This is a genomic window from Brevibacterium sp. MGP-B1, from assembly GCF_057766545.1.
Window position 1 is genome coordinate 692,060 of sequence record NZ_CM173407.1, and the last position, 57,671, is coordinate 749,730.

Genomic DNA, 57,671 nt, shown 5'->3' on the forward strand with positions numbered 1-57,671 from the left:
GGAGTCCGACGATGAGCCCGGACTGCATTCCCGCCGAACCGCTGGGCGTGACGAGCGTGGGCGAATCCAGCCCCGCCTCGGCGAATTGGTCGAGCATCTCATCGGCACAGTCGACGTAGCCGAGCGCACCGATCGGATTCGACCCGCCCACCGGGATGACGTATGGCTTCCTGCCCTCGCCGCGCAGCTTCTCAGCCAGATTCTCAGCCTCGCCGAGGAGGTCGGCCCCGTGGCCGAGCACCGTGACCGAATCCGCGCCGAGAAGATCGAAGAGCAGGAAGTTTCCCGTGTACTCCGGCGGGTTTGACCCTGCCGGGCCGAGCGAGGTGCCGTCGGGTCCGAGATCCTCTTCGACGATCAGGTGACAGTCGAGGCCCTCGACTCGTGCAGCGGACAAGGTCAGTCGACAGTGATTGGACTGCACCCCGCCGACGGTGATGAGCGTGTCCGCGCCCTGTTCCAGGGCGTCGGCGATGAGGAACTCGAGTTTGCGCGTCTTATTCCCGCCCTGTGTCAGCCCCAGCTGGTCATCGCGTTTGATCCAGATCTGCGGTCCGCCGAGTTCGGCTGACAGGCGCTGCAGCGGCTGGAGAAGCGTCGGCCCCGCGGTGTAGCGGCGGCGTGGGATTTCGTTCAGGGCGACCATGGTTCCTGAGTCTACCGAGCTGGTCAGCCCTGCTGACAAGACGCCCACCAGTATCTGGTCAACGGGATGTCAACAGGTCGTCCTCAGCCGACGAAATCGACCTCACGAACAGCGTCGCCGCCCTTGTTGGCGGCGATCGCGTTTCTCACTGTCAGACTCATGACCGCATGTGTGTCCAGGTTCGTGTACGACACCCAGGTGTATCCCTTGCCGGAATCGGCTGACGTGCGATGCCAACGTTTGGCGTGCCCGTCGTTGTGCTCGGCGAGGGCAGCGGCGACGTTCTTCGTGGCGAGCTGATCCACGACCACGGCATCACCGATGCCGTAGGCAGTGATCAGTCTGTCCGCGTACTTGACAGCACTCTTCGGGTGTCCCGAACTCTGGGGCGCCTGAGCGGCACTGGACGCGGGTGCGGAATCGGCGGAGGCCGGACCGACTGCGAGGCCCAGGGAAGCGAGGCCGGCTAATGCGGCGACGCCCCACTTTGCGGCATGAGTGCTGATGAAGGCGGGCATGGTGACTTCTCCTCTTCCAGATTAGGAACATTGCTGGAATTGAGTATCGTCAGCCCAGGTGAGAGCCTTTTGCCCGAATCTGAACAGAAGCTGAGATGCCGAGTCGCAAATGCGGAAGTTCTATTGCGTTCCTATGACATCTCCGAGACATTCGGCCAGAAGGAGCCTTGTCCGAATCTACGAGCTCGGGAGTGTGACAGATTCACTGAGCTTACGGAACCGAATCGTGATCATCCTCGTTGGCCTTGTCCATCCAGTCCTTTCCGTCGAGGATGCGGGCGACCATCATCGAACTCGCCTGATCGCCGACGGAGTTGACGGTGGTGGCTGGGGGATCGATGACGGTTCCGATGATCTGGATGATCGGCAGTGCTGCGGCCGGGAAGCCGTAGAGGGTGATGATCATGAGCTCGCCGATGAAGCCGCCGGAGGGGATGCCTGCCATGACCATTCCGGCGAGCAGCGCCACGGCTATGGCGATGAGGATATTCTCCAGGGTGAAGAAGTCGCGCTGGAACACGGCAAAGAGGAAGGCGATCTTGAGGATCGCGGACAGGCTCGATCCTTCCATGTGGATCGTGGCACCGATCGGCACGATCGTCTCCCGGATGTCGCGGGGGACTCCGATCTTCTCTCCGGCACGCAGGTTCGCCGGGATCGCCGCCACCGAGGAGGATGTGCCCAAGGAGATCGCCGTGGGTTCGAGGATATTGCCCCAGAACCGAGAGACTCCTCGGCGGCCGCCGGCGAGGAAGGAGTAGAACGTGAACGCGAGGATGAAGTAGGCGATCGCCACCGGGTAGTAGACGAGGAAAGCGCGAACATAGTCCCCGACGAGCTGGGAGCCGAGGTCACCGATGAGAGCGGCGAAGTAGGCACCGAGGCCGATCGGGGCGTAGTACATCACGATTGAGGTGAACTTGAGGAACACCTCGGTGCCGGAGTTGAGGAACTGGGCGAACGGCTTGCCCGCGTCGCCGATCCTGCTGGTGGCGAAGCCGACGATGACGGCGAAGACGATGAGGGCGAGCATGTGCTCGGCGGACAGGATCTTCGAGAAGTCGTCGACGACGATGGTCTGGACGAGCTGGTCTCCGATGGACCCGACGTCCTCGACGTTCTCCGGCTCCTGCATCTCAACCTGGACGCCTTCCGTGGCGTTGAAGATGCGCAGTGCGGCGACCATGACGATGGAGGCGATGATGCCGGTGACGGCGAAGACTCCGAGCATGCTGCCCATGATCTTGCCCAGTCGCGCGGCCGAGGACATTCCCGCGACCGCGGAGGCGATGGAGAAGAACACGAGCGGCACGACGAGAGTGAACATCATGTTGATGAACAGCGTGCCGAACGGTTTGATGACGGTGGCACGTTCCCCGAGGACGAGGCCGATGATCGCGCCGATGACCACCCCTGTGAGGATGAAGAGCGGGAAGCGGTAGTTGCGGAGAATCCGCAGAAAACCCGATGGCTGCGGCTTCGAATCAGACGTCTGCGCCGGCGAGGCAGCGGGGGAGGGCATAGGCTCTGCCTTTCATTTCAGCATCGTTGTTCCGCCGACTGGTCGGCGTGGCATCAGGGCTCTGGCGATCCTACCTGGGGCACATCAACAGCCCGGCACACGGATAGCGGTGTGCCGGGCTGTTGATGTTCGCTCGAGCGGACGAATCAGCTCTCAGGCTGATCCATGATCAGTCATCGTAGCTCGAGTGGGATTCGTCGACTGCAAGATGAGAGCCGTCGGGATTGCGGTAGAGCTTCACTCCTTCGTGTTCAGCCGTGGCTTGCAGCCGTTCTTCGGAGCTGTCTTCTCGGTAGCCGACCTTCTGCCCCTGGCCGATGTTGGCGCTCTTGAACGCCTTCGAGATCTTTTCGATCGTCTCGGCCACTTTCGATGATCGATGCGTTTCTGCGGTCATGATCCTTCGGCCCATTCCCACGCAGATTGTAGAGAGGATTATAGCTCTCGCGGGGGCCGAAACCCAGGGATGAGGAGCGTTTGGCGGACCCCGCAACTGGTCAATAGGCAAACCCTTGCACTGTGAGAGGACGAATCGCTTTACTTAACGAACGTTTAGCTCTAGTTTGGTCTCGTGACTGAACAGAGCAAAGGCAACGGCGTCTTGACGACTGCGACAGAATCCATCCTCTCCGCCAAAGACATCGAGTTCCAACTCTACGACTGGCTCAAGGTCGACGAACTCTGCGAACGGCCTCGCTTCTCCGACCATTCGCGTGAGGTCTTCGACTCCGTGCTCGAAGCCAGCGAGGAGCTTGCCAAGGAGCGGTTCGCGACCCATGCACGCAAGTCCGACCTCAACGAACCGACGTTCGACGGCACTGCGGTGACGCTGATTCCTGAGATCAAGTCTGCGCTCGACCAGTTCGCAGGCATCGGCCTGCTGTCGGCGACGATGGATGAGAGCGTCGGCGGAATTCAGCTGCCGCAGACGGTCGCGAAAGCCTGCTTCGCCTGGTTCCAGGCGGCTAATATCGGCACCGCCAGCTACCCGATGCTGACCATGGCCAACGCCAATCTGCTGCTCGAGTACGGTACTGAAGAACAGATCGAGAAGTACGTTGTGCCCGAGCTCGACGGTCGCTTCTTCGGCACCATGTGCCTGTCCGAGCCGGAGGTCGGCTCCTCGCTGGGAGATGTCACGACGAAAGCCGTTCCGGATCCCCAAGGCGGCGACGATGCGTTCCGCGTCCACGGCACGAAGATGTGGATCTCCGGCGGTGACCACGAACTCTCGGAGAACATCGTCCACCTCGTCCTGGCCCGTGCCGAGGGTGACCAGCCAGGTGTCAAAGGTCTGAGCCTTTTCCTCGTTCCGAAGTACCTCGTCAACGACGATGGCAGCCTCGGTGAACGCAATGATGGCGTTCTGTCCGGGCTCAATCACAAGATGGGGTGGCGCGGAACGACGAACACTCTGCTCAACTTCGGTGAGGGCACGCACACTCCGGCCGGTTCCGCTGGTGCTGTGGGCTACCTCGTGGGGGAGCGGGGCAAGGGTCTGGCCTGTATGTTCCACATGATGAACGAGGCTCGAATCGGCGTCGGCGCCGGTGCGGTCGGACTGGGTTACCACGGGTACCTCGATGCCCTCCGCTATGCCCGCGACCGACGCCAGGGTCGTCCCGACGGTGCGAAGCGATCCGATGGTGAGCCGATCCCGATCGCGGAGCACTCCGATGTCCGGCGCATGCTGCTGTCGTCGAAGAGCTACGTCGAGGGCGGGCTCGGGCTCATCCTCTATGCCGCGCGTCTGCTCGACGACTCCGAAACTGCTGATTCCGAGGTCGAGCGTGACCGTGCGGCACTGCTGCTCGATGTGCTCACCCCGATCGTCAAGACCTGGCCGAGCGTGTGGTGCCTGAAAGCCAACGACCACGCCATTCAGGTGCTCGGCGGAGCGGGATACACTCGCGACCACGATGTCGAACAGCTCTACCGCGACAATCGGCTCAACCCGATCCACGAAGGCACGCACGGCATCCAGGCCAAGGATCTGCTCGGCCGTAAGGTCATCATGAAAGGTGGGGCAGGCCTGCAGGTGCTGCTGGAGCAGATGCGGGAGACCCTCGCCGAGGCGGCCGACCGCTCCGATTGGTCCGCTGAGACCGCGGCGCTGACGTCAGCCGTCGATCGGATCGAATCCGTGACCGCCACAGTGTGGTCGAGCGGGGATCCAACGGTGGCCCTCGACAATGCGTGGACCTATTTGGAAGCAGTGGGCCACACGGTCATGTCGTGGCTGTGGCTGCAGCAGGGAATGGCTGCCGAGGCGACCGTCGGTGAACGTGGCGACTCTGCTTTCCTCAAGGGAAAGATCGCCGCGGCGCGGTATTTCTTCGCCCACGAACTGCCCCAGACCGGCCCATGGTTCGATCTCGTGGAGAGCAGGGCGACGACGTTCACAGACCTCGACGACTCCTGGCTGTGAGAGCCGTCAGGTTCTGGGGTCAGGTATTCGCCGATCGGCGATGATGAGCAGTCGCAGGAAGAATCCGCCGATCAGCAGACCCCCGATGAGGTCGGTGGCCCAGTGCCAGCCGAGGGCGAAGGACACGACCACGGAGTTCACGCTGACCGCTGCGACGCCCCACCACAGCAGGCGCACGGTTCTGGTGGAGACTCTGCCGTAAGTGGCAATGAGGTAAGCGACTGCTCCGTAGATGAGCACGGCTTCGGCCGCGTGCCCGGACGGGTAGCTGATTCCGCGTCCGCCGATTTCGATGAGACCGCCTTGGAAGAACCGCGGGTCGTGCAGGGTGGTCGCCGGTCGAGCGAGGAGGACCTTGAGCGAACCGACGCCGAGGTAGAAGGCCGCTTCGACAGCGATCGCGAATACGATCGGTCGCCAGGACCGACGTTTGCGTGCCAGCACGATCGCAGTGATCGCCAGGACGGGAAGACAGACTGCCTGGCCTGCGATGGGGTCGAGGACGTGCTGAACGAACCAGACGAGATCGGGTTCGAAAAGGTAGAGCCACCGTCGATTGAGCTTATAGTCCCAGACTCGCAGCGGGCCGGCCGCGGCGAATGTGACGACGATGAAAGCGATCGCCAAGACCCAGAATGAGGTTGCCCAGGACAGCAACCCCTGTGCTCGTTCTGTCCACTGACTGCGATCTGAGGGGTTGCCGATCAGCTTCTCGGATTCGACATAGGGTTCAGCAACCATCAGAGTCGATTTTAGACGGAGTCGACAATCACTTCTGCTGTGGGGGATAAAGAAACGGTGAATTCTTGCGAGGATTCTCTGAACGTCGCGCCGATCGATCTATCGGAATCAGTGCCCGCGGACGCGAACGACCATCGTGGCGATGCGCACGCGATTGTTCGTGTCCAGTTTGACGTTGATCCGGTTGAGGTGAGTCTTGACCGTAGCCAGACTCATGAACGTCTCCTCGGCGATCTCCTGATTCGACAGACCGTCGGCCACGAGTTCGGCGATCTGCCGCTCGCGATCTGTGAGTCCGGACAGCAGTTCAACGGCCTCCCTCTGCAGTCGATGGTCTGAGTTCGATCTGACCTTGGCGATGACCTGCCGCATCGACTGCGGGGAGAGGATGGGCTCACCGGCGTGAACCTTGCGGATCGCGGCGGCGAGTTCCACAGGGCCGATGTCCTTGAGCAGGTATCCGGCGGCCCCCGCCTCGAGCGCCCTGAAGAGGTGATCGTCGCTGCTCATGCTCGTCAGAGACACCACCTTCGGCGGTCGTACACTGTTGAGCAGACGCTGAGTGGCTTCGATCCCGCCGATTCCGGGCATCTGGATATCCATGAGCACGACATCGGGAAAATGCAGACCTGCCTTCTCGACGGACTCTTCCCCGCTCAACGCCGAGGCGACGACGTCGATGCCGTCGGCCGCCTGGAGGATCCCCCTGATCCCGGTGATGACCATGGGATCGTCATCGACGACCATGACTCGGATCGGGGCGGCTTGGTTCATGAATGTCACAATACCCGAGGCTGCTGTCACAGCTTGTCGCAGCGCTGAAGTCGCTTCTCCGCCGGGCTCCTACGGCCGATGTCGGCAGACGTCTCGGCAGAATGCGAAACAGTCCGGACAATTTCGGAAACAGTTCGGACAGGCTGTGGATCAGTTCGGAGGAGAGAAGGATCGGAAGCTCACCTGGACGTGGAACTCATTGCCGATCACTCTGATCGACGCGTCGCCGCCGAACATCTCGGCGCGCTCCCGGATGCCGACGAGTCCGGATCCCGACCCGGTCGACGCCAAGCGGGCCCCGTGCGGCACCGGACTCGTCCCGGGCGGCCCCCACTTCTGAGTAGGCGCACCGGCGCCGGGTTCTCGCGCCGAGCTCGGTGCGTATCGGGGGCGAGGCGGAACATCGACCGGGGCTGAACCACGCGGAAGCGGATTGCTCACCGAGATCTGGATTCCGCGAGCTGCCGAGACGGCGACGTCCACCGTCACGGGCACGTTCGGTGCATGCTTCATCGCGTTGGTCAGAGCCTCCTGAACAATGCGAAAGGCCGCACGGTCGAGCGCAGGCGGGCACGAGTCCACGTCCTGGATGACGATGAGCGGGCGGATGACCGTACCGGTGGAGGCCACAGAGGAGATGAGCTCGGGAATCGCTGACATCGTCGCACGGCTCGGAGGCGACGAGGTGCCATGGCCCGGCCGCGGATCGGCCAGATCTCCGCTCCTCACACCACCCACCAGATGACGCAGATCCTCCATGGACGCACGGGCTTCCTCCCGCAGGGCAGACGCCGTCGCAGCGACCTCGGGGTCGGTGCGTGCCCCGACCTCAAGGGCACCGGTATGCAGAGAGATCACCGACAGTCGGTGGGAGAGCGTGTCGTGAAGCTCGCGTGCCAAGAGCTCTCGTTCCGACTGCCGCGCGATCTCGGCCGTGAGCGACTCATTGCGCAGAGCTTCGCGTTCGGCGATCGACTCGACCGCCCTCATCCTCCGAGTCCGACGCAGAAGCGCACCGACTCCCAGCGCCGTACACAGTCCGATGACTCCGGCGGCGACCGTGATGATTCTGATCGCCAGGTGCGCATCCTCCGGCGGAATGGTCGCCTCGAGTCCGGTGACCTGAGCCGGATCGGGCAGGAAGAAGATGCTGAAGGGATTGTGCTCAGCCGGTGCCAGACACATCCTCAACGTGGAGAACGCGATCAGTCCGGTGCCCACCGCCGAGGCGGTGATCGCCTGCCGCCGGGGCGCTCGGATGACGAGGTGGAAGACCGCAATGAGCAGCATCAGCGCATCGCCCCAACCCGCGGTGAGCACTCCACCGGCGACGAAGGGCACCCACGGCCATCGGTGACGGAGGAAGACGAGTCCCCACACGAGGAACAGCAGCAGGACGGCGACGAGTCCGGTGTCGTTGAGTTCCCCGTCGGAGAAGGCCCAGGCATTCGCCGTCACCGCCATCGACGAGGTGAAGAACCCGAAGAGGTAGAGAATGACGCCGACGAGGATGCTGCCGGCGATGCGCACGCCGCGCGGGATTCTGCGGCGAGGGACGGATTGTACTGACACAAGAGAATCGTAACCGCGGGCGCTGACACACGTAGTCCACCTTTCGGCTGGACGGGATCACCCGATCGGCTGGAGCGGTCCAGCCCGAATGCGGACGCGCCGGTGTGCGGACGGGACGAAGCTGGAGCAGTCAGCCAGAACCAGCTTCGAAGGAGCGCCATGTCCCAGTCGCGGAATCCCCAGAACACCCCGCAGCAGCCGCAGTCACCACAGCCTCAGCACCAATGGTCCCCGCAGCACCAGCCCCCTCACAGCCCCCACCACCAGCAGCCAGCTCAGAACTACGACCCCCAACAGTGGGCACCCGCACCGAACGCACCCGCCTACGGAGCCGGCGGCTACCCGCACCAGCCCTACGGCCAGAAGCCGCCGAAGCGGAAGAAGCCGCTGCTGAAGCGCTGGTGGTTCTGGCTGCTCGTCATCATCGTCATCATCGCCGTTGCCAGCGCGATCGGAGGCGGGGGAGACGACACCAACACTGCGGAGAGCGGCACGTCCGACGCTCAGCAGTCGGGGGAGTCCACGAAGAAGAAGGAGGCCGCCGACAAACCCGCCGAGGAGGCTTCCTACGGTATCGGAGACACCGTGGCCGCCGATGACTGGGAGATCACCGTCGCAAAGGTCGAGGACGGTGTCTCACAGGTCGGCGACGAATTCCTCAACGCCAAGGCACAGGGACAGTTCGTCCAGATCGAACTGTCGGTGAAGAACACCGGATCGGATCCGAACTTCTTCTTCGAAGACGACATCAAACTCGGTGATGAGTCCGGCAACACCTTTTCTGCGGATTCAGAAGCCGGCATCTATGCGGCCGAGAACAACATCCTCTTCCTCGAAGAGATCAACCCCGGAAACACCGCCGAGGGTGTCCTCGTCTTCGACGTACCCGACGACGCCGACCCGAACAAGCTGACCTTCGCCGGCGGACTGTTCTCCGACCCGGTGGAGATCTCCTTGAAGTGACCTCACCGGTCCAGCTGTTCCGCCCGGGCGATGATCGACCGGGCGGCACTGACCGTCTGCCCGAGGAATCCGCGTCCGAACAGGCGAATATGAGCGAGCAGAGCGAAGAAGCTGTGCGCCGGCAGGTCCTCCTGCCAGCCGTCCGGCATCGGGTGTGCCTGTTCGTAGCCGGAGAAGATCTCCTCGATAAACGGGGCACCGAAAAGGGCGAGCAAGGCGAGGTCTTCCAGTCGGTGACCGCCGTGTGCGGCCGGATCGATGAGCGTCACCCCGGTCGGTGTCCACATGAGGTTTCCCGCCCACAGGTCCCCATGGATGCGCGCGGGGGCCTCCATGCGTTCGCCGCAGATGCCCGCGAAGGAGCCAGACGCGACGGCATCGATCGCCGAGGCGACCGTCGCCCGGTCCTCACCTCTGAGATTCCCGGCAACCGCAGTGACCAAGGGACGCAGACGCTGCTCGACCCAATAGTCGGTGAAGTCGTCGACGGGCTCGGCAGGCACCTCGAAGGGGCTGTCGAGGGGGCCGAAGAATGACTGCGAGGCTGGTGACCAACCGAAACCGGGAGCACCCGCATCGTGGAGCCGGGCGAGGGCACGACCGAAGGCAACGGCCGCCTCGGCGTCGGGACCGGTTTCCCGGAGACGGCGCAGCCGCAGAAAATCCGGCCCGTGCTCGAGCACTTCGACGACCGGGACCACATCTGGTTCGGCCAGCCACCTCAGCCCGGCAGCCTCGGCGGCGAAGAAGCCGTCCGGGGCGGACTTCCGCAGTTTGAGGAAATCAGTCATGGCCACAGGTTAGTCGGGGGAGCCGTTGTCCGTCAGACCTCGAGTCAGTTCCCGAGCTCGGCGAGGAGACCGGCGGCAACCGAAACGAGCTCTCCGTTGCCGGTTGCCTGAGTGCCGTCGATGAGGACCGGAGTGTCCTCCAAACCGGTGCGGATGCCGTGGCCGCGCCTGATGGCTCGGGCATTGACGACCCAGGAGGCGATGCCCTCCCCATGGTGGACCTGCGGCAGTTCGATGCCCGCATCGGCAAGGTCCCGCTCGATCGCGGCAGCCTCAGCCAGGGCACGATCCGGATCGGTCTCAGTGGGTTCGACGAGCACGCGTGCGCATCGGTCGGCCAGCCCGGAATCGACGAATGACTCTGCATCGTCGAGGCTGAGCAGACCTGCCTCGACTCGAACACCGCGCTCGATGAGCAGTTCGCAGACTTCGCGAATTCCCGACTCACCTTGATTGGCACTGACGAAGTCAGGCAGCTCGGTCCATTCGGAGATGAGCATGAGACGGACCTGCGGATCGGGTTCGATCTCGGCTGCGGTGCTCAAAGAGATCGGAATCCCCGGGCACGCGGCACGCACCTCGCGAATCGTGGCCGAGACCGGTTCAGCATGAAAGGTCTGCCGGCCGGTCGCATCGAAGGGGTGGAGGTGGATGACCTGAGCACCTGCTGCCACGGCGGCGGCCGCCTCGGCGGCGATGGACTGCGGTGTCCGCGGAGTCGCCGGGTGGTCGCGATCACCGTTGAGGGCGGCATGCAACAGCGGTTCGTGCGAAGCTGATCCGTTCATCTGCCCACTGTCTCGCATTCGTGACGGCGAGTACAGGTTCTCACGACAAGACCGTGGAAGTCAGCCTCGAATCACCGCGGAGACACCGCGCAGGCACGCCGCGATCATGATGGGGTTCGACGCGGCGTGTTGTTCGGAATGAGCCCGAATGACGGCAGATGTCGTGCAAGGATGAACCATCCTCGACCGAGGTGTTTCACATGGAAATAGGAGCTCAAATGGCTTTCGTTCTCTGGATCATCGCCGCGATCCTCGTCATCTCCGGCATCTTCGCGATCTTCCGCAAGCAGCTGCTGTGGGGAATCGTCCTCATCGTCGTCGGCTGCCTCGTGGGGCCGGGCGGAGTCAGCCTCTTCACCTGACCGGCAGGTCCCGGACTGTCCCCAGCCCTGGCCGAGGTCATAGGGTGATCCCAGAGTCCGCCCAGCATCGAGACGGACCCGGAGAGAAAAGGGGCGCCCACACGTGACGGAGACCGGAGACCTGAGTACTGCCGGGGCACAGAACGGCCATTCGTGCTGCGCCCCGGCGACCAGCCGCGCCGAGGCAGTGGACAGCCATGCCTCGCACCTTGCCGTTGATCCAGCCGTGAATTCGGAGTCGAAGCCCGAGTTCAGCTTCGACTTCGTCACCGCCGGCGGCGCCTTCGACATGGGCGATCCCTTCGGCGACGGGCATCCCGCCGACGGTGAGGGGCCACGTCACCGCGTGAACCTCACGGAATTCAAGATCGCGACGACAAGCGTGACGAATGATGATTTCGCCCGGTTCGTCGCCGACACAGGGTTCGTCACCACCGCCGAGCGTCTGGGGACCTCGGCTGTCTTCGCCATGCTCTTGGAGACCAATCCGGGAGCAGAAGCTCACATTCTCGGTCAGGCTCCAGGCGTGCCCTGGTGGGTCGAAGTCTCCGGGGCGAACTGGGCTGCCCCCGAAGGTCCGGGATCGACCATCGACAACCGAAGAGACCATCCTGTCATCCACATCAGCTGGGACGACGCCCAGGCCTATTGCGCGTGGTCCGGGACGCGGCTGCCGAGCGAGGCCGAATGGGAGCTCGCCGCTCGTGGGGGCCTCAAGGGCCGCCGCTATCCGTGGGGCAATCGGCTGCTGACCGACGGGGAATGGAACTGCAATATCTGGCAGGGCGACTTCCCGCGTACGAACACCCTCGACGACGGCTTCATCGGCACCGCACCGGCCCGACACTTCGCGCCCAATGGGCTGGGCCTGTTCAACACCGTCGGCAATGTATGGGAATGGTGCGCCGACTGGTTCACCCGCGACTACTACCAGCATTCCCCGCAATCCGATCCCCAAGGCCCCGACATCGGAGACAAGCGGATCATGCGCGGAGGATCGTTCCTGTGCCACGACTCCTACTGCAATCGCTACCGGGTGGCCGCCCGCTCCTCGAACACTCCGGACTCATCGGCGTCGAACATCGGATTCCGAGTCGTCCGAAAAGCACACTGAGCTCAGTCCCGGAGCTCCGCACCGAGGCGGCTCATCAGGTGCTCCGTCTCGACCGACAACGTCTTGAGAGCGAACGCCACAGTCTCACGGGCATCCGCTCCGGTCCGGGTCACGGCCGTGATGTGCCGTGACGGGGCATTGTCACCGCTGATGGGGATTCGGCGCACCGGGTGAAGATCCTGCGAGCGCGACATCCTTGACGCCACACATACTCCGAAGCCGCCGTGGACGAGAGCGGTTCCCGTGTTCCAGTCATCGGCGAAATGCCCGGTGCGGGGTGCGAACCCGGCCGCCGCACAGCTGGCCATGACGAGCTGGTGGTAGCCGGTGCCTGGCCTGCCCAGAATCCATATCTCATCGACGGTATCGGCGATTGTGACCGATGCGCGGTCCGCCAACGGGTGGTCGAGGGGAACCATGAGGTCGAGCGGGTCGTCGATGAGGAAATGGTGGCTGAACCGATCATCACCGCCGGCGGGGATGTCGGGAGCCGCGACGACGATGCCGATATCGGCATCTCCGGAGAGCAGGTAGTCGTAGCATTCGCTGGGTTCGGCTTCGATCGTCTGGGTCTGCATATGTGGGAACTGCCTATTGAGAGCCCGCATCGTCGGCGGCAGCAGCAGACTGGCGGCGGTGGAGAAACCGCACAGTCCCAACGAGCCGGACACAGTCTCGGAGTAGCGACCGAGATCGGCCAGCGCCATCTCCCACTCCGCCGACATGGCATCGACATGGCGCAGCAGTGCCTCGGCAGCCGGGGTGAGCCTGACATTGCGCCCGTGCTGTTCGAGGAGTGTCACACCGAGCTCGACAGCGAGCTGTTTGACCTGGTGGGACACCGTTGACGGCGAGTAGCGCAGTGAGTGTGCCGCGGCAGTGACCGTGCCGTGTCGCTGGATCATGCTCAACATGGTGAGCCGATTGTCGATCATGTGATCCTATCGAATGGTTTCGTGGGGTTTCTTACGATAGACAACAATACTCTCGTGGCTCCATCATGGAATCGACAGGGCGATGCGAATAGTCACCAGGAGGTCGCAGAGCAGACTCGGAGACGCAGCGGCAGTCACCGAGGGAACAGATGACGACGCGAAGAGATGGAGGTTCCGTTTGGCCGAGAACGCACGTATCAGAGGGACGAGGCGACAGCTGTGGTTCGGCGCGTTGGTCCTGCTCATTCTCTCGGCAGCCGCGAACATGGCCAGCCCTCTGTATCCGCTGCTGCAAGAGGCCCACGGGATGTCGGAGTCCATGATGACTTCGCTCTACGCGACCTATGTCTTCAGCTGTCTGCCGTCGCTGCTGCTGTTCGGCTCGGCTGCTGATGCGTTCGGCCGCAAGCCGGTGCTGCTGGCGGCGATCGCTCTGGTCGGCTTCGGCACTGCGATCTTCGGGATCGATACGGCGGGAGTCGCCGGTCTGTTCATCGGCAGAGCCCTGGTCGGCATCGGACTCGGGTTGGGCACCGGCGCCGGAATCGCTCTCATGGTCGAGGCCTCGCCGGCGAGGAGAGTCTGGTTGGGGTCGACTCTGGCGACGATCTCATTCGTCTTGGGGTCGGGACTCGGTCCGATACTTGCAGGCGTCGTGTCATCGCTGTCGGCGGCGCCGCTCGCTCTGCCGTTCCTCGTCATGGTGTTCCTGATCGTCATCGTCATGGTTCTCATCGCGATGATGCCGCTGCAGCGGCCGATCACTCGGCAGCGGTGGAGGCCGACCTGGCCGTCGGTGCCCGGCGCCATGCGCACAAGCTTCAACATCGCCGCTCTGACCGGATTCATCGGCTGGACGGCGCTCGGCCTCTTCCTTGCTCTGCTGCCTTCGATGGCGCAGTCGATCATTCCGAGCTCGGGCACCCTGACCTCCGGCCTCATCGTCGGCTCGGTTCTCGTCGTCTCGGCCGCGAGCCAACTGATTGCCCCGAAGTTCCAACCGCGGGCGGCCCAGACCCTGGGGCTGACGCTCATGGGGCTCGGGGCGGCACTCCTGCTGTCATCGAATCTGCCCGAGATCAGTCCCGCGGCGGTGAAGATCATCATGGTGTTCGCGGCCGTGGCCACTGGCATCGGGCACGGGCTGAGCTACTGGGGAGCGAATCGGGAGATCGACGTGCTCACTCCGCCGAAGAACCGAGCCGGCATCTCCGCGGCACTCTATCTCGCCTTCTATGCCGGGGCCGGTGCTCCGGCTGTCGTCGTCGGAGTGCTGGCGCTGAGTATGCCGCTGGTCATCGGCACGATGATCTTCACCTTGGCCCTGCTGCTGGCGACGATCGTCACGATTCCGGTTCCGAGTCTGTCCCAGACGGTGATTCGGCAGTCGAAGGCTGCGGTTGCGGTCCCGGATACCGAACCGGCATCTGCTCTCGGCGACGTCGACGCCGAACGTTTCGACAGCGGATACGGCGGCTCCGGCCGCGACAGCGGGACCGCCTCGGCCGGGCACACGGCCGCCCGATAGACTGCGAGTCATGTCGAGAATCACCTGCCCCGAACTGAGCACGAAGACCGTCACCGCTGAGGAAGCAGCCCGCCATATCGACAATGGCCAACGCGTGGCTATGAGCGGTTTCACCGGTTCCGGGTATCCGAAGGCAGTGCCGGGGGCAGTCGCCGCACGCGCTCAGGCCGTCCATGATCGGGGTGAGGACTTCCGGATCGAACTGTGGACGGGAGCATCGACGGCGCCGGAACTCGACGGGGTACTCGCCGAGGCGAACGCGGTGAGCAAACGGCTGCCGTTCCAATCCGATCCGGCGATGCGGGCCTCGATCAATTCGGGTGACACCGCATATGTCGACACTCACCTCAGCCATTCGGCTCAGCAGGCATGGTTCGGGTTCTACGGCAACCTCGACGTCGCCGTCGTCGAAGTCGCGGCGATCCTGCCCAACGGTCTGCTGGTTCCCGGCAGCTCGGTTGGGAACTCGAAGACATGGCTCGACCTGGCCGATAAGGTCATCCTCGAGGTCAATGACTGGCATCCGCGCGGCTACGAAGGCTTCCACGATGTCTACTACGGAACCCGGCGTCCGCCCGAGCGGCTGCCGATTCAGCTGCTCGAGCCGATGCAGCGCATCGGTGACCCCTATCTGCGTGTCGACCCGGCGAAGGTCGTCGCCGTGGTGGAGACGAACGCTCCGGACCGGAACCTGCCGTTCAAACCTGCCGACGAGGACTCGAAGGAGATCGCCGGTCACCTCGTTGATTTCCTCCGTCATGAGATCGCCGCAGATCGGCTGCCGCCGGAGCTGCTGCCGCTGCAGTCGGGAGTCGGCAATGTCGCCAACGCGGTGATGGGCAATCTCGCCGACAGCGAGTTCGCGGGACTGACGGCCTATACGGAAGTCATCCAGGACGGAATGCTCGACCTCATCGACAGCGGAAAGCTCACCTCGGTGTCGGCGACGGCGTTCTCGCTCTCGGCCGAACGGGCAGCGGACTTCAATGACCGGATCGAGTCGTACAAGGGCAGGATCCTGCTGCGCACCCAGGAGATGTCGAACCACCCGGAAGCCATCCGCCGCCTCGGCATCATCGCCATCAACGGGATGGTCGAGGCCGATATCTACGGCAACGTCAACTCCACGCATGTGACCGGTTCGTCGATCATCAACGGCATCGGCGGCTCCGGTGACTTCGCCCGCAACGCCTACCTCAACTTCTTCGTGTCGAACTCGCAGGCCAAAGCGGGAGCGATCTCTGCGATCGTGCCGTTCGCCAGCCATATCGACCACACCGAACACGACACTCAGATTCTGGTCACCGAACAGGGCCTGGCCGATCTGCGCGGACTGCCGCCGGTGGCCAGGGCACGGAAGGTCATCGACAACTGCGCCCACCCGGACTACCGCGATCGTCTCAACGACTACCTCGAGCGTGCGATCGCCGCGAATCCGACCGGTCGGCATACCCCGCACATCCTCGCCGAGGCCCTGTCCTGGCACGAGACGTTCCTGTCGACGGGGCATATGTGAGCAGCAGCGACAGCCGCTCGGCCCTGCCGCAGTGGCTGCTCAGCCGCTGACCACGGTCGGCACTGCGGCGACTACCCAGGCGAGTCCTGGCCCGATGAGGCACATGAGGCCGGCGTAGCCGATCATCTGTCGGTAGTAGCGGTCGCGGATGCTCGGATGGACATTGGCCAGGAGCATCGCGCCGTTGGTCGAGAACGGACTGATATCGACGATGGTCGCGGCGATCGCCAGCGCCGCGACGAACTCTCCGACATGCACGTCACCCGACTCTAGGAACGGCACCGCCAGTGCGATGACGACGCCGATGATCGCCAAGGACGACGCCAGCGCAGAGATCAGGCCGGACATGTAGAACAGCAGCAGCGCCGCCAGCAGGGGTACGCCGATCGCTGAGATGCCGGCCGAGACCCATTCGACGGTACCGGCCTCCTGCAGAACGGCGATGTAGGTGAGCACTCCGCAGATGAGGATGACGATCGACCATGAGACCTTCGACATGGCGGCCTTGCCAGCGGCAGGGTCGAGGGCAGCGAGCACTACCGAGATCGTGATGGTCACCAGGCCGACATCCCAGCTGAAGATGATCACAGACAGCGCCATCGCGATGAGCCCGATCAGGGTCGGGACCTGGGACCGCGTCAGACGGATGGTCGTTCCGCCGTCGGACTCGTGCTCTGCGAGACCGTCGTCGGCGACGGCGCGCAGTCCCGGCCGGCGACGGAGGACGAACCAGACAACGATCGCGAAGACGGTATTGAAGATGAACGGGGCGAGGAACAAGGTCAGCGGCGCAGGGGTGAGGCCGTTCTTCGTCAGATAGTCGTTGATGAAGATGCCGTAGACGCTGATCGGAGAGAATGCTCCGGCCAGGGCACCGTGGACGACGAGCAGACCGACCATGAACTGATTGATCCTATGACGCCGCGCGAACGACAGCGCCAGCGGCGCGATGATGGCCACAGCGAAGAGCGCCCCCAGCGAGATGAGGACAGCTGTCAGTGCGAAGAAGATCCAGGGCATGAGCCCGATCCGCCCGCCGACGAGCTTCACGCACCAGCGGACGATCACTTCGATCGCGCCGTTGTTCTGGGCGAAGCCGAAGAGGTAGGTCAGGCCGACGAGCGTAAGGAAGAGATCGACGGGAAAGCCTGCCAGGAACTCTTCGGGCGCCTGGTGCAGGACGAGGCCGCCGACACCGGCGGCCGCGATGAAGCCGAGCAGGCCCATATTGATGTCCCGCCAGGTTCCGATGACGAACATCAGTCCGAGGACGATTACGCAGATCAGTTCTGCACTCATGGGTTCAGCTTCTCCTTCGAACGTCAGCCGGGGAATGTCCGGCGGCACAAGGGCATGCGACTCAAATTAATGCATGTCACCTGGTGCGATCAGGTCCATTCGGCATATGAACTCACAGTGACGCTCAGCGGAAGGACTCAGTCGCCGATTCGCCGCTTCGTATAACTGAAGGCAGAATTCGTCCATCGCGGATAGTGCGGACGATCACAGACTCGTTAGTGTGTCATTCAGCTTCATCGGGCCGCACGTGAGTCGTTTGGACTCAGCGCGGCATCCTCCGTCTCTCAGTCTGCGAAAGGTCGCCGTCGATCATGAACGAATCCACACCGGAGCCCAGCGAATCCGATGTGCTCACGGCCGCCTCGACGATCGTCGATGCCTTCGCCGCCACGGACACTCAGTCGTATTTCTCCCGATTCGCCGAGGACGCCTCCTTCGTCTTCCACCCCGAAACGCGACGCCTGAACACCCGTGCGGAATATGAACAGGAGTGGGATTCGTGGTTGACCGACGGTTGGTCAGTGGCCGCCTGCGCCTCATCGGACCAGCTCGTGCAGACCTTCCCCGGCGGAGCAGTCTTCTCCCACACCGTCGATACGACCGTGAACACCGCACACGGGCGGGAATCGTACCGGGAACGCGAATCGATCGTCTTCCGCCGCCTCGGTGACGGTGAACTCATCGCCATCCACGAACACCTCTCCACGGTCCCGGGCCCTGCCGACGGCTCGTCGGCAGCTGGGCCCGGTGCCGCCGAGAGCAAGCCCGGCACCGAGGAGGTCGCGCAGTGAACTGGTACCGCCGTTTGGAACAGCGATTGGAATCCGGCCACGATTCCGGAGTCATCCGCGGAACCCTGACCGGGGGACGGATGTTCATGATCTGGCTGGCCGCGAACCTCGTCGTCACGACTCTGTTGACCGGAACCCTCTTCGTCCCCGGCGTCGACTTCACCACAGCGGTCATCGTCATCATCGTCGGCACGATCATCGGCACCATCGTGCTCACGCTCATCGGCAACATCGGCACGCGCACGGGCCTGGCGACCATGGCCATCACGCGCGGTGCCTTCGGCGCTAAGGGCAGCTTCCTGCCGGTCGCCGCCAACGTCATCATCCTCATGGGCTGGAGCTGGGTGCAGGCCATGTTGGCGGGAATCAGCGTCAACTACGTCGTCGCCCAGACGACGGGATTCTCCAACCCGATCCTCTTCTCCGTACTCTGCCAGGCGCTCGTCGTCGGACTGGCGATCCTCGGCCACGAAGGGATCGAGAAGGCCGAACCCTGGTTCGCTCTTCTCATCCTGCTGGTCATGGCCTATGTCTTCGTCATCGCGTTCACGGGACACTCACCCGGCGAATACGCAGGAATCGAGAGCCTGCCGGAGCTCGAGTTCACTCCGGTCCTCGCACTCGATATCGTCATCTCCACAGCCATCTCCTGGACCGTGCTCTCCGGCGACCTCAACCGTTTGTCCGGGACTCAGAAGGCCGGAATCGTCGGATCGGGTCTGGGCTACCTGACCTCGACCGTGCTGGCGATGATGCTGGGTCTCACCGCGTTCAGCTTCATCCTGCTCGACGGGGGAGACCCGGCCGAATTCGACCCGACGGCCCTGGCCGCGGAATTCGGGTGGGCGCTGGCCATCGTCATCTTCCTCTCGGTCATGGCCACGAACACGATGGTCGTCTACGGAATGGTCAACTCCGTCGTCGGCGCACAGAGCAGGACGAAGCTGAAATTCCTGCCGACGGCCCTCATCCTCGGCGCGATCTCGATCATCGGATCGACCTGGCTGGCCCTGCTCGACCAGTACACCGACTTCCTCACGATGATCGGGGCGTTCTTCGTCCCCGTCTTCGCCATCCTCATCGTCGACTACTACATCATCAAACGCGGTGCCTACTCACCCGACATCCTCAAAGACTCCGGCGGCCTCTACTCCTACACTCGCGGAGTCAATTGGGTGGCCGTCGGGGTGTGGGTCCTCGGGGCGTTGGCGTCCTATGTGCTCACCTACGCCTATCCGAGCCCGATCGGAGCGACGATCCCGTCCTTCGCCATCTCCTTCGTGCTCTACCTCGCGCTGTCCTGGGGCAGCCGAGCGAAGTTCGCGGGAACTCGGCACGCGCACCTGGCCGACGGGATCCGCGGAAGCTGACCGGGGAGCTCTCGGTTCCGGACCGAAAACTGACCACTATGTGCCGTTCCCAGGTGATGAAGCAGCACAGGCGCTATGATCGCAACGGTCGGCCGGAATCACAGAAGGGAACCGGGTGTCTGTGATGGTTACGAAAGTCTTCGACAGGTTCATGCCTCCTAACCGTCGACTCAACCCCGAGGCGCTGGCCTGGGTCGTGGTGATCGTTCTTGCCATCGTCATGCTCGCGGTGGAATCGTCGATCGCCGTCTCGGTCAATGAGGCCCCCGTCGCATTGGCCTTCGTCGTCACCATCGTCCATGTCGGGTCCATGCCGCTGTCCATGCTGCGCCCGCTCTTCGGCACGATCATGTCGATCGCAGCCTGCACTGTGCTGCCGCTGCTGGGGCCGCTCGTGTCGGGTGTGCCGTGGCCGTGGATGGTTCCGATGATGATCACTCAGATCGTCATCATCCTCATCATCGGCCTTCGCGCCCACTGGGGAGTGGCTCTGGCCGCACTGCTCGGCAGCATCGCAGGTTCGGCGGTCGCGGTGCTCATTACTCATCTGCTCGTCGCAGACACCCGCACCGACGGCGCCATCGTCAACATCCTCATCTACTCCTGCATCGCCGGCGGCGTCTACCTCGCCGCGGTCATCATCCAGCAATGGCAGCTCATCCGCTCCCAACTGGTCCAGGAGAAGGAGAACACCGCGGAGGAGCACTCCAAACGCGTGACCATCGAGGAGAAGGCCCGCATCGCCAGGGAACTCCACGACATCGTCGCCCACAGCATGTCGATCATCAACATCCAGGCCTCCAGCGCACCGTTCCGGCATGCCGGGATCGACTCAGAAGTGGCCAAAGAGTTCGAAGACATCTCCACCTCCGCCCGCACAGCGCTGACCGAGATGCGCGGACTGCTCAGCGTCCTGCGCAACGATGAAGGCGGAGGCCAACTGGCGCCGCAGCCGAAGTTCTCCGAGATCGACCCGCTCATCGAGAAGGCCCGACAGGCCGGAGTGCAGGTCACCGTCGAACGCAGCGGCGAACCGATCGACCACCTCATGCGCGACAGCACCGGACTCGCCGGCTACCGCATCATCCAAGAAGCCCTGAGCAACGCGATCCGCCACGCCCGCAACTCCGCCATCGCCATCCGCATCCGCGGTGGCAGCTCAGCCGTCTGGATCAGCGTCACCAACGACTACGGCGACGGCCCCGGCGAGGCCGCGAAACACGAGAAGCACAGTCGGCAGGGACTGATCGGCATGCGCGAACGGGCAGCCTCGGTCGGTGGGGAGATCCGCAGCGGAGCCACTGCCGACGGAGGCTTCGAAGTCGAAGCAGTGCTGCCGCTTTCGCCCCGCGCACGCCCGACCGACGACAGCGAACCGAGCGCCGACACTTCGGTCACGGACAAGGAGACCCCATGATCAGGATCGTCATCGCCGATGACCAAGCGATGGTCCGCGCCGGCTTCGCCGCGCTGCTGAGCGCTCATGCAGATATCGAGGTCATCGGACAGGCCGAAGACGGTGCACACTGCGTCGATCTCGTCGCCGACCTTGACCCCGATATCGTCCTCATGGACGTCCGAATGCCGCTGCTGGACGGAATCGAAGCAACCCGCACGATCGTCGCCGCGAATGCCGAGACCCGAATCATCATGCTCACCACCTTCGACATCGACGACTACGTCTTCGACGCCATCCGCGCCGGGGCCAGCGGTTTCCTCCTCAAGGATGCCCCGCCCAGCGAACTCGCCGAGGCGGTTCGCATCGTCGCCGGAGGCGAAGCGCTCCTGGCCCCGAGTGTGACGAAACGGGTCATCGAACACTTCGCCACCGGAGGACAGAAGCCCAACCGCACAGCGCTGCCCGAACTCACCGACCGGGAACGCGAGATCCTCATCCAAGTCGCCCGCGGAGCGTCGAATACGGAGATCGCCGCGAGCCTGCACATCGCTGTGCAGACTGTGAAGACCCACGTCTCCCGGATCCTGTACAAACTCGATGCCCGAGATCGCGCCCAAGCAGTCATCGCCGCCTACGAGTCCGGTCTCGTCGTCCCCAACAGCTGAGTTCCGCATCTGTCCTCATCTCGGACCCCCCTACCCGAGTAGGGGGTGAAGAACGGCTCCCAGGGGTGACGAAAAACGGCGCGGGCATCCATACGGTGGGAACCATGAACCCGTCTGACCTCATGACTTCTGAACCGTCTTCCGCAACTGCGACCGCACTGTCGACTCCGGCACCGGATCGGGCCACGCGGGCGGAGGTGCTCGAACGCAGGCGAGCGAAGAGGGGAACTGCCGAACAGGAGTTCACCAGCGATTTCAGCGCGCTGATGGCGCAGGTCAAAGAAGCGGGCCTGCTGGCCAGGCGGCCGGGCTGGAACACCCTGCGCTTCGGCCTCCTCGGACTCGGCTATGTCGCGTCCTTCGCCATGCTCTTCCTCATCGGTGAGAGCTGGTGGCAGTTGGCGACCGCAGTCGTGTTCGGTGCACTGTTCACCCAGACCGCCTACGTCGCCCACGACGCAGCACACCGACAGATCTTCACCAGCGGAAAAGTGGGGGAGTGGGTGTCAACGATCATCGGCAACCTCTTCATCGGACTGAGCTACGGATGGTGGCTGAAGAAGCACAATGCGCTTCACCACGCCAATCCGAACAAGGCCGGAGTCGACGGAGACATTGCTCCAGGGGCCCTCGTCTTCACTCCTGAGGATGCACGTGAACGCACGGGCCTGGCCAAATGGTTCGCGGCACGTCAGGGCTGGTTCTTCCTGCCGCTGCTGACCCTGGCCGGTCTCCAGCTGCACGTCGAATCCGTCAAGGCCATCGTCCGGGGACAGTCGTCGATCAAACGCCGTTGGATCGAAGGCGTCTTCATCGGAATCCGCCTCATCGGGTTCCCCGCGCTCGCCATCTGGGCGGCTGGCCCCCTCATCGGCAGCGTCTTCTTCCTCGTCCAGCTAGCCGTCTTCGGAGTGCATATGGGCGGATCATTCGCTCCTAACCACAAGGGCCAGCCGATCGTTCCCAAAGATGTGAAGATCGACTTCCTGCGCCGTCAGACGCTGATGTCACGCAATATCTCCGGCGGTCGCTTCATGGGATTCCTCATGGGCGGTCTGAACTATCAGATCGAACACCACCTGTTCCCCAGCATGCCGAGCGTCAACCTGCACCGGGTGCAGCCGATGGTCCGCGAATACTGCCGCCAGAAGGGCATCACCTACACCGAGACGACTCTGCTCGAGTCCTACAAGATCATCATCGCCTACCTCAACCGGGTGGGCCTCGGCGAAGCAGACCCCTTCGACTGCCCCGTCACCGCGCAGTTCCGGTCGCGCTGAGAACTCAGGTGAGGTGATCGTGGTCGCCGGAGACCCATTCGGCGTAGCGTTCCGCTGAGGTCTGCACCGCAGAATGCGCACCAGTGCCGATCGACTGACCGAAGTTGCCGTACATGCGGTCGAAGTCGAGATCGATCACCGAGGCGGCGATGCGCCTGACGACCGCGGCCGATAACGGCAGATAGTTCGGGAAGCTGCGCATGAACGTCACCCACCCCGATCGCGCCACCGGACCGATCGAATCGCCGCTGAGCATGACCCCGGCGCCGTCGGCGCCCGTCCAGACTGCCACCGCACTGCCGGGGAAATGACCTCCGGTCCTCCGGAGCCTCACCCCCGGCACCGGCTCCGCCTCATGGAAATAGGGGCAGACGGCCCGGCCGGTCCGCTGCACCCATTCGAGGTCAGCCCGGCACACGAAGACGGGAGCATCGTCGAAGGCGGCGCTCCATTCCAACTGGGTGCCGAACATGTGCGGGTGGCTGGCGGCGATCGCCGCAACTCCGCCGAGGTCCCGGACCGCCGCGACCGCCTCGGCGTCGATATAGGCGGGGACATCGAAGAGCACATTGCCGGAATCGGTGCACGCGAGATAGCAGGTCTGCCCGATCCCGAGCTTCGGTTCGACGCGGATGGCGAAGAGACCGGGCTCCCGATCCGCCGTGGTGATGCGGTGGCCTTCGGATTCGAGGTCTGCCCGAGTCGTCCACTGTTGGCCGGAGGCAGGAATCCATTGCCGATCGTCCTCGCAGATCGGACACAGCTGTGGTGGAGGCGTCGTCGTCTCCACCCCGCAGGTGCGGCAGATCGTCACATCGGAAAATGCCACCATGTCATCCTCTCGGTTCCACAGAGGAAACCACAGACTCCCACCGAGCCTAGTACTCACATGAAGTGAAGACCAGGATCGATGGGAGTCCAACGACGCGGCAGCTTGTCAGTGGGCGGCCATGTGCGCCTTCCTGTGGGCGATGACGTGGCCGACGAGGATGAGCGCGATGCCGACGACGAGCCAAGCGCTGAGCACCCACCACTGGAGAGCCAACGGCGCGTCAGGGAAGTAGGAGAGATCGCGCAGCAGCGTGCCCGCCGCACCGGGGACGAAGAACTGTCCGATATCGCCCCAGGAGCCGGCGAGGAACTCCTTCGGCTGATTGAGCGAGGCGATCGGATTGCCGATGAGCATGGTGAGCACCGCACCGAACGCGATGCCGGCAGGGCCGATGAGGGAGACGAAGCCGTTGATCAGACCGACCGTGGCCGCGATCGACAAGCCGATCGCCAGCGCATTGATCGCGAAGTTCCCCTGCAGGATCCCGAACCAGGTCTGCATGATCAGCGCCAGTGCCAGTCCTCCGACGACTCCGTAGACGATGGTGCCGACCAGGCGCATCCGCCGTGAACGGATGCCCATGCTGGTGAGCACACCGCCGACGATGCCGCCGAGGGTCAGCGGCAGACCCGCGATGGCCAGGCCCGCACCGGAGGGATCGTCGTCGGAGAGCGGCACGACGTCGGTGATCTTCACCTGCGGAACCTCCATCGCCGAGGCGGCCGGACCGGCGCCCTCTCCAGCTGGGTTGCCCTGCGGCGGGGCCTGACCGGCGGCCGCGGCCTCGAGGGCCTTCTGCATCTGCTCCTGCATCTTCTTCGTGCCTTCCTGGAGGCCCGAGATCGCCTGTTGGTCGATGCTCTGCTGCATCTGGGTGCCGATTCCGCTGAGCTGCTGCGCGACAGCAGGGGAGGCGGCCTTGGCGATGAGGATCTCCGGTTCGTCCTCGAGGACGAAGGCGCCGTAGACTTCTCGCTGTTCGATGAGGTTGACCGCCTCGGCGCGTGAGTCGACGGTCCTGAGGTCGAGCATGCCGTCCGGGGCGTTCTCAGCGATCTGGTCGATCTGCTCCGCGTCTCCGACCGCTGCGATCGGCAGGTCTTTGGGGTTCGAGGTCACGGTCGGCCAGCTGAAGGCGAGCATGACGAGGCTGACGACGGCGGCTGCGAGGACGGCGACGAGGATCGCGCGTCCGAACTGTGGGGGAGCGGCCTGCGCCGCCTTCTCCGGTGTCTCGCTCACCGCCGGGTGGTCGGCCATGTCTTCTCTGCTGAGTATCTGGGTCGGCATGTCTGTCCAATCATCAAAAACGAATACTCGTTCATTATGAAACCGTCGGCTACGATATATCAAGAAGGGTCATTCGTTTTTTTGGGGGAGATGTGCCGAAGGTCACCGAGGAGCACAAGAGTGCGATGCGTGCCAGGATTCAGGATGCGGCGCTGGCCTGCTTCGCGCGCAGGGGGTTCGCTGGTGCGTCGATGGCTGACATCGTCAAGGAAGCGGGGCTGTCGGCCGGAGCGGTCTACGTCTACTACGCGTCGAAGGCAGACCTGATGATCGACGTCGCCCGCCGGGTGATGGAGCCGCGCATGGCGGTGCTCGAGGCGGCCAAGTCCGGAAGTGAGGTGACAGCTCCTGCCGAGGTGCTCGTCGAGCTCATCGATTCCCTGCTCATCGACAATCCGTTCGCCTCGGTCATGGTTCAGGTCTGGGGAGAATCTTCCTACGACACGGAGTTCGCGAGTTTCGCAGGCGGGGTCTTCGAGGCGCTCATCGAAGAATTCACCGTCTATCTTGCTGCCTATCTGCAGGATCAGCGGGGAGCGGACGCTGAAGCCGCGCGGGCCCGTGCCGCGGCAATGGTGCCCGGGCTGTTGGCAATGATCCAGGGGGCCGTCGTCCAGGCGACCGTTTTCGGCGAATCATCCCGGCTGCGGGTCCGGGCCGGAATCGAAGCAGTGCTCTCCAGCGTCGATTTCTGAGTTCGTCGGCTGCTCAGACGGAATCGCCGTCGTCATCGACCGAGTGGACGCGGTCTTCGCGCATGCTCACCGTGTCGACTCCGTTCAACTCCATGAGCGGGGCGACGAGCAGGTTCAGAGGCCGCTTTCCGTCGAACCTCACATCGACCTGCACCATCCGCGTCCTGTCGGCGGACTCGAAGCGGCGTGAATCGACGATGGTATTCGCAAATCCCATTCGGCCGGCCAGCGCGAGGATCTCGCGGAGGATACCGGCCCCGTCGCGGTAGGTGATGCGCAGGAGTTTGCGGTGGTCGCTGTTAGGAATCTTGCGGATGAGAGGCGCGATGACGAACAGCGTGAACAAGTGCAGGGCAGTGAGCATCGTGGCCAAGGGCAGCATCCCCGCACCGCAGGCCATTCCGACGGCTGCGGTGACCCAGATCGTTGCAGCGGTGGTGAGTCCACGGACCATGTTGCGTCCCTTGAAAATGACTCCGGCGCCGAGGAAGCCGATGCCGGAGACGATCTGCGCGGAGATCCGAGAAGGGTCGAGGCGGACGTCGTTCTCGAGCACTCCGGCGAATCCATACGCGGAGATCAGAGTGAAGGCGCAGGTGCCGATGCCCACGAGCACGTGGGTGCGGTACCCGGCGGCCTTCTGCCTGAACTGCCGTTCGAAGCCGATGAGGGAACACAGGACGAAGCTGGCCAGCAGCAGGCCTGCTTCCAGCAGGCCGGTGCTGCTCATGATGTTCTCAAGCGACGCGGAGTTGACCATAGTGCCTTCACCATAGCCCCACACCCAACGAACAACCCCCAATTACTACCTGACGGCGGCCCAGCTACCTCGCGCGAGGTTGCTGGGCCGCCGTCGGGTAGCAGGTCAGACTGTGGAGGGGATTGATTCCTCGTGTGGTCTGCGGCTGCGGGTCTGGCCGTCGCCGGCGGTCGGGGCCTGACGATCGGACTCCTGCGCGTCGGTGTTGTCGTCGACGATGGACCCTTGAACGGTCTGGTACGACTCATGGCCGGGCGCGGAGTCCCGATCGGCCGCCTCGGCGTCGGACTTCGCATGATCCTGGGACATGCCCAACGCCAATGCCTGCTTGCGCTGTTCCTTGGCGATCTCTCGCTCGCGTTCGAGGTGGAGGTTGCCGAAGTCATGGGCGGTGCGCGGCGGTTTGATCCCGTCGATGAGGAAGACGAGAGCCAGCGACACCAGTCCCCACAGGCCGAGGACCTGCAGATTCTCGGTCACGATATCGCCGTCGAAATACAGGATCGAGCGGATGGTCTCGACCGAGGCGGCCATCGGCAGGAAGTCGTGCAATGTGGCGAAGAACTTCGGCACCATATACTGCGATAGGGCTCCGTTCGACGACGGCACTCCGGCGAACATGAGCGTGCCGATGACCGGGATGATCGCGAACATGCCCAAGAGCCTTTCGAAGACCATGGCGAACATGGAGATGCAGGCGATGGCGATGATGCCGGCGCCCCACAGTGCCGCGAAATGCCCGTCGACGGCTCCGGTGATCGGACCGGCGATGGTCGCGACGACCAGCGACATGAACGGTGCGTATGCGACGATGATCGGCAGCATCCGCTTCAGCGGCCTGGTCCACGGGTTGGCGTTAGCGGCAACGATGACGACCATGAAGCCGGCGAGGATCCATCCCATCGCCACGTACATCACAACCACGCCGTTCTTGTCCCGATCGGGCAGGGGCTTGAGGTTGTCGATTGTGAGATCGGAGTCCTGTGCCTGAGCCACCTGTTCGAAGACCTGCACGGCCACACGGTAGGAAGCGTTGTTGCCGGACTGGTTGGCCAAGAGCTCGAAATCCGGATTCTTCTCGCTGGGCAGGATGAGCGCGGCGACCTCATCGCGGTTCTCCACAAGCCGACGGGCCTCGCCCTTGTCATCGAGCGCGGTGAACTCGAACTTTCCGTCCATCTGCTCATCGAGCTGCTTGATCGTGTCTTCGGCCTGTTCGACCGAGGACCCGACGACCGCGACCGGCATGTCCTTCGGCATCGGCGAATGCATCGCTCCGAGCATGAACGTGATCATCATGGTCACCATCGCCAGCGGGAAGAGGGTCAGCGAGATATAGCGCATGAGCTTCGTATCCGGCCTCCGCCCGCCGTGGATCGCGGCCACATTGACATCCAGGGGCACAGGGTGTTCATTGCGCTTGGCGTAGAAGTGGTCATAGACCTTCGTCAGCAGCAGACCGGCCACCGCGCCGAGGGCGAGGACGAACAGGTGCTCGGTGACTCCGTTGCCGTCGAAGTAGAGCACGGAGCGCAGGGACTCGCCGATCGCCGGCATCGGCAGGAACTCGTGGGTGAAGCGGAAGAACTTCGGCATGCTGTACACCGGCATCGCCATATTCGACGACGGCATGCCGAGGACCATGAGGAAGAGGATCCCGAGAATCACACCCAGTGCCCCGACGAGGCGGGTGATGAAGAGTTGGACGGAGGAGATGGCGAAGACGCCCAGCCAGGCGATGCCGAGCACAGCCACCGTGTCCTTGGCATCGACGACATCGAGGATCGGGCAGGCCACGGTCCACACGAGGCCGGCGATGGCAGCCGACCACCCGGCGAGGATCGGCACGATGCGTTTGAACTTCAGCAGTTCAGGCGAATTCGACCGCAGAACGCTGAAGGGCATGTAGCCGGCCATGACGATGGAAGTCATGAGGAACATCGCCGCCATTCCGGACGGATCGTTGTCCGGCAGCGGGACGATGTCGTCGGTCTTGACCGTGAACCCGTCGTCAGCGAGCGCGGGACGCACGAGCTGCTCGACGGTGGTTGACTGTTGGACCCCGGCTCCGCTGGCGGTGACGATCGTCGCGGTATCGCCCTTGACGATGATCGCGGCCGAGGCCTCCCTGTCATAGACGTTCTGGCGGGCGTCGTAGGCACTATCGGTCGTTTCGATATCGAAGGCGTCGGGTTCGGCGCCGTTGATCGCAAATGTCACATCGTCGGCCTTGGCCGATGACCCGGCCACCACGATGGGCATGTCGTTGGCTTCGGGGGAGTGCATCGTCCCCAGGTAGCTCGTGATCATCATGCCCACGAAGATGAGCGGCATGAGGAAGATCGCAACGGTGCGGCCGATGAATTCGGCTTTCGCGCGTTTGGCCGCTGCTTGGTCTTCGGTGGTCACAGTCGAGCCGGCCTCGGAGTCGGAAGCCGGGTGCGATGTCGGGTGCTCGGACTCGAGGGCCTCTCTTCTCGTTCGCGGTTGGCTATCGGACATTGTCGTCCCCTTCAAGGATCGGAAATCGTGTGATCCTCGTCGACCACTGTGAACTTCGCCAGTTTAAGACACGTGACTTAATAGTGAAAAATCGAGAACTTGTGAATTCGAGCGCGAATGGAAAGATGAGGGAATGACCATCCAGAGTGACCGGGCGCGGGATGCCCTGCTCGACGCCGCCGAAGAGCTGTTCGCGCGCAATGGGATCGATGCGGTATCGAACAGGCGCATCGTCGAACACGCGGGGGCCGCGAATCACTCGGCGATCGCTTACCATTTCGGCGGCCGCGAGGGGCTGCTGCGCGCACTCGTCGAGCGCCACCATGACGAAATGGCTCGGCGCAGGCGTGAGCTGACGGAGCAGTTGGGCGAGACACCGAACATCCACGAGCTCGTCACGACTCGTCTGCGCCCTCTCATCGAGCTGCTCGACAGTCTTCCGAAGCCGAGCTGGCGGGCGCAGTTCATGTCTCAGATCTCGGCTGTCCCGTCCGCCGTCGAGGTGGCCAAAGAGGTGATTGGGGACGCGGACCTGCCCGACGACCTGCGATTCATCAACGGAGCGGTCGACGGGATCCCCGAAGGGGTTCTGCGCGGTCGCGCCTACCTGCTGGGGACCATGGTCGTCGGCGTCTGCGCCGACCAGGAGGCGAAGATGAATGAAGACGCCAACAAGGGCAGCTGGGAGCAGGTCGGCCGCTTCCTCATCGATGCGGCGGCGGGAATGCTCGGTGCACCGGTGACCGACCCGGACGGTGCCGTGCGCTACCCGAGCGTTCCCCTGCTCTGATCAGCAGACAGCCCCGCCCGGACCCCTTGTTATTGCTACCTGACGGCGGCCCAGCAACCTCGCGCGAGGTTGCTGGGCCGCCGTCAGGTAGCAATAGGGGGTGTTTTGGTCAGTTGCAGCCGTCGGGGCCGCAGGCGGCGAAGTCCTTGCCCGCAGACTGCGGAGTGCCGGCGAGCACCGTGAGCTTCTGTCCCTCGTCCCAGGCCGTCTCGAGTGCCTGAGAGAAGACCTCCGCCGGTTGGGCTCCGGAGATGCCGTACTTGCGGTCGATGACGAAGAACGGGACTCCATCGGCGCCGAGCGAGCGGGCCTCGCTGATGTCGGCCTGCACCTCGTCCGAGAATTCATCGGTTGCGAGGATCCGGCGGACCTCGTCGGGGTCGAGGCCGATCTCACTTCCCACCTCGGCGAGGTAGTCGACGTCACCGATGTCGCGCCCCTTCTCGAAGTGGCCCGAGAGCAGCATCTCCTTGGCCTCGGACATCAGTCCGTGGGTCTTGGCGAAGTGGAGGAAGCGGTGGGCGGTGAAGCTGTTGGCCACGACGATCGAGTCGAAGTCGTAGTTCAGGCCGACTCCGGCGGCCTGCTGTGTGACATGGTCGAACATCTGCCGCACCTGAGCGTCGGGCATGCCCTTCATCTGACTGAGGTATTCGGTCTCGGTGCCGTCGAAGTGATCGGGCAGGCTCGGATCAAGCTGGAAACTGCGCCATTGGACGTCGACGTCGTCCCTGTGGGCGAAGCCCTCGAGGGCATCCTCGAAGCGACGTTTTCCGATATAGCACCAGGGGCAGGCGATGTCCGACCAGATCTCAATCTTCATATCACTGCCAACCGTGCCCATCTCATGGTTATTCCGCAGGTCCGGCTCAGAACAGAGCCTGCTGGGATGGGGCGGCGAGCTGCTGCGTCGGAGCCGCTGCCGCGCCCGCCTTCTGCAGGGTTCGGCTCGAGTCCCGGCGGCCGCGCATCCGCGAAGTCGCAGGGTAGTCGTCATCGCTGCGTCCGCGCAGGTCATAGCGGTCGATGAGGGGGTTGATGCGCTCACTGAGCCACCGACGATACTCCTTCGAGGCATAGGATGAGCCGGCATACATCCTGCGATAGCGGGGGAGCAGCTCGGGGTGGTTGCGTTCGAGCCATTCGAAGAACCATTCGCGGGCGCCGGGACGCAGGTGCAGCGCCCCGTAGACGACTCGTGCGGCTCCGGCGTCTTTGATTGCCCGAAGGGCGGATTCGAGGTGGTCGCGGGAGTCGGTGAGCTTCGGCATGATCGGCATCATGAACACGGTGACATCGAACCCGAGTTCTGCGGCCGCGCGCACGGTGGCCAGCCTGGCCTTCGTCGTCGGCGTGCCGGGTTCGAGGCTCTGTTGCAGAGCGTCGTCGTGAACGGCGATCGACATGCTGATCTCAACAGGAGCGTCTTCGGCGACGCGGGCCAGCAGAGGCAGATCCCGTCGCAGCAGTGTGCCCTTGGTCAGAATCGACATCGGAGTCGACTGCTCGGCCAGTGCGCTGATGATCCCCGGCATGAGGGAGTAGCGGCCTTCGGCGCGCTGATAGGGGTCGGTGTTCGTGCCGAGCGCGACATGGTCTCCCACCCAACTCGGGCGTGCCAGTTCGGCGGCGAGGACATCGGCGATATTGATCTTGACGACGACCTGGCGATCGAAGTCCGTCCCGGAATCGAGATCGAGGTATCGGTGAGTGTTCCTGGCGAAGCAGTACACGCAGGCGTGTGAGCAGCCGCGGTAGGGGTTGACGGTCCAGGAGAAGGGCATCGAGCTGGACTGGGGAACCTTGTTCAGCGCCGACTTCGCCAGCACCTCGTGGAAGGTGATTCCTGAGAATTCCGGCGTCTGCACCGACCGGACCAGTCCCTTCGTCCCGAAGAGGACAGGTGTGGCGGGGTCGGTGCTGCCGCTCGCTTCGTTCCACCGCATGACATCATTCGAACACGAGTTCGAATGCGAGTCAAGGGTGGGACATTGCATTCAGACGGGGTCAGGAAACGCGCAGTCCCTTGAACTCGCTGCGGTGGAAGACCAGGGCCTCGGGTCCGTCGTCATTGCGAGTGCCGAGGATCTCGAGCAGGGCCACGGTGTGGTCGCCGGCCGCGACCTCATCGTAGAGCCGGGTCCAGAGGAACGCTGAGCTGCCGGGGATCGTCAGTGCGCCTCCGGCTGTGACCTCAGGGCTGACGCCGGTGAATCGTCGACTGCGATCCTTCGCCGCCAACTGCCTGGCCAGGTGCTCCTGGTCGGTGCCCAGCAGGGAGATCCCCAGCTCGGGAGCTCGACGCAGGGTGGGCCAGGTGGTCGATGTGTTCTGGACGGCGACGCTGACCAAGGGCGGGTCGAGGGAGACGCCGACGGTGAGGGTGGAGGCGACGAGACCCAGGGGCGCCGCATCGATTTCGGCGCCGATGAAGGCGACTCCCTGGGGAAAATGGGAGAAGGCCTCGCGGAGAGCCTCGGGTGTTGCGGGGGTCACCGGGGCCGGTGACTGTGCGGTGCGGTCTGCCAAGAGTGTCATTCCTTCACCTCTGCGTTCGTGTGGTCGTCGGAGTCTCAGATGCCAGCTGATGCGATGACGCTCGCTGATCCGTTGAGCAATCCAAGAGTGTGGGCTCGTCTGTCGGGGTCGTTGAGGTCGATCATTGCAAAGCGGAAGCGCCGGTGTCGTGGCCGAGGTCATATGAAGACGACTTATGACCGCATATGACGCTGAGAGTCGGGGCGTGACGGAAGCGTGCGGCCGGTGACGGGGTTCGGGCATAGATTGCTCAGCGAATCATGCGCTCGTCAGGCAGCGAGCCGCCCGAACCCCGCCGCAGAGGAGAACCCTATGACGCAGACGCCGGTCACCGCACCGAGCACCCAGGACCCGCCGCAGCGGCTCCTGTCCGGAAAGAAGCGGGTGCTGGCCTCGGCCTTCGCCGGGACGACGATCGAGTGGTACGACTTCTACCTCTACGGCACCGCCGCGGCACTGATCTTCAACGTCCAGTTCTTCCCCTCCGACAGTGAGCTCGGCAGCCGACTCGCGTCCTTCGCTACTCTCGCCGTCGGGTTCTTCGCTCGGCCCTTGGGCGGAATCGTCGCCGGCCACCTCGGCGACCGTGTCGGTCGCAAGGCTCTGCTCGTCGTCTCCCTCCTCTCCATGGGGACGGCGTCGACGCTCATCGGCCTGGTCCCGAACTTCGACGCCATCGGCTGGTGGGCTGCTGTCTCCCTCGTCGTCCTGCGCATTGTCCAGGGCCTGTCGGCAGGTGCCGAATGGGGCGGATCGGCTCTGTTGTCCGTCGAACATGCACCCGCCCGCAAACGCGGTCTCTTCGGATCCTTCACTCAGATCGGATCGGCGGCGGGAATGCTGTTGGCCACCAGCTCCTTCTTCCTCGTCCAGAACCTGATGAGTGATGAAGCGTTCGAGGCCTTCGGCTGGCGCATCCCCTTCCTCGCCTCCGCACTGCTCGTGGCACTGGGACTGTGGATCCGCCTCGGCGTCTCCGATGCACCCGAGTTCCAGGAGCTCAAGGATTCCGGAAAGGTCGCCAAAGCACCGCTGCGGGAGGTGCTGACCGCTCATCCGCGGGTCCTGCTCGTCACCATCGGACTGCGCCTGGCACAGAACAGCGTCTTCTACCTCATCACCGTCTACATGCTCAGCTACCTGGCGGAGAACCGCGGCGATTCGACCTCGGGAGTCACAGCCGTCATGATCGCCTCGGCGGTCGGTCTGGTGACCGGACCTGCTTGGGGGTGGGCCTCGGACCGCCTCGGTCGCAAGCCCGTGACCATCTTCGGACTCATCGGCATCGCCGTATTCGGTTGGTTCTTCTTCGCCTTCCTCGACGCAGGCCCACTGGGACTGCTGCCCCTGGTCGTCATCCTCGGCATGAACCTCGCCCACGATGCCGTCTACGGTCCCCAGGCAGCCTGGTTCGCCGAACAGTTCCCCATCGAAGTCCGCTACTCGGGTGTGAACATGGGCTACCAGCTGGGCACCGTCATCGGCGGCGGAATCATGCCGATGGTCGCGGCCCTGCTCTACGTCGCCGGCGGCCACTCGCCCTGGCTCATCTGCGGCTACCTCACCCTGCTGTGCGTCCTCTCACTCATCGCCGCCATCGGCGCCAAAGACCCTGCCCGAGCGCTCGCCCGCACCGCGGCCTGAACGCACCCGCCGATACGTCGGCCCGCACCCATCGCACCACCCCACAGAGGAGACTCCCATGACGAAACCGATCCTGCTCAATGCCTTCGACATGATGACCCCGGTCCATCAGTCACCCGGGCTGTGGCGCCACCCGGAGTCGAGAGTCGACGAATTCACCCAGCTGTCCTTCTGGACGGACCTGGCCAAGACCCTCGAGGACGGCGGATTCTCCTCCCTCTTCCTCGCCGACATCCTCGGCGTCTATGACGTGTACGGCGGCAACGCGGATGTCACGAACCGTGGGGGAGTGCAGTTCCCACTGCTCGACCCCCTCGTCGCCGTCCCCGCCATGGCCGCTGCCACCAAGACGCTGGGATTCGGTGTGACCGCCTCGGTGACCTATGAGAAGCCCTACCTGCTCGCCCGCACCCTGACCACCCTCGATCACTTCACGAACGGACGTGTGGCCTGGAACATCGTCACCAGCTATGTCGACTCCGCTGCCCGCAACCTCGGGCTCAAGGGCCAGATCCCGCACGATGAGCGCTACGACCGGGCCGATGAGTTCATGGAGGTCATGTACAAGCTGTTCGAGGGCTCGATCACTCCGGACGCACTCAAAGCCGATGCCGACGCCAACGTCTTCGTCGACCCGAACGAGGTCCACGACATCGGCCACGACGGCAAGTTCTTCACTGTCCCCGGTCAGGCGCTCGCCGTCCCCGGACCGCAGGGCACCCCGCTGCTCTTCCAGGCCGGCGCATCCAAACGCGGCCAGGAATTCGCGCTCGACCACGCCGAGGCGATCTTCTTCTCCGGACCGACCCCGGAGATCCTGCGCAGCTGGGTCGACAAGGTCCGTGACGGACTCGAAGAGCGCGGACGCGCCCGTGACGCGGTGAAGATCTTCGCTCTGGCCACCGTCATCGTCGACGACACGGACGAAGCCGCCGAGGCTCGCCTGGCCGACTATCGCCGCTACGTCGACACCGAATCCGCGCTGTCCCTGTTCGGCGGATGGACCGGAGTCGACCTCTCGGGAGCTGACCCCGATGACACCCTCGAATTCGTCTCGACCGAAGCCAACCAGTCCGCGCTCGCCTCCTTCACCACCATGGCCGGTGACAAACCCTGGACGATTCGGGACCTCGCGGAGTTCGTCGCCCTCGGCGGACGCGGACCGGTCATCACCGGATCGCCGGAGACCATCGTCGACGAATTCGAGCGGTGGATGACCGAAGCCGATATCGACGGATTCAACATCGCCGCGGCCGTGCGCCCGGCCGATGCCGAACGCTTCACGAAGTATGTCTCACCCGAACTGCGCCGACGCGGACTCCTGCCCGAACCGACCGCAGGTGCCACGGTGCGCGAGCAGCTCATCGGGGCCGGCCCCCGCCTGGCCGAGGACCACACGGGTGCCCGGTACCGCCTCGGCGAGGGTGCTCGCGTCTGATCATTCGGGGTCCGACGAATCGGGGAACGGCCGTGGGGCATAATGGTCTGCGGCCGTTTTCCGATCCGTGAACCGAACTGAGACCGCGAATGAGTGCATCGACTCCGCTGACCACCACTGATGATTCGGGCGATCGCGGATACCGGCGCAGAGCTCTCGTCGCCGCGGCCGTCGGCTACGGACTCGACGGCTTCGACCTCCTCATTCTCAGCTTCGCCCTGTCGGGCATCATCGCCTCATTCGGGCTCAGCGACGTCGCAGCCGGGTCCCTGTCGACGATCACTCTGCTCGGCGCCGTGGTCGGCGGAATCGTCTTCGGTGCCCTCGCTGACCGTCACGGCCGGGTACGGGTGCTCACCTGGACGGTCCTCATCTTCGCAGTGTTCACCGGACTGTCGGCGCTGGCACAGGGGTATTGGGATCTCGCGGCCTACCGGTTCATCGCCGGAATCGGAATCGGCGGTGAGTTCGGCATCGGCATGGCCCTGGCCGCCGAGGCGGTGCGTGCCGACCAGCGAGCGCGGGCCACATCATGGGTGGGAGTGGGATTCCAGCTCGGCGTATTCGCCGCAGCAGTCGTCTCGGCGCCCGTCATCGCCCTGTGGGGCTGGCGTGCACTGTTCGTCATCGGACTCGTCCCCGCTGTCTTCGCCTTCGTCATCCGTCGCGGAGTCGAGGAGCCGGAGACCTTCGTCCGGGCCCGGGAACACGGGGAGGCGGAGGCCGAAGTTGCCCGTGGGAACCTCGATACGGACGGAGTGCCGACCTCCTTCGGTGCGAAGATCGCCGCGCTGTTCAAGGATCGGGAGACGGTGAAGATCACCCTGGCCCTGACGATTCTCACCAGCGTGCAGAACTTCGGCTACTTCGGCATCATCACCTGGCTGCCGAACTACCTGTCCGAGCAGATGGATCTGGGAGTCACCAAGGGTTCGCTGTGGACGGCGGTGACGGTCATGGGAATGCTCTCCGGAATCCTGATCTTCGGCCAGGTCGCCGACCGCCTCGGTCGACGTCCCGCCTTCTGGATCTTCCAGGCCGGAGCCATCGTCACCATCCTCGCCTACAGCCAGTTCACCGATCCGAGCGCTCTGCTGGCCGGCGGATTCTTCATGGGCGCCTTCGCCAACGGAATGCTGGGAGGCCATGGGGCGCTGCTTGCCGAGCTCTATCCCACGGCGATCAGGGCGACGGCGCAGAACGTCATCTTCAACATCGGCCGTGCCATCGGGGGACTGGCCCCGGTCGTCATCGCCCTTCTCGCAGGGCATCTCGGCTTCGGCTTCGCCTTAGCGCTGCTGCCGATCATCTACCTCATCCAATTCCTCGCTATGTTCCTCATTCCGGAGCGCCGCGGCCACCGCCTCGACTGAGCTGTGAGTCCGGGTGCAGCGTTCCTGGGCGCGCTGTGCCTGTCCCGGTGTTCGTGACGAACTGTGACGGCAGGTGACAGCGCGCGGCCGCCGCGACACCATACTTGTCGACTGTGACTTCGACAGATCCCGACGCGAACGCGGCACAGACACCCTCCGCGGCCGCTCAGAACAGGCAGGCCGGAACGCAGACTCCCCGCATCGTCTCCTCGGCGGCCGATATCCATTCGATCCTCGCTGAATTCGGCTCTCAGGGGACGAAGACGACGGCGGTGATCATCCTCGCGCTCGGCGGGATCTTCATGGACGCCTACGACTTCTCCTCCCTGGCCTTCGGCATCACCGCCATTCAGGAGCAGTTCGGCCTCAACGGTTTCATGACCGGACTCGTCAACGCCTCGATCATGGTCGGAGCCGTCATCGGCGCACTCTTCGGCGGATACCTCGTCGACCGGTTCGGACGGTACCGACTCTTCATGGCCGATATGGTCTTCTTCGTCGTCGCAGCCATCGGCTGCGCGCTGGCACCGAACGAATGGGTCCTCATCGCCTTCCGCTTCGTCATGGGTATCGGCGTCGGTCTCGACCTGCCGGTGGCGATGGCCTTCCTCGCCGAATTCTCCAAGCTCAAAGGCAAGGGGAACCGCTCGCAGCGGGTCAACGCCTGGTCGCCGGCTTGGTACTTCGCCACCGGTATGGGCTACGTCATCGTGCTCATCATCTTCATCTCCCTGCCCTACGACCAGCATGCAATTCTGTGGCGCATCGTCGTCGGCTTCGGTGCCGTGCCCGCGCTCATCGTCCTCCTCGTTCGTCGCCGCTACCTTGCCGAATCACCCGAATGGCTGGCCAACCAGGGCGATCTGCGCGGCGCCGTCGAGGTGATGCGCAGCCACCACAACCTCAATGTCGAACTCGCTCCCGAGGGGGAACGTGAGGCCGCGAATGCCTCGGACGGTTCGGCCAAGGGCGGACGGTGGGCAGGGTTCGCCGAACTCTTCTCCCCGCGCTACCGGGTCCGTACGATCGTCGCTCTCTGCGTCTCCGTGTTCTCGACCTTCGGCTACAACGCCGTCGCCTACGGCACCCCGCTCATCATCACCACGCTCTTCCACCAGACTCCGCTGATCACGATCATCGCCTCACTGGTCATCAATCTGGGCTTCGGCACGCTCGGCGGACTCCTGGGCATGAGCATCGTCAACCGCTTCGGGACCCGAAGGATCACCTTGTTCGGATTCGTCATCCAAGCCCTGGCGCTGGGAACGCTGGCGATCGTGGGCATCCCGAACGGGGCTCTCGTCCTCGTTGCGGTGGCCATGCTCGCGGCGTTCGTCTTCGCTCAGGCCGGGGGACCGGGAGCGAACCTCATGAACTATGCGACCCTGTCGTATCCGACCCGTCTGCGCGGAATCGGCATCGGTTTCAACCAGTCGGTCCTGCGTGCCTTCTCGATCGTCTCACTCATCATGTTCCCGATCCTTGCGGCCTCGCTGGGCACCGGCGTGTTCTGGATCGTCGCCTGCGCACCGCTGGCGGGTGCGATTGCCGTCGGCATCGTCGCCTGGGATCCGACGGCCAAGGACGTCGAGCACGAATACTGAGACCCGCGACCGGCGGTGACTGCCCAGAGCAGTGCACTTCAGGTGCGACGAGCCGGAACGCCCATGACCAGCGGGAACGGTCACAATGAGAATGAATGGTATGCCATCGTTTGAATCGCTCGTTCGGCTGTTCCCCGGCCGCGTTCCCAGGCGCCCTGGATGCGGTCGGGAGCAGCATATATAAGGGTCAGCGAAATCGTGCGGCCTGACTCATTGCCAGTGGGGTGTGAGCTGGGTTACTCTGAATCGGTCAGATGAACGGTGTCACAGAGCTGTGTTTACTTTTTTGGTATCCCAGTTTAGGCGCTGACCGGATCCAAGGAGTGGACTGCATGAGGAAGACCGAATCGGCGGAGGTGCCAGTGCCCACACGCCTGGGGCCCAGCCCCGAACAGTTGGCAGCTCATCGCATCAGTCCGCGCTTCTACAACGCCGATCTCGCCCCGTCCCGCAAGGAGGGGCGCAGCTGGACGGCCTACAGCGTCTTCACCCTGTGGGCCAATGATGTGCACTCTCTGGGCAACTACGGCTTCGCTCTCGGACTCTTCGCACTCGGCCTCGGAGCCTGGCAGATCCTCGTCGCCCTCCTCGTCGGTGCAGCCCTGCTGTTCTTCCTGCTCACCCTCTCCGGTTTCATGGGATACAAGACGGGCGTGCCCTATCCGGTGATGAGCCGGATCTCCTTCGGCATCCACGGAGCCCAGCTGGCCGCCTCGGTGCGGGGCATCGTCGCCATCGCCTGGTTCGGCATCCAGACCTACCTGGCCTCGAGCGTCCTCAACGTCATGCTGCTGACGATGTTCCCGGGGCTGCAGTCATGGGCCGATGCCGAATTCCTCGGACTCTCCGGGCTCGGCTGGTTCTCCTTCACCCTGCTGTGGGTTATCCAAGTCATCATCGTCAGCTACGGGATGGAGATGATCCGCCGCTACGAAGCCATCGCCGGACCGATCATCCTCGTGACCTTCCTCGCCCTGGCCGTCTGGATGCTCATCCGCGTCGACTTCTCCATCGCGTGGTCGACCGACGACGCGCTCAGCGGCTGGGAGATGTGGGCGCACATCTTCGGCGGAGGCGCGCTGTGGGTGTCCATCTACGGCACCTTCGTTCTCAACTTCTCCGACTTCACGAGGGCCGCGAAGAAACGCGGCTCGATCGTCGTCGGCAACTTCTGGGGCATCCCGGTGAACATGCTCGTCTTCGGACTCGTCGTCATCTCGCTGGCCGGCGCACAGTACAAGATCGACGGTACCGTCATCACCTCACCGGCCGATATCGTCCAGTCGATCGGCAGTCCGGTCCTGCTCGTGCTGGCTTCCCTGTCGCTGCTCCTGCTCACCGTCGCAGTCAACCTCATGGCGAACTTCGTCGCTCCGACCTATGCGCTGACGAACCTGTTTCCGCGCCACCTGAACTTCCGCAGCGCCGCCATCATCTCAGCCGTCATCGGCTTCGTCATCCTGCCCTGGAACCTGTATGACTCGCCGGTGGTCATCGTCTACTTCCTCGGCGGACTCGGTGCCCTGCTCGGACCTCTGTTCGGTGTGATCATGGTCGACTACTGGGTGGTGCGCAGAACGAAGGTCAATGTGCCCCAGCTCTACACCGAAGCCGGCGACGGTGAGTACTTCTACCACCGCGGAGTCAACTGGCGAGCCATCGGAGCCTTCATCCCCGCCTCGGCGATCTCGCTGGTCTTCGCACTCGTCCCCGCGTTCTCCGGCATCTCCGAGTTCTCCTGGTTCTCCGGGGCCGCGATCGCCGCGCTCATCTACTTCGTCATCGCCCGCCGCGACTTCACCTTCCGTGAGGTCGACGGTGAGGAGATCGCCGTCCCGACCCATCACTGATCGGAGCCGAATCGTGAGAATCCTCGTCGTCAACGTCAATACGACCGAGTCCATGACCGAGGGCATCGCCCGCGTGGCACGGCAGGCCGCCTCGGCGGGAACCGAGATCATCGGTCTGACCCCCGAATTCGGAGCCGAATCCTGCGAAGGCAACGTCGAAAGCCATCTCGCGGCGCTCGGCGTCATGGACGCCGTCCTGAAGTATTCCGGCGACTTCGACGCCGTGATCCAGGCCGGGTACGGAGAGCACGGCCGCGAAGGCCTGCAGGAGCTGTTGGACGTGCCCGTCATCGACATCACCGAGGCGGGGGCCGCCCTGGCGATGTTCCTCGGCCGCCGCTATTCCGTCGTGACCACGCTCGACCGGACCGTCCCGCTCATCGAGGACCGGCTGCTGCTGGCCGGTCTCGACTCCCACTGCGTGTCCGTGCGGGCATCGGGAATGGCCGTGCTCGAGCTCGAGGAGAATCCGCAGGCCGCGGTCGAAGCGATCACCGATCAGGCCGCCGAGGCGGTCGATCGTGACCGTGCCGAGGTCATCGTGCTCGGCTGCGGTGGCATGGCCGAGCTCGGGGAAACGATCACGGAGCGCTGTGCCGTACCCGTCGTCGACGGGGTCGCGGCCGCCGTGCGCCTGGCCGAATCTCTCATCGGTCTGGGGCTGAGCACGTCGAAGGTGCGCACCTATGCGCCTGCCCGTGAGAAGAAGCTCAGCGGCTGGCCGCTCGGTCAGTCGACGTCGGCCGGATCGGCCTGAGCCTCTTCGGGCCCGGTTTCGGCCAACCGCTTCGAATGCTTGTCGTGCTGCTCCTGACTCGTTCCCAGATGACGACCGGCCAGCGACCCGGCCAGCGTCTGATCCCGGCGGGCGATGGCGTCGAAGAGCTCGGCATGCTCGGTGGCGACGACGGCAAGGTCATCATGCTGACTCAGCTGCCACCGCATCCGTGAATCCAGCAGGGCACCGATCTCGCCGAGGAGCTCATTGCCCGAGAGTTCGGTGACGATGGCATGGAATTCCGCGGCACAGCGATGGGCACCGGCGACGTCCCCGGCATCGGCGAGCTCCCGGCCCTTGAGCATCGTGGCCTCCAGCCGGGCCAGGCCCTCGCGGGTATGGCGCTGAGCGGCGAGTTCGAACGAGAGGACATCGAAGACCGTGCGCACCTCGTTGAGGTCGGCGATGTCGCTGGGGGAGAACTCCCTGACCGTCGACCAGGTGTTCGGACGGTTCGTCACCAGCCCTTCCGAGGCGAGTTTCTTCAGCGCCTCGCGGATGGGCACCCTGGAGACGCCGAGCTCGGTGGCGAGGTTGCGTTCGACGAGCCGTGAACCCGGTCGACGGTGGCCTTCGATGATCTCATTGCGCAGCGCCTCGGTGACCCGCACGGTCTCCGACTGAGGACTCTCGGCAGATTTCATCCGGTCCCTCACCTCACTGTGAGCGCTTCATGGCACGGCCCAGAGTATCGAGCCCGACCGAGCCGAGGCCCAGCGCCCGCGTGTGGAAGTCCTTGAGGTCGAAATCGGCACCCGCCGCCGCCTTCGCCTCATCACGGTACTGCTCCCACAGCCGCTGACCGATCTTGTAGCTCGGTGCCTGCCCGGGCCAGCCGAGGTAGCGATCAAGCTCGAAGGCCAGGAACGACCGGTCCATGGCCACATTGTCGGTGAGGAACTGCCAGGCCTTCTCCCGGTTCCAGATCCCGCCGCCGAGGCTCTCGGGTGCCTCGAGTCCGAGGTGGAATCCGATGTCTAGGACGACACGGGCGGCACGCAGCCGCTGCGAATCGAGCATGCCGAGATAGTCGCCGGGGTCGTCGAGGAACCCGAGATCGGCCATGAGCTTCTCCGCGTACAGAGCCCACCCTTCACCGTGGCCGGACACCCAGCACATGAGGCGGCGCCAGCGGTTGAGGGTGTCGGAGACGTAGGTGGCCTGACCGACTTGCAGATGGTGGCCGGGCACACCTTCGTGGTAGACGGTGGTCTTCTCCTGCCAGGTGGCGAAGTCCGTGACGCCTTCGGGCACCGACCACCACATGCGGCCGGGGCGGGAGAAGTCGTCGGTGGGGCCGGTGTAGTAGATGCCGCCGGTGGCCGAGGGCGCGATCATGCACTCGATCGTGCGCACGGGTTCGGGAATGTCGAAATGGGACTTGCCGAGTTCGCGGATCGCCTCATCGGCCACACCCTGCATCCAGTCCCGCAGCGCCTCGGCGCCGTGCAGGGTCCGCTGAGGGTCGTTGTTGAGAGCGTCCATGACCTCGAACAGGTCGGCGCCGGGCATGATCTTCTCTGCCACTTCGCGCTGCTCGGCATCGATGCGCTCGAGTTCCTCGAGACCCCAGGCATAGGTTTCGTCGAAGTCCACCTCGGCACCGAGGAAGTCCCGGGAATACAGTGCATAGGCTTCGCGACCGCACGCTTCGTCGTCTCCGGCGGCGGGCAGCACCTGTTCGCCGAGGAATTCGGCCAGGTCCGAGGCGGACTTGCGGGCCGCCTCGGCGTGGGTGTCGAGATCCGAACGCAGAGCGTCGGGAACATCGGCACCGGCGACGAGACGATCGAAGTTGCTGCCGGGCTCGGCCAAGGCACGGGCCTGTTCGATGACCTTCTCGACCTGGATACGGGCGGCGACGCGACCGTTTTCGCGCGCCATCGCCAGGGACTCCTGGTATCCGGCCAGCGAGCCGGGCACGGCAGCCAGAGTGGTCGAGATCGTCTCCCAGTCGGCCACGGTCTCCGTAGGCATGAGGTCGAAGGCGTCGCGGACCTGCTGCAGCGGAGATTCGATGACATTGAGGCTGGCGTGCTTGATCCCGGCAGCGAAGTAGTCCCGGTCGACGCAGAGGCGATCACGCATCGCATCGATGGTCACGAGGTCGACATCGTCGAGGTCGGAACGGTCCGCGACATCATCGAGGCGAGCCAGCGTCCGGACGGTGACGTCATTGAGCGCGGAGAGTCCGGCCGGCGAGAAGTCGTCGAAGCCCTGTGCACCGTCGAGTCCGAGGTAGAGGGCGAGAGAGGGGGAGAGGGCGAGCATGTCATCGACGTAGTCTTCAGCGACCGCATCGACGGCGGAGGGGGTTCTCTTCACAGTCATGATGACCACCCTATCGCGAGCTGGGTCACATCCGCGGTGGACCGGACCACGCAATCGTCGCGAACCCGCTAATGTGTCACTGTTCCCCGCAGGCAGCAGAAAGTGAGACCGATCTCCAGTGGCACGAGCGAAGCTGTGGACGAAGGACTTCATCGTCGGAATCGGGCTCAACCTCTCGATGTCGATGGTCTTCTACCTGCTCATGACGTCGATGGCCGGGTACGCGGTGGCGCGGTTCTCCGCCGGTGAGGCCGCAGCCGGCTTCGCCTCCTCATCGTTCGTCGTCGGTGCCGTGGTCGCTCGCGTGCTCACCGGGAAGTATCTCGACTTCATCGGCAGGCGCAAACTGCTCATCATCACCATGGCGGTCTCCGTGCTTGCCTCACTGGCCTATATCTTCGCCGGCGACCTCACTCTGCTCCTGACGCTGCGCATCGTCCACGGAATCGCCTTCGGCGCAGGGAACACGGCGATCATGACGGCCATCCAGAGCATCATCCCGGCCTCCCGCAGGGGAGAGGGCACCGGATATTTCGGCACGGCGACAACCCTGTCGACGGCGCTCGGGCCGTACCTCGGCGTCATTCTGCCCCGCGAGTTCGACTTCGTCATGCTCTTCGTCGCCTCGGCGTTCATGTCCGTCCTCGCACTCATCTGCTGTTTCCTCATCCGGCTGCCCGTGCAGGAGATCAGCGACTATCAGCGGCGCACGAAATGGCATCTCAAACTCGGCACCCTCGTCGATCGGGACGGGTTGCGGATCGGCTCGGTCATGCTCCTGGCCGGCACCGCCTACGCTGCGGCGCTGGTGTTCCTCGCCGGCTATGCGGCCGAACACGGCGTCGCCTCCGCAGCGTCCCTGTTCTTCGTCGCCTTCGCCGTGGCCTCCCTGTTCGCCCGTCTGTTCGTCGGACGGCTGCAGGACACCCTCGGCGACAATGCGGTGATCTTCCCCGTCTTCATCGCCGACATCGCCGGCAATGTTCTGCTGGCGCTGTGGCCGACGATGACGGGGATCGTCCTGGCCGGAGTGCTCATCGGTCTCGGCTTCGGCTCCCTCATGCCGTGCATGCAGGCCATCACCGTCAAATCCGTGCCGATGAGCCGCGTTCCCGTGGCCACCGCGTCCTTCTTCCTCCTCCTCGACGCAGGGTCCGGCATCGGCCCGGTCGTCCTCGGATTCCTCTACCCGTTCACCGGCGGAAACGGAATGTTCCTGGTCTGTGCCGGGCTCGTCGTGGTCGCCATCGGCGTGTACGTGTGGGTGCACGGACGTCGCCGAGGCGGTCGCCCCGGCCGCGAATACCTCACCTGACCCCTCTAATTGCTACCTGACGGGGGCCTAGCAACCTCGCGCGAGGTTGCTAGGCCCCCGTCAGGTAGCAATTGGGGAGGGGTGGGCGCGATAGGCTGGAAATAACCGACTCGAGGACTGGAGGATGAGAATGAAGTTCGCGCTCGCTCAGATCAACACCACCACCGAGGTGGCCGACAACCTTGAGAAGGTCCGTTCCTATTCCCGCCGGGCCGCCGCGGCAGGCGCACGGTTCGTCGTCTTTCCCGAAGCGACGATGTCGGCGTTCGGATCCGGTCTGCGCACCGTCGCCGAGGAGCACTTCGAATCGTGGAGGGCCGCGCTGAGCGAGCTCGCCGCCGAGACCGGAATCACCGTCGTCGTCGGCGAGTTCGCGGCCACGGACGAAAAGGTCATCAACCTGCTCGCCGTCTATTCCCCTGATGGCGGGCGTAGCGATTATGCGAAGATCCATCTCTACGACGCTTTCGGATTCAAGGAGTCCGACACCGTTGAAGCAGGGGAGGAGCCGGTGCTCTTCACCGTCGACGGCGAGGACATCGGCCTGGCCCTGTGCTACGACATCCGGTTCCCGAAGCTCTTCGCCGAACTCAGCCGGCGGGGCGCACGCCTGACCGTCGTCGCCGCCTCCTGGGGAGCGGGACCGCGCAAGGCCGAACAGTGGGAGATCCTCGCCCGCGCCCGTGCCCTGGACTCGAATATGTTCATCGCCGCACTCGGGCAAGCCGATCCCGAAGTGACCGGCGTCCCGGTTCCGGAGAAAGGGCCGACCGGGGTCGGCCACAGCCTGGTCTCCGACCCCCTCGGGAAGGTGCTGAACTCACTCGACGGTGCCGAACGACTCGAGATCGTCGAGATCGACCTCAGCGCTGCCGACACCGCAGCGGAGACGGTTCCGGTGCTCACGAACGCGAAACTCGGGTACTGAGCTCGAGACGGGCGCTCGGCGCATTTCCGGTGAAAATGCGGCGACTGCAATACTGTTCTCATGAGTTCTGGTTCAGAGGTCCAAGCATCACCGCCGGTCGAGGGACTGCGCGAACGCAAGAAGCGTGAACGCGGGCAGGCTCTGCGCCGTGCCGCCATCGACCTGGCCCTGGAGAAGGGCTATCACAATGTCACCGTCGAGGATATCTGTGAACGCTGCGGAGTCTCCCGACGGACGTTCTTCAACTACTACTCGTCGAAGGACGAAGCGCTGCTCGGTCGCGCGGACACCGTCTTCGACGAAGAGGACCAACCGGCCATCGAGGAATTCGAAGCCGGGGGACCCCACGGGCGCCTCGTCGCCGACCTCGAACACCTGCTCGCATTCATCGTCGCCACACGGATGGAGAAGCGCGACGATATGCACCAGTACCATCTCATGCTCAAAAAGGACCCGTCGCTGATACCGCTGCAGATGTCACGGATGGGCAATAACGAACGGCTCTTCCGGCAGATCATCCAACGCCGACTCGACGGGACCCCCTCGGCGCCGGTGGACGTCATGGGGGCTCACTCCGGTGACTATGCCGATGACGATATCGAGGTCTCCCCGCGAGCCGAAGCCGTCGCCGCCTTGGCGATGATGGCGCTCAAGGCGACATTCACCCGGATGCGACGAGTCGACGGAGATCCGGGACCAGTGGTCGACAGACTCTTCGACGAGCTGCGTGCGCTCTTCCGCGAAGAAGCCGACTAGAGAAACAGCAGACTGGAACAGAGGACCGTTGGTCGCCGCTGCCGTTTGAGGCGACAGTAGGCAGGGGAGTCCGACCTCAGTACGGGAGTCCGCCGCCGGTACGGGAGTCCGACCCGGGTACGGGGGCCCGTTGAAGGCCGGGGCCGGCCGCGCCTCAGCGGCCCAGGTGCTGGTCCCAGGTCTGGGGGAGGCGCTTGCGCACATTGCGGCGCGGAGCCCGGAAGCCCGCCCGATCGCCCTTGCGGGTCTCGGACTCGGCTTCCGCGCTGGCCTGCTGGGCCGCGTAGGCGATCGCGACCTGACGGATCGCCACGACCGCGGCAACGGCCGCCGCACTGGCCATCTCGTCGCTGATCGGTTCTCCGTCATCGGCGCGCACCTGTGAGCGTCCCTCCACGGAGGGCACCCGCAGCGCCCCGTCTGAGGCCGAAGCCCCGCCCTCCTCGACGGCAGCAGCCTCACCGGGGACGGCCACCTCGACGTCGACTTCGCCGGGCAGGTTCGCCTCGGCGTCGGTCTGCAGATCATCGCTCATAGGGGGATGTTACCGTGCTTGCGCGCGGGAGCGTCGACGTGCTTGTTCTTCAGCGCACGCAGGGAACGCACGATCCGGCTGCGGGTCTCGCTCGGCTTGATGACGGCGTCGATATAGCCTTCCTCGGCGGCCAGGTACGGGTTGAGCAGCGCATCCTCGTAGTCCTGAATGAGTTCGGCACGTGCCGCTTCGACATCCTCGCCGGCCTCTTCGACGGCCTTGAGCTTCCGACGATAGACGATGTTCGCCGCACCCTGGGCACCCATGACCGCGATCTGCGCGCTCGGCCAGGCGAGATTGATATCGGCACCGAGCTGCTTCGACCCCATCACGCAGTACGCGCCGCCGTAGGCCTTGCGGGTGATGAGGGTGACGAGCGGAACGGTGGCCTCACCGTAGGCGTAGATGAGCTTGGCGCCGCGGCGGATGATGCCGCCGTACTCCTGGTCGGTGCCCGGCAGGAACCCGGGCACATCGACGAAGGTGAGGATCGGCAGGTTGAAGGCATCGCAGAGGCGCACGAAGCGTGCGGCCTTCTCCGAGGCGTCGATGTCGAGGGTGCCGGCCAACTGCATGGGCTGGTTGGCGATGACGCCGACGCTCACACCTTCGACGCGGCCGAAGCCGGTGACGACGTTCGGAGCGAAGAGCTCAGAGACCTGCAGGAAATCGCCGTCGTCGAGGATCGTGGTGACAACGTCGAGGATGTCGTAGGGCTGCGAAGGCGAATCCGGCATAAGCGTATCCAGCGCCTCGTCCTCGGGAGTCACCGACAGATCGGACTCGAACTCGTCGGCATCGGCTGGGTCGAGGTTGTTCTGCGGCAGGAACGAAAGCAGATCGCGCACATAGTTGAGCGCATCGTCCTCATCCGAGGCCAGGTAGTGCGCGTTTCCGGACACGGTGTTGTTCGTCCGTCCGCCGCCGAGCTCTTCATGGCCGACGGACTCTCCCGTGACGGTCTTGATGACGTCGGGGCCGGTGATGTACATGTGGCTGATCTGATCGACCATGATCGTGACGTCGGTCAGTGCGGGGGAGTACACGGCGCCGCCGGCCGAGGGACCCATGATGAGCGAGATCTGGGGGATCACTCCGGACGAGGCGACATTGAGGCGGAAGATCTCGGCGAACAGCGCAATCGATCCGACGCCTTCCTGGATCCGGGCGCCTCCCGAGTCGTTGATGCCGATGATCGGGCAGCCGAGCTTGAGAGCGAGCTTCTGCACCTTGACGATCTTGCGGCCGTTGGCTTCGGCCAGGGATCCGCCGAGGACGGTGAAGTCGTGAGCGAAGACCGCGACGGTCTTGCCTTCGATCGTGCCGAGTCCGCAGACGACTCCGTCACCGTCGGGGCGGTTGTCCTGCATCCCGAACTGGTGATTGTGATGGCGGGCGAATTCGTCGATCTCCTGGAAGGAGTCGGTGTCGAGGAGAGCGTCGATGCGTTCACGGGCGGTCTGTTTGCCGCGCTTGTGCTGGTTGTCCACCGAGCGCTGATTGCCCGTGTGGGCTGCTTCTCGGCGCTGGGTGAATGCGTCGATGCGCTCGGCTGTGGTCCGTGGAGTATCCGTCATGTCTCCACAATAACGATGACGTGAGACTTCGTTGTGCACACTCACCAAAAGAATCTAGAGTGGACTGGTGAACAGCCAACACAATTCCCTCCTCGTCGACGTCGACTCAGTGCGCCGCACCGCTGCGGACCGTGGTCTCTCGCTTCCGTCGCTGATCTGGGACGATAGCTGCACGTCGACGAATGACGAACTTGCACGAGTGGTCCGAGAAGGGGCCGCCGCCGGTTCGCCCGTGGCCGAATTCACCATCCGCGGCACCGACTTCCAGAACGCCGGACACGGTCGACTGGGCCGGACCTGGACGGTGCCCGCCCGCCGGTCGCTGACGTGGTCGATTCTGCTCACACCCCCGGCCGGGTTCTCCCAATGGGGATGGATCCCGCTCATCGCCGGTGAGGCCGTGCATTCCGCCGTCACCGAGGCGGGGGTGCCGGCCGCGATCAAATGGCCCAACGATGTGCTCACCGCCGAGGGCAGGAAGCTGTGCGGGATACTCGCACGCGTCGAACCCCTGGCCGGCGGACCGCAGATCGTGTTGGGGATGGGGCTGAACACCCGGTTGGAGCCTGCTGATCTGCCGCGCGAAGACGCGAGCTCAATAGCGATCGAAACCGGAGCCGACGGTTCAGAAATTGATCATGAAGCGTTGCTAGTCTCGATTCTCGGCACACTGATCCCCTGCTACAGAGAGCTGGTCGACTATGGAGATGAGGATTTCCGCGACAGCCGCACAGCGCGGAGAGTGCGTGATCATATGGTGACGCTCGGATCGAGGGTCCGGGTGGAGAAGCCCGACGGTTCCGACATCATCGGCACCGCCACGGGGCTGGATGCCGGAGCCGACCTCATCATCGACGACCAGGTGTGCTTAAGCGCCGGAGACGTCCACCACCTGCGTCCGGCCACGTCCCCGACCGCAGCGGAGAGGAGCGAAGACTGATGGCGGTTTCGGATTTCACCGCCGGATTCGACATCGTCGAACCGGAAGGTGTAGGCACACCGGAGGTGGCAGCCGCCGACGACTCCTCCACGAACGGTCACCAGTCTGACGACATAACTCAGTCGGACGGTGAGACACCGCAGACCGGTCGTGATCCGCAGACGGCTGCGCAGGCCCAGGCCGATCCAGGCTCTCAGAAGAGTGCAGCGAATAGTGATGCGGCGAATCGCACGGATTCCGACGCTCCGATGAGGTCAGTCCCGGAGGGGGAGGGTGAGACGCGATCCCGCGCCGAGGCGGACGACCGTTCCACTGACACCGTCGCCGTCGAGGACGGCGAGGCGAACGCGGACGATCAGTTCGGTGACGGCGGAGTCGTCAGCGATGTCGGTGATGACGACGAACCTGTCGGCGGTCTGACAGGGTCCGCTCCTCAGGCAGGAGAGGTCGGCGCGCAGCTCGCCGACGAGGTCACGGCTGATCCAGGCGCAACCCCCGCGGATGCTGCCGATGCGGATGCCGCCGATGCCGACCCGGACATCGATGTCGATGAGGACTTCTTCAGCGGACTGCGCGAGGATCCGCGCACCACAGCGCTGCCGATCATCGACGAGGACGACGCCGACGGATCTCTCGACGCGGACGGTCCCGACTTCGACGACACGATCTATGAGACCCGGACCGCGGCCGAACGACTCGAAGAGATCCTGCTCGACGGCAAGCGCGTCCTCGACCGACGGGAGGCCGCGAAACTCGGCGGGATCTCCACGGTCTCGGCCCGGAAGATGTGGCGGGCACTCGGCATGTCCCAGGCGAAGCCGACGGATAAGGCCTACACCGTCAGCGATGCGCACGCCCTGCGGATCTGGGCCAAGCCCGTCGCCGACGGACTCATCGACCAGACCACCGCGCTGTCCCTGGCCCGGGCGATCGGCCAGACGACGGACCGCCTCGTCGTCTGGCAGATGGAGACCCTCGTCGAATTCCTCACCGAGGAGAAGGGACTGACCGATCCGGAAGCTCGCCGGGATGCCCTGGCCGTCGTCGAAGAGATGATCGACCCGCTGCAGAAGATGCTCACCTACTCCTGGAGGCGCAACCTCGCCGACGTCATGGGTCGTCTCAACGTCAACGTCTCCGACGGGCTGGCCATGGACAACCGGCAGGGCTGGTACGACTCCTCGATGCCGCTGGCCCGTGCCGTCGGATTCATCGACCTCGTCTCCTTCACCCGCCTGTCGCAGAAGATGGAGCCACGGCAGCTGGCGGACATGGTCCAGGAGTTCCAGGGCATGGCCTACAACATCGTCGCCACCGGCGGCGGACGGGTCATCAAGACCGTCGGCGATGAAGTGTTCTTCGCCGCCTCGACCCCGCTGGCCGGCGCCGAGATCGCCATGACGCTGATGGAGCGCGTCACCGCCGCCGAGGACCTGCCCCAGGCGCGCGTCGGCTTCGTCTGGGGACGGGTGCTCTCCCGCCTCGGCGATATCTTCGGCTCCAGCGTCAACCTCGCCGCCCGCCTGACGGCCGTGGCCGATCCCGGGACGATCTTCACCGACGAGGAGACCGCGCGAGTGCTCTCGGCCTCCGACGACTACGTCTTCGAACCGCGCGATTCGATTTCGCTGCACGGACTCGGCGACACCGCCATCGGTGAGATGAAGCGCGGCACCGCAGCCAAGATGCGCCTCGACCTCGACGACGATCCCGAGAACTCAGACCAGTGACCAACGGCTGAGCCCAGCACCGAGGTGGTGGGCCCAGCCGTTGTGCCGACCGGCGGGGCCCGGCCCAGCCGTTGAGCCGGGCCGCGAGCTCAGAACAGGGCGGAGTCGTCGTCCTCGTCGTCCTCGTCATGGGAGACGATCACCGCGCCTTCGGTGTCGAACTTCGACCGCGCGATCTCGTCCTTGGCCTCGTCGAGGTCGAGATCGAGTTCATCGAAACTGGTCGCCAGTCCCTGCTGTCCCCGCTGTTCCTTGCCCGCGGATCGCTTTCCTCCGGACTTCGGCTTCTTTTCGACGGTGCCGGACGCGGAATCCGCGTTCGCCTCGGCGTCGGCTGCAGCCTCAGCCGAACTGCCATCGTCGGCCGCCGGGGAACGGTCGGCGGATTCGGCGCCGCCGAGGCGGGGCAGGGTGCCGATGACATCGATCTTCGACTCCAACGGCGATCCCGTCCCATCGCGACGGGACAGCTCGGCCGGAAGCGTGCGTGCACCGCCGGCGGTGGCAGCGGCCTGCGGAGAGTCGCCTACCCAGGCCAGCGACAGTTCGGTTTCGCCCTTGAGGAACTTGTGGGCGCGCACGCCGGAGGTGGCGCGACCCTTGGTCGGGAACTCGGAGAATTCGCTGACCTTGATCGACGACGATGGGGCACCGTAGAAGTTCTCACCGCTGGCGATCGTGACGACCGCGAAGCTGCCGAGCTCGGCGTCCGCCGCACCGTCCTCGTCGGTCTTCGCCGCCTTCGGGGTCATTCCGAAGAAGATCACCTTCGCCTCGGCGGCCACCTTGATTCCGGCCACACCCGAGGCGTTCCAGCCCTGTGCACGCAGACCGGAGGCGTCGAAGGCGAGCAGCTGAGCATTTGAGGTCACGAATACGGAAAGGGAGTCGTCGATGTCCTCGGGTTGGGCGACCCCGACGACGGAGTCCTTGCCCTTGAGGGTGATGGCTTCCCACTCGTTCTTGTTCGGCCGACCGGCCACCGACACGCGTTTGACGACGCCGTCGGCGGTGCCGAGGACGAATTCCCGGTCGAGGTCGATCAGACCGATGATCTTCTCGTTCTTCTCCAGCGCCGCATATTCGGCGATCTTCACACCGCCGGCGACATTGGGCCGTGCCGCGGCCGGCGGCAGGGCGGGCAGATCGACGACGTCGACCATGTGCAGTCGACCGGTGGTGGTGATGGCGCCGACCTTGCCCTGAGTGGTGGTGACGATCTCCGAGACCAGCGCATCATGGCTGGAGCGGCGACCCTCACGTGCCAGCGGAGCGGCATCCGAGGTGCGCGCAATGCGTCCGGAGGTCGACAGCAGCACCCGGCAGGGAGAATCGGCGATCTTGAGGTTCGCCGGAGCCTTCTTGCCCTTGGCCGTCAGCTCCTTCATCGATCCCTCGATGAGAACGGTGCGTCGCGGAGAGCCGATGACCTCGGCCGTGGACTCCAGTTCCGAGGCGACGAGCTCCCGCAGCTTCGCCTCATCGGCGAGCAGTGATTCGAGGTAGGCGATCTTCTTCCTCAGCTCGTCGCGTTCGGCCTCGAGTTCGAGACGCGAGAACTTCGTGAGCCGACGCAGCTGCAGGTCGAGGATGTAGGTCGCCTGCAGTTCGGAGAGTTCGAAGACGTCCATGAGGCGGGTGCGGGCCGTGGCTGCATCGTCCGAGGAACGGATGAGCTGGATGACTTCATCGATGTCGAGGATCGCGATGAGCAGACCTTCGACGAGGTGGAGCCGATCCTTGGCCTTGCGCAGCTGGAAGACCGTGCGCCTGCGCACCACGTCGATGCGATGGGAGAGATAGACCATGAGCAGCTCGCGCAGTCCCAAGGTCCGCGGCTGCCCCTCGACGAGGCAGACGTTGTTGATGCTGAACGATTCCTCGAGCGGAGTCTGGCGGTAGAGCTCGGCCAGCACCGCCTCGGGGTTGAAGCCGTTCTTCACGCCGATGACCAGACGCATGCCGTTCTTGCGATCCGAATAGTCATCGATCGAGGCGATTCCGGACAGCTTCTTCGCCCCGACCGCGTCCTTGACCTTCGACACGACCTTCTCCGGACCCACGAGGTAGGGCAGCTCGGTGACGACGATTCCCTTGCGGCGGGCACTGATGTTCTCGATGGACACAGTGGCTCGGGTGCGGAAGGTCCCGCGACCGGTCTCATAGGCTTCGCGCACTCCGTCGAGGCCGATGATCCGCCCGCCGGTGGGCAGATCCGGACCGGGGATGAAGCGCATGAGCTCCGAGAGTCCGGCTTCCGGATTGCGGATGAGGTGGGCGCAGGCGGCGATGACTTCGCCGGGATTGTGCGGGGCCATGTTCGTGGCCATGCCGACGGCGATGCCCGAGGCGCCGTTGATGAGCAGATTCGGGAAGGCGCTGGGCAGGACCTCGGGCTGAGTGAGCGTGTTGTCGTAGTTCGGCACGAAGTCGACGACGTCTTCGTCGAGCCCGGCGATCATGTGCATCGACGCGGTCGTCAGTCGAGCCTCGGTGTAGCGCGGGGCAGCGGGACCATCGTCGAGGGAGCCGAAGTTGCCGTGGCCGTCGACCAGGGGCACACGCATGATGAAGCCCTGGCTGAGGCGCACGAGGGCGTCGTAGATCGCGGTGTCGCCGTGCGGGTGGAGCTTGCCCATGACATCGCCGACGATGCGCGAGGACTTCACATGTCCGCGGTCGGGGCGCAGTCCCATATCGCCCATCTGGTAGACGATGCGACGCTGGACGGGTTTGAGGCCGTCCCTGGCATCGGGCAGTGCGCGGGAGTGGATGACCGAGACCGCATATTCGAGGAACGAACTCTCCATCTCTGAGGAGACGTCGACTTCGATGACTCTGCCTTCGGGCATGGAACTCCTTTGACGCACGAACTGTTCGATTCGAACACCCGCCCGCGCCGAGGCCTGACCTCAGCGGGAGAGGGCACCCGTCGATTCTAGCGTTCGATTTGCGAACTCCTGCTCAATCGGGCGTTCCCGGAGGGTTCGTGTCGGAGCTCAGGCATTGTCGCGGCCGCTGCGCAGCCACTGGAAGAACTCCTTGAGGTATGCCTCGACATGCGAACGCTCAGCGGTGCCGGCGACGAGTTCGCTGACCATCATGCCCGCGACCGAGCTGTTGACCCGCTGCGCGTACTCGGCGTCGATGCCGGCGAAGCGCATGATGAATTCCCTGATCGCACGGAGGTTCTTCTCCTTGGCGATCACTGCCTCCGGCGGCAGCGCCGGATCCAAGCTGAGCATCATCATTGTGTAGAACCGATTGCGATCCGTGGTCAGCCAGTTCATGCAGAAGTCGATGGCGACCTCGATCGCGTCCGCGCCCGGAGCACGCACGAGCTCCGGCAGGCGCTCGAGCTGCTGGGAGTTGAGCTCACCGATGCGCTCCATGATTCCGGTGATCAGGGCATCGCGGGTGCGGTAGACATTCGAAGTCGACCCCACCGGCAGTTCGGCCAGTGCATCGACTGCCCGGTGGGTGAGTCCGCGGACTCCTTGTTCGGCGACTACGGCGATCGCGGAGTCGGTGACGACGTCTCTGCGCGAAATCATGACTGTGAGGCCTCGCTCTCATGGGACACCCGCTGAATGCGGACGCTTGGGACGGTGGATGACCAGTGACTGGCCACAGACAATGGCCGCCGGAGCGGCCATCCATTAAAACACGAATTCATAACATTTCGTGGTGAACGGATACAGACACTACCCGTCAAGTCTGCGAATTGGTATAGGACGCGCCAATATGGCGCTGGGACACCGAAATTCGAAGGCGTCCTGCGGCGGGCGTGGATTCTCCTTTCAGCTGGGCGGGTGTCTGCTCCGAACCGTCTCAGCTCAGCAGTCGACGGGTGCTGTCGATCCGAGTCGGGTCGGGCAGGAGGTCGACGTGGGCGCTGAGCACATGCGACTCGGTCTCTGTGGCGACCATCGGGTGGATGACGAGCTCGAGGATCTGCGGATGGTTCTCCACCAGCACAGCGAGCCTCTCCAGCACATTGCGCAGCGGTTCGATGTTCATCGGCGGCAGACCGCGATAGCCGAACAGCCGCGGGGAGGCCTTGATCGACCGGATCATGTCCCCGGCCTCCTTGTCGGTGATCGGGGCGACCCGATGAGCGACATCCCCGAGCAGCTCCGTGGTGTCCCCGGCCAAAGAGAACGCCAGCAGCGGACCGAGCAGCGGATCCTCACCGGCGCGGAGGACGCAGGGGACACCATGCGGGGCCATAGCTTGGACGTCGACGAGCGGCTCATCCTCACCGGCCAGCTGCCGGATGGTCTCCTGGATCGCGGTGAAATCCTCGGCGAGCTCCTCGGGGGTGTCGATGTTCAGGCGCACACCGCCGAGCTCCATCCGGTGCCGCAGCACCGTGGTCACAGCCTTGAGGGCGACCGGATACCCGATCTTCTCAGCCGCGGCGATTCCTTCGTCCACCGAGGAGGCCGTGACGTAGGGAAGCACCTCGATTCCGTAGGCGCTGAGCAGGTCGCGGACGTCGTCGCGTTCGAGCCTGACGGGGGAGCCCGGCTGTGCCCCTTCCAGGGCTGCGTCGATGATCGTCCGCACCTTCTTGTCATCGATGTCATCGAGTTCGGTGTAGCGCCCGTGGTCGGCGGCCCTCCACCGGGCATAGTCCGTGGCCCTGGCCAGAGCCCACACGGCATCTTCAGGACCGATGTAGCTGGGGACGGTGTGGGAGACCCGGCTGCCCGCCTCATCGGTGAGGTACGTGGTCAGTTCGTCCTGGACACCGTGGATGCCGAGGAAGCATGCGACCGTGGTCTTTCCCGATCGTGCCGCTGACTCGGACAGCAGGCCGGCGATCTCGGTCTCCTCCGCACCGGCCGACGGAGTGAAGGTGACGATGACCGAGTCGACGTCGTCGCGGGTATACATCGCATCGAGTTCGGTCCGGAAGGTCTCCGCATCGACCTCGGGGTGCAGGGACACGGGCTCGGTGTCGACGCGCAGACCTTCGGAACGGGCGCGCTGCATGATCAGGGTGCTCATCGCCGCGGAGTTGCCGATGACCCCGACCCGGCGGCCTGCGGGCAGCTTCTGGGTCGAGAACACCTGGGTGAGGTCGAAGAGCTGGTGGATCGTATCCGCGCGGATCACTCCCGCCTGCTCGAGCACCTGGTCGAGGGTGTTCGGCGCCAGGGACGAGGTGCGCACGATATGTCCGGGCGGAAGCTCCCGGCCCGTGAGGTCGGACTTGATGACGACGACGGGTTTGACGCGGGAGACTCGACGGGCGATGCGCGAGAACTTGCGCGGGTTGCCGATGGATTCGAGGTAGAGGCCGACGGTCTGCGTGGCCGGATCCTCCTCCCAGTACTGGAGGAGGTCGTTGCCGGAGAGGTCGGCGCGGTTGCCGGCGGAGACGAAGGTGGAGATGCCCAGCCCGCGTGTCTTCGCCGCCGCGAGCAGGGCGGTGCCGAGGGCTCCGGACTGACTGAAGAGCCCGAGCGTTCCGGAGGCCGGGAGGAACGGGGCCAGAGAGGCGTTGAGCGAGATGTCGGCGGCCTCGTTGACCAGTCCGAAGGAGTTCGGCCCGACCACGCGCATTCCGTAGGCGCGGGAGGTTGCGACCATGCGGCGTTGGAGTTCGGCCCCTTCGGGACCGGTCTCGGCGAATCCGGAGGAGATGACGAGCACGGCTTTGACCCCGTGCACGGCACAGTCCTTCACCACCTCGGTGACGGATTCGGCGGGCACGGCGATGACCGCGAGGTCGGCCTTGCCCGGCAGATCGGCGAGGCTCGGATAGGCCTGGACGCCGGCGATCTGATCGGCTTCGGGGTGGACGACCCACAGGTCGCCGGTGAACTTCGCGGCCGTGATGTTGCGGATGAGCAGATGGCCGGTGGAGTTGCGTTTGCGGCTGGCGCCGATCACCGCCACCGAGGTGGGGTGGAGGACCGTGCGTACGCTCAGGGCCTCGGCCCTGTGTTCCCTGGAGGCCTGCACTTCGATGGACCGCGCCGTGGGATCGATGTCGAACTTCACGGCCACTACACCGTCGTCGAACCCGCGCGAGACCTCGTAGCCGGCGGCCTGGAAGACCTGCAGCATCGACCGGTTCTGGGGCAGCACCTCGGCGGTGAATCGCCGGATCCCCGATTCGCGCGCGGCCGCGGCCAGATGCTCCAGCAGGATCGAACCGACCCCGCGACCCTGGTGGGCGTCGGCGATGTTGAAGGCCACCTCGGCGTCGGTGTCGCTGATCCGATCGAAGCGGCCGACGCCGATGATGTCGTCGCCGATGAGCATGATCAGCGCCACTCGGTCGTGGTGGTCGACGTTGACGAAGCGGTCGAGGTCGCGTTTGGGAAGCCGGGGCAGCGGAGCGAAGAAGCGCAGATAGACGGACTCCGGCGATTGGGCCTCGTGCATGCGGGCCAGAGCAGCGGAATCGTCAGGGGTGATCGGGCGAAGGTGGGCGGTGCCGCCGTCGCGG

49 protein-coding genes (2 of these 49 running past the window's edge) are annotated in these 57,671 nt (G+C 64.4%); 24 read left to right on the forward strand and 25 right to left on the reverse strand.

Annotated elements, in window-relative coordinates; all coding sequences use genetic code 11:
• The 4 genes from AC3CD9_RS03175 to AC3CD9_RS03190 all read right to left on the reverse strand — a co-directional run.
• Window positions 1–646: the 5' portion of a D-cysteine desulfhydrase family protein gene (locus AC3CD9_RS03175; RefSeq protein WP_488366247.1), read on the reverse strand. The gene continues 377 nt to the left of window position 1, outside the view; the window shows 646 of its 1,023 coding nt (coding positions 1–646); it begins with the start codon at window positions 644–646; its stop codon lies off the left edge, out of view.
• A gap of 83 nt (window positions 647–729) precedes the next feature.
• Window positions 730–1,164: a hypothetical protein gene (locus tag AC3CD9_RS03180; protein WP_488366248.1), complete on the reverse strand. Its 435-nt coding sequence runs from the start codon at window positions 1,162–1,164 to the stop codon at window positions 730–732.
• A 211-nt stretch (window positions 1,165–1,375) separates the two neighbouring features.
• Entirely contained in the window at window positions 1,376–2,686 is a 1,311-nt protein-coding gene (locus AC3CD9_RS03185) for a dicarboxylate/amino acid:cation symporter (RefSeq protein WP_488366250.1), read from the reverse strand.
• 169 nt (window positions 2,687–2,855) lie between these two features.
• Window positions 2,856–3,083, reverse strand: a complete 228-nt coding sequence (locus tag AC3CD9_RS03190) for a hypothetical protein (protein ID WP_488366252.1) — start codon at window positions 3,081–3,083, stop codon at window positions 2,856–2,858.
• A 174-nt stretch (window positions 3,084–3,257) separates the two neighbouring features.
• Between AC3CD9_RS03190 and AC3CD9_RS03195 the strand changes: the two genes are divergently transcribed.
• A complete protein-coding gene (locus AC3CD9_RS03195) occupies window positions 3,258–5,114 on the forward strand; it encodes an acyl-CoA dehydrogenase (RefSeq protein WP_488366254.1) in 1,857 nt (618 codons plus the stop codon).
• Between the two features lie 6 nt (window positions 5,115–5,120).
• Here the strand turns inward: AC3CD9_RS03195 and AC3CD9_RS03200 are convergent, their stop codons facing one another.
• The 3 genes from AC3CD9_RS03200 to AC3CD9_RS03210 all read right to left on the reverse strand — a co-directional run bounded on the left by AC3CD9_RS03200 (window position 5,121) and on the right by AC3CD9_RS03210 (window position 8,201).
• Window positions 5,121–5,855, reverse strand: a complete 735-nt coding sequence (locus AC3CD9_RS03200; protein ID WP_488366255.1) for a phosphatase PAP2 family protein — start codon at window positions 5,853–5,855, stop codon at window positions 5,121–5,123.
• 108 nt (window positions 5,856–5,963) lie between these two features.
• The gene (locus AC3CD9_RS03205; RefSeq protein ID WP_488366256.1) at window positions 5,964–6,629 is read right to left on the reverse strand and encodes a response regulator; all 666 of its coding nucleotides are present in this window, start codon (window positions 6,627–6,629) and stop codon (window positions 5,964–5,966) included.
• 150 nt (window positions 6,630–6,779) lie between these two features.
• Window positions 6,780–8,201 carry a sensor histidine kinase gene (locus AC3CD9_RS03210; RefSeq protein WP_488366258.1) on the reverse strand — a complete coding sequence of 474 codons (1,422 nt, stop codon included), beginning with the start codon at window positions 8,199–8,201 and terminating at the stop codon, window positions 6,780–6,782.
• 159 nt (window positions 8,202–8,360) lie between these two features.
• On the opposite strand from AC3CD9_RS03210, the gene AC3CD9_RS03215 reads away from it, so the two are divergent.
• Window positions 8,361–9,164: a DUF4352 domain-containing protein gene (locus AC3CD9_RS03215; RefSeq protein ID WP_488366259.1), complete on the forward strand. Its 804-nt coding sequence runs from the start codon at window positions 8,361–8,363 to the stop codon at window positions 9,162–9,164.
• 2 nt (window positions 9,165–9,166) lie between these two features.
• On the opposite strand, the gene AC3CD9_RS03220 is transcribed toward AC3CD9_RS03215, so the two are convergent.
• Both AC3CD9_RS03220 and AC3CD9_RS03225 read right to left on the reverse strand, forming a co-directional pair.
• On the reverse strand, window positions 9,167–9,955 hold the full coding sequence (locus tag AC3CD9_RS03220; RefSeq protein ID WP_488366260.1) for a fructosamine kinase family protein: 789 nt from the start codon (window positions 9,953–9,955) through the stop codon (window positions 9,167–9,169).
• Window positions 9,956–9,999: 44 nt separating this feature from the next.
• Complete coding sequence (locus AC3CD9_RS03225; RefSeq protein WP_488366262.1) at window positions 10,000–10,743, reverse strand: 3-keto-5-aminohexanoate cleavage protein; 744 nt, start codon at window positions 10,741–10,743, stop codon at window positions 10,000–10,002.
• A 218-nt stretch (window positions 10,744–10,961) separates the two neighbouring features.
• On the opposite strand from AC3CD9_RS03225, the gene AC3CD9_RS03230 reads away from it, so the two are divergent.
• Both AC3CD9_RS03230 and AC3CD9_RS03235 read left to right on the forward strand, forming a co-directional pair.
• The gene (locus AC3CD9_RS03230) at window positions 10,962–11,105 is read left to right on the forward strand and encodes a GPGG-motif small membrane protein (RefSeq protein ID WP_167443931.1); all 144 of its coding nucleotides are present in this window, start codon (window positions 10,962–10,964) and stop codon (window positions 11,103–11,105) included.
• A 103-nt stretch (window positions 11,106–11,208) separates the two neighbouring features.
• Window positions 11,209–12,219 carry a formylglycine-generating enzyme family protein gene (locus AC3CD9_RS03235; RefSeq protein WP_488366263.1) on the forward strand — a complete coding sequence of 337 codons (1,011 nt, stop codon included), beginning with the start codon at window positions 11,209–11,211 and terminating at the stop codon, window positions 12,217–12,219.
• Window positions 12,220–12,221: 2 nt separating this feature from the next.
• Here the strand turns inward: AC3CD9_RS03235 and AC3CD9_RS03240 are convergent, their stop codons facing one another.
• Window positions 12,222–13,154, reverse strand: a complete 933-nt coding sequence (locus tag AC3CD9_RS03240) for a LysR family transcriptional regulator (RefSeq protein WP_488366264.1) — start codon at window positions 13,152–13,154, stop codon at window positions 12,222–12,224.
• Window positions 13,155–13,332: 178 nt separating this feature from the next.
• Here AC3CD9_RS03240 and AC3CD9_RS03245 point away from each other — a divergent pair, with 178 nt between their 5' ends.
• Together AC3CD9_RS03245 and scpC are read left to right on the forward strand one after the other, a co-directional pair.
• Window positions 13,333–14,682, forward strand: a complete 1,350-nt coding sequence (locus tag AC3CD9_RS03245; RefSeq protein WP_488366265.1) for an MFS transporter — start codon at window positions 13,333–13,335, stop codon at window positions 14,680–14,682.
• A gap of 10 nt (window positions 14,683–14,692) precedes the next feature.
• Window positions 14,693–16,198: a succinyl-CoA:acetate CoA-transferase ScpC gene (gene scpC, locus AC3CD9_RS03250; protein WP_488366266.1), complete on the forward strand. Its 1,506-nt coding sequence runs from the start codon at window positions 14,693–14,695 to the stop codon at window positions 16,196–16,198.
• A 39-nt stretch (window positions 16,199–16,237) separates the two neighbouring features.
• On the opposite strand, the gene AC3CD9_RS03255 is transcribed toward scpC, so the two are convergent.
• Window positions 16,238–17,497 (reverse strand): SLC13 family permease, encoded by a 1,260-nt coding sequence (locus tag AC3CD9_RS03255; protein ID WP_488366267.1) that lies wholly within the window; start codon window positions 17,495–17,497, stop codon window positions 16,238–16,240.
• A gap of 311 nt (window positions 17,498–17,808) precedes the next feature.
• On the opposite strand from AC3CD9_RS03255, the gene AC3CD9_RS03260 reads away from it, so the two are divergent.
• From AC3CD9_RS03260 to AC3CD9_RS03280, 5 genes are all read left to right on the forward strand, one after another.
• On the forward strand, window positions 17,809–18,288 hold the full coding sequence (locus AC3CD9_RS03260; RefSeq protein WP_488366268.1) for a YybH family protein: 480 nt from the start codon (window positions 17,809–17,811) through the stop codon (window positions 18,286–18,288).
• Entirely contained in the window at window positions 18,285–19,658 is a 1,374-nt protein-coding gene (locus AC3CD9_RS03265) for a purine-cytosine permease family protein (protein WP_488366269.1), read from the forward strand. The genes AC3CD9_RS03260 and AC3CD9_RS03265 overlap by 4 nt, the downstream gene beginning before the upstream one ends.
• 124 nt (window positions 19,659–19,782) lie before the next feature.
• Window positions 19,783–21,075 (forward strand): sensor histidine kinase, encoded by a 1,293-nt coding sequence (locus AC3CD9_RS03270; protein ID WP_488366270.1) that lies wholly within the window; start codon window positions 19,783–19,785, stop codon window positions 21,073–21,075.
• On the forward strand, window positions 21,072–21,722 hold the full coding sequence (locus AC3CD9_RS03275; RefSeq protein WP_488366271.1) for a response regulator: 651 nt from the start codon (window positions 21,072–21,074) through the stop codon (window positions 21,720–21,722). Before AC3CD9_RS03270 ends, AC3CD9_RS03275 begins: the two co-directional genes overlap by 4 nt.
• Window positions 21,723–21,844: 122 nt before the next feature.
• Window positions 21,845–23,002 carry a fatty acid desaturase family protein gene (locus tag AC3CD9_RS03280; protein WP_488366272.1) on the forward strand — a complete coding sequence of 386 codons (1,158 nt, stop codon included), beginning with the start codon at window positions 21,845–21,847 and terminating at the stop codon, window positions 23,000–23,002.
• Between the two features lie 4 nt (window positions 23,003–23,006).
• Here AC3CD9_RS03280 and AC3CD9_RS03285 read toward each other — a convergent pair whose 3' ends face one another.
• Both AC3CD9_RS03285 and AC3CD9_RS03290 read right to left on the reverse strand, forming a co-directional pair.
• Window positions 23,007–23,834, reverse strand: a complete 828-nt coding sequence (locus tag AC3CD9_RS03285) for an MBL fold metallo-hydrolase (protein WP_488366273.1) — start codon at window positions 23,832–23,834, stop codon at window positions 23,007–23,009.
• 105 nt (window positions 23,835–23,939) lie between these two features.
• Window positions 23,940–25,124, reverse strand: coding sequence for an ABC transporter permease (locus tag AC3CD9_RS03290; RefSeq protein WP_488366274.1), 1,185 nt, complete (start codon window positions 25,122–25,124; stop codon window positions 23,940–23,942).
• Between the two features lie 125 nt (window positions 25,125–25,249).
• Here AC3CD9_RS03290 and AC3CD9_RS03295 point away from each other — a divergent pair, with 125 nt between their 5' ends.
• Complete coding sequence (locus tag AC3CD9_RS03295; protein ID WP_488366275.1) at window positions 25,250–25,819, forward strand: TetR/AcrR family transcriptional regulator; 570 nt, start codon at window positions 25,250–25,252, stop codon at window positions 25,817–25,819.
• Window positions 25,820–25,832: 13 nt separating this feature from the next.
• On the opposite strand, the gene AC3CD9_RS03300 is transcribed toward AC3CD9_RS03295, so the two are convergent.
• Both AC3CD9_RS03300 and AC3CD9_RS03305 read right to left on the reverse strand, forming a co-directional pair.
• Window positions 25,833–26,579 (reverse strand): MgtC/SapB family protein, encoded by a 747-nt coding sequence (locus tag AC3CD9_RS03300; RefSeq protein ID WP_488366276.1) that lies wholly within the window; start codon window positions 26,577–26,579, stop codon window positions 25,833–25,835.
• A gap of 105 nt (window positions 26,580–26,684) precedes the next feature.
• Window positions 26,685–29,081, reverse strand: a complete 2,397-nt coding sequence (locus AC3CD9_RS03305; RefSeq protein WP_488366277.1) for an ABC transporter permease — start codon at window positions 29,079–29,081, stop codon at window positions 26,685–26,687.
• 133 nt (window positions 29,082–29,214) lie between these two features.
• Between AC3CD9_RS03305 and AC3CD9_RS03310 the strand changes: the two genes are divergently transcribed.
• Window positions 29,215–29,871, forward strand: a complete 657-nt coding sequence (locus tag AC3CD9_RS03310) for a TetR/AcrR family transcriptional regulator (protein ID WP_488366278.1) — start codon at window positions 29,215–29,217, stop codon at window positions 29,869–29,871.
• Window positions 29,872–29,980: 109 nt separating this feature from the next.
• Here AC3CD9_RS03310 and AC3CD9_RS03315 read toward each other — a convergent pair whose 3' ends face one another.
• The 3 genes from AC3CD9_RS03315 to AC3CD9_RS03325 all read right to left on the reverse strand — a co-directional run bounded on the left by AC3CD9_RS03315 (window position 29,981) and on the right by AC3CD9_RS03325 (window position 32,409).
• On the reverse strand, window positions 29,981–30,694 hold the full coding sequence (locus tag AC3CD9_RS03315; RefSeq protein ID WP_488366279.1) for a DsbA family oxidoreductase: 714 nt from the start codon (window positions 30,692–30,694) through the stop codon (window positions 29,981–29,983).
• A gap of 46 nt (window positions 30,695–30,740) precedes the next feature.
• Complete coding sequence (locus AC3CD9_RS03320) at window positions 30,741–31,817, reverse strand: Rv2578c family radical SAM protein (RefSeq protein ID WP_488366280.1); 1,077 nt, start codon at window positions 31,815–31,817, stop codon at window positions 30,741–30,743.
• Window positions 31,818–31,878: 61 nt separating this feature from the next.
• Window positions 31,879–32,409: a flavin reductase family protein gene (locus AC3CD9_RS03325; protein WP_172168807.1), complete on the reverse strand. Its 531-nt coding sequence runs from the start codon at window positions 32,407–32,409 to the stop codon at window positions 31,879–31,881.
• A 312-nt stretch (window positions 32,410–32,721) separates the two neighbouring features.
• On the opposite strand from AC3CD9_RS03325, the gene AC3CD9_RS03330 reads away from it, so the two are divergent.
• From AC3CD9_RS03330 to AC3CD9_RS03355, 6 genes are all read left to right on the forward strand, one after another.
• A complete protein-coding gene (locus AC3CD9_RS03330; RefSeq protein WP_488366281.1) occupies window positions 32,722–34,053 on the forward strand; it encodes an MFS transporter in 1,332 nt (443 codons plus the stop codon).
• A gap of 58 nt (window positions 34,054–34,111) precedes the next feature.
• Entirely contained in the window at window positions 34,112–35,491 is a 1,380-nt protein-coding gene (locus AC3CD9_RS03335) for an LLM class flavin-dependent oxidoreductase (protein WP_488366283.1), read from the forward strand.
• Between the two features lie 89 nt (window positions 35,492–35,580).
• A complete protein-coding gene (locus AC3CD9_RS03340) occupies window positions 35,581–36,864 on the forward strand; it encodes an MFS transporter (protein WP_488366284.1) in 1,284 nt (427 codons plus the stop codon).
• Between the two features lie 113 nt (window positions 36,865–36,977).
• Complete coding sequence (locus AC3CD9_RS03345; protein ID WP_488366285.1) at window positions 36,978–38,468, forward strand: MFS transporter; 1,491 nt, start codon at window positions 36,978–36,980, stop codon at window positions 38,466–38,468.
• A gap of 332 nt (window positions 38,469–38,800) precedes the next feature.
• Window positions 38,801–40,318: an NCS1 family nucleobase:cation symporter-1 gene (locus AC3CD9_RS03350; RefSeq protein ID WP_488366286.1), complete on the forward strand. Its 1,518-nt coding sequence runs from the start codon at window positions 38,801–38,803 to the stop codon at window positions 40,316–40,318.
• Between the two features lie 13 nt (window positions 40,319–40,331).
• A complete protein-coding gene (locus AC3CD9_RS03355; protein ID WP_488366287.1) occupies window positions 40,332–41,075 on the forward strand; it encodes an aspartate/glutamate racemase family protein in 744 nt (247 codons plus the stop codon).
• On the opposite strand, the gene AC3CD9_RS03360 is transcribed toward AC3CD9_RS03355, so the two are convergent.
• Both AC3CD9_RS03360 and AC3CD9_RS03365 read right to left on the reverse strand, forming a co-directional pair.
• Window positions 41,048–41,740 (reverse strand): GntR family transcriptional regulator, encoded by a 693-nt coding sequence (locus AC3CD9_RS03360; protein WP_488366288.1) that lies wholly within the window; start codon window positions 41,738–41,740, stop codon window positions 41,048–41,050. The two genes, AC3CD9_RS03355 and AC3CD9_RS03360, sit on opposite strands and share 28 nt — an antisense overlap.
• A 13-nt stretch (window positions 41,741–41,753) precedes the next feature.
• On the reverse strand, window positions 41,754–43,427 hold the full coding sequence (locus AC3CD9_RS03365) for a DUF885 domain-containing protein (protein ID WP_488366289.1): 1,674 nt from the start codon (window positions 43,425–43,427) through the stop codon (window positions 41,754–41,756).
• A gap of 118 nt (window positions 43,428–43,545) precedes the next feature.
• Here AC3CD9_RS03365 and AC3CD9_RS03370 point away from each other — a divergent pair, with 118 nt between their 5' ends.
• From AC3CD9_RS03370 to AC3CD9_RS03380, 3 genes are all read left to right on the forward strand, one after another.
• Window positions 43,546–44,742 (forward strand): MFS transporter, encoded by a 1,197-nt coding sequence (locus AC3CD9_RS03370; RefSeq protein ID WP_488366290.1) that lies wholly within the window; start codon window positions 43,546–43,548, stop codon window positions 44,740–44,742.
• A 124-nt stretch (window positions 44,743–44,866) separates the two neighbouring features.
• On the forward strand, window positions 44,867–45,670 hold the full coding sequence (locus AC3CD9_RS03375) for a nitrilase-related carbon-nitrogen hydrolase (RefSeq protein ID WP_488366291.1): 804 nt from the start codon (window positions 44,867–44,869) through the stop codon (window positions 45,668–45,670).
• Between the two features lie 60 nt (window positions 45,671–45,730).
• Window positions 45,731–46,426, forward strand: a complete 696-nt coding sequence (locus AC3CD9_RS03380) for a TetR/AcrR family transcriptional regulator (protein ID WP_488366292.1) — start codon at window positions 45,731–45,733, stop codon at window positions 46,424–46,426.
• A gap of 154 nt (window positions 46,427–46,580) precedes the next feature.
• On the opposite strand, the gene AC3CD9_RS03385 is transcribed toward AC3CD9_RS03380, so the two are convergent.
• Together AC3CD9_RS03385 and AC3CD9_RS03390 are read right to left on the reverse strand one after the other, a co-directional pair.
• Entirely contained in the window at window positions 46,581–46,961 is a 381-nt protein-coding gene (locus AC3CD9_RS03385) for a hypothetical protein (protein ID WP_488366293.1), read from the reverse strand.
• Window positions 46,958–48,538 carry an acyl-CoA carboxylase subunit beta gene (locus AC3CD9_RS03390; RefSeq protein WP_488366294.1) on the reverse strand — a complete coding sequence of 527 codons (1,581 nt, stop codon included), beginning with the start codon at window positions 48,536–48,538 and terminating at the stop codon, window positions 46,958–46,960. The genes AC3CD9_RS03385 and AC3CD9_RS03390 overlap by 4 nt, the downstream gene beginning before the upstream one ends.
• A 67-nt stretch (window positions 48,539–48,605) precedes the next feature.
• Between AC3CD9_RS03390 and AC3CD9_RS03395 the strand changes: the two genes are divergently transcribed.
• Together AC3CD9_RS03395 and AC3CD9_RS03400 are read left to right on the forward strand one after the other, a co-directional pair.
• On the forward strand, window positions 48,606–49,478 hold the full coding sequence (locus AC3CD9_RS03395) for a biotin--[acetyl-CoA-carboxylase] ligase (protein WP_488366295.1): 873 nt from the start codon (window positions 48,606–48,608) through the stop codon (window positions 49,476–49,478).
• Window positions 49,478–51,208: an adenylate/guanylate cyclase domain-containing protein gene (locus AC3CD9_RS03400; protein ID WP_488366296.1), complete on the forward strand. Its 1,731-nt coding sequence runs from the start codon at window positions 49,478–49,480 to the stop codon at window positions 51,206–51,208. The genes AC3CD9_RS03395 and AC3CD9_RS03400 overlap by 1 nt, the downstream gene beginning before the upstream one ends.
• An 89-nt stretch (window positions 51,209–51,297) precedes the next feature.
• Here the strand turns inward: AC3CD9_RS03400 and AC3CD9_RS03405 are convergent, their stop codons facing one another.
• The 3 genes from AC3CD9_RS03405 to AC3CD9_RS03415 all read right to left on the reverse strand — a co-directional run.
• A complete protein-coding gene (locus tag AC3CD9_RS03405) occupies window positions 51,298–54,060 on the reverse strand; it encodes a DNA gyrase/topoisomerase IV subunit A (RefSeq protein WP_488366297.1) in 2,763 nt (920 codons plus the stop codon).
• 147 nt (window positions 54,061–54,207) lie between these two features.
• A complete protein-coding gene (locus tag AC3CD9_RS03410; RefSeq protein WP_488366298.1) occupies window positions 54,208–54,762 on the reverse strand; it encodes a TetR/AcrR family transcriptional regulator in 555 nt (184 codons plus the stop codon).
• Window positions 54,763–55,039: 277 nt separating this feature from the next.
• On the reverse strand, window positions 55,040–57,671 hold the 3' portion of the coding sequence (locus tag AC3CD9_RS03415; protein WP_488366299.1) for a bifunctional acetate--CoA ligase family protein/GNAT family N-acetyltransferase. The gene runs 41 nt beyond the window's last position; the window shows 2,632 of its 2,673 coding nt (coding positions 42–2,673); its start codon lies beyond the right edge, outside the window; the stop codon is at window positions 55,040–55,042.

Bases quoted from the DNA above. Each gene is read 5' to 3' on its own strand.
- AC3CD9_RS03275 (WP_488366271.1), top strand. From the start codon at position 21,072: ATGATCAGGATCGTCATCGCCGATGACCAAGCGATGGTCCGCGCCGGC.
- AC3CD9_RS03400 (WP_488366296.1), top strand. From the start codon at position 49,478: ATGGCGGTTTCGGATTTCACCGCCGGATTCGACATCGTCGAACCGGAA.
- AC3CD9_RS03230 (WP_167443931.1), top strand. From the start codon at position 10,962: ATGGCTTTCGTTCTCTGGATCATCGCCGCGATCCTCGTCATCTCCGGC.
- AC3CD9_RS03205 (WP_488366256.1), bottom strand. From the start codon at position 6,629: ATGAACCAAGCCGCCCCGATCCGAGTCATGGTCGTCGATGACGATCCC.
- AC3CD9_RS03280 (WP_488366272.1), top strand. From the start codon at position 21,845: ATGACTTCTGAACCGTCTTCCGCAACTGCGACCGCACTGTCGACTCCG.
- AC3CD9_RS03405 (WP_488366297.1), bottom strand. From the start codon at position 54,060: ATGCCCGAAGGCAGAGTCATCGAAGTCGACGTCTCCTCAGAGATGGAG.
- AC3CD9_RS03305 (WP_488366277.1), bottom strand. From the start codon at position 29,081: ATGTCCGATAGCCAACCGCGAACGAGAAGAGAGGCCCTCGAGTCCGAG.
- AC3CD9_RS03390 (WP_488366294.1), bottom strand. From the start codon at position 48,538: ATGACGGATACTCCACGGACCACAGCCGAGCGCATCGACGCATTCACC.
- AC3CD9_RS03190 (WP_488366252.1), bottom strand. From the start codon at position 3,083: ATGACCGCAGAAACGCATCGATCATCGAAAGTGGCCGAGACGATCGAA.
- AC3CD9_RS03380 (WP_488366292.1), top strand. From the start codon at position 45,731: ATGAGTTCTGGTTCAGAGGTCCAAGCATCACCGCCGGTCGAGGGACTG.
- AC3CD9_RS03340 (WP_488366284.1), top strand. From the start codon at position 35,581: ATGAGTGCATCGACTCCGCTGACCACCACTGATGATTCGGGCGATCGC.
- AC3CD9_RS03335 (WP_488366283.1), top strand. From the start codon at position 34,112: ATGACGAAACCGATCCTGCTCAATGCCTTCGACATGATGACCCCGGTC.
- AC3CD9_RS03185 (WP_488366250.1), bottom strand. From the start codon at position 2,686: ATGCCCTCCCCCGCTGCCTCGCCGGCGCAGACGTCTGATTCGAAGCCG.
- AC3CD9_RS03385 (WP_488366293.1), bottom strand. From the start codon at position 46,961: ATGAGCGATGATCTGCAGACCGACGCCGAGGCGAACCTGCCCGGCGAA.
- AC3CD9_RS03410 (WP_488366298.1), bottom strand. From the start codon at position 54,762: ATGATTTCGCGCAGAGACGTCGTCACCGACTCCGCGATCGCCGTAGTC.
- AC3CD9_RS03325 (WP_172168807.1), bottom strand. From the start codon at position 32,409: ATGACACTCTTGGCAGACCGCACCGCACAGTCACCGGCCCCGGTGACC.
- AC3CD9_RS03260 (WP_488366268.1), top strand. From the start codon at position 17,809: ATGAACGAATCCACACCGGAGCCCAGCGAATCCGATGTGCTCACGGCC.
- AC3CD9_RS03330 (WP_488366281.1), top strand. From the start codon at position 32,722: ATGACGCAGACGCCGGTCACCGCACCGAGCACCCAGGACCCGCCGCAG.
- AC3CD9_RS03220 (WP_488366260.1), bottom strand. From the start codon at position 9,955: ATGACTGATTTCCTCAAACTGCGGAAGTCCGCCCCGGACGGCTTCTTC.
- AC3CD9_RS03180 (WP_488366248.1), bottom strand. From the start codon at position 1,164: ATGCCCGCCTTCATCAGCACTCATGCCGCAAAGTGGGGCGTCGCCGCA.
- AC3CD9_RS03240 (WP_488366264.1), bottom strand. From the start codon at position 13,154: ATGATCGACAATCGGCTCACCATGTTGAGCATGATCCAGCGACACGGC.
- AC3CD9_RS03285 (WP_488366273.1), bottom strand. From the start codon at position 23,834: ATGGTGGCATTTTCCGATGTGACGATCTGCCGCACCTGCGGGGTGGAG.
- AC3CD9_RS03360 (WP_488366288.1), bottom strand. From the start codon at position 41,740: ATGAAATCTGCCGAGAGTCCTCAGTCGGAGACCGTGCGGGTCACCGAG.
- AC3CD9_RS03290 (WP_488366274.1), bottom strand. From the start codon at position 25,124: ATGCCGACCCAGATACTCAGCAGAGAAGACATGGCCGACCACCCGGCG.
- AC3CD9_RS03320 (WP_488366280.1), bottom strand. From the start codon at position 31,817: ATGCGGTGGAACGAAGCGAGCGGCAGCACCGACCCCGCCACACCTGTC.
- AC3CD9_RS03350 (WP_488366286.1), top strand. From the start codon at position 38,801: ATGAGGAAGACCGAATCGGCGGAGGTGCCAGTGCCCACACGCCTGGGG.
- AC3CD9_RS03315 (WP_488366279.1), bottom strand. From the start codon at position 30,694: ATGAAGATTGAGATCTGGTCGGACATCGCCTGCCCCTGGTGCTATATC.
- AC3CD9_RS03215 (WP_488366259.1), top strand. From the start codon at position 8,361: ATGTCCCAGTCGCGGAATCCCCAGAACACCCCGCAGCAGCCGCAGTCA.
- AC3CD9_RS03270 (WP_488366270.1), top strand. From the start codon at position 19,783: ATGGTTACGAAAGTCTTCGACAGGTTCATGCCTCCTAACCGTCGACTC.
- AC3CD9_RS03225 (WP_488366262.1), bottom strand. From the start codon at position 10,743: ATGAACGGATCAGCTTCGCACGAACCGCTGTTGCATGCCGCCCTCAAC.
- scpC (WP_488366266.1), top strand. From the start codon at position 14,693: ATGTCGAGAATCACCTGCCCCGAACTGAGCACGAAGACCGTCACCGCT.
- AC3CD9_RS03300 (WP_488366276.1), bottom strand. From the start codon at position 26,579: ATGGTCAACTCCGCGTCGCTTGAGAACATCATGAGCAGCACCGGCCTG.
- AC3CD9_RS03365 (WP_488366289.1), bottom strand. From the start codon at position 43,427: ATGACTGTGAAGAGAACCCCCTCCGCCGTCGATGCGGTCGCTGAAGAC.
- AC3CD9_RS03255 (WP_488366267.1), bottom strand. From the start codon at position 17,497: ATGAGTGCAGAACTGATCTGCGTAATCGTCCTCGGACTGATGTTCGTC.
- AC3CD9_RS03200 (WP_488366255.1), bottom strand. From the start codon at position 5,855: ATGGTTGCTGAACCCTATGTCGAATCCGAGAAGCTGATCGGCAACCCC.
- AC3CD9_RS03295 (WP_488366275.1), top strand. From the start codon at position 25,250: ATGCGTGCCAGGATTCAGGATGCGGCGCTGGCCTGCTTCGCGCGCAGG.
- AC3CD9_RS03375 (WP_488366291.1), top strand. From the start codon at position 44,867: ATGAGAATGAAGTTCGCGCTCGCTCAGATCAACACCACCACCGAGGTG.
- AC3CD9_RS03310 (WP_488366278.1), top strand. From the start codon at position 29,215: ATGACCATCCAGAGTGACCGGGCGCGGGATGCCCTGCTCGACGCCGCC.